Origin of the sequence: Desertivirga arenae, assembly GCF_017355785.1 — a bacterium.
Classification (GTDB): Bacteria; Bacteroidota; Bacteroidia; order Sphingobacteriales; family Sphingobacteriaceae; genus Desertivirga; species Desertivirga arenae.
The window spans coordinates 115343-173013 of sequence record NZ_JAFEWE010000010.1 but is presented as its reverse complement, the minus strand read 5'-3'; the positions used below and the strand labels follow the sequence as shown (position 1 = coordinate 173013).

The window sequence follows — 57671 nt, the reverse complement described above, 5'->3', positions numbered from 1 at the left end:
TCTTTCTATTCTTCGAGGGGGTAGGTTCTTATGCAACGGTATTTTTAAATGGGAAGAAAGTTGCGTATCACCCGGGAGGAAGAACAACTTTCACTGTTGACGTTACCAATGTGATTCTGACTGATAACAGGCCGAATCTTTTAGCAGTAAGGGCAGACCATCCCGCAAATATCCAGGACCTTCCATGGGTGTGTGGAGGATGTTCTGCCGAGCGCGGATTTTCAGAAGGTTCTCAACCTATGGGAATTTTTCGCCCGGTACATCTGGTAATAACGAATGAGGTTCGTATCGAGCCTTTCGGTGTCCATGCCTGGAACGATATAACTGTCTCAGAGAAATCAGCTAAGATCAATTTTAGCACTGAAATAAAGAACTACAGTACTAAGAAGAGGAATCTTAAAGTCATAACAAGCATTGTAGATAAGAATGGTAAGGCAGTTTTTGAAGGCGCCAAAACTCAATACATCGATCCTGGGAAAACCTTGATCATCAATGATCAAACCCAACTTAACGGTGTAACCCTTTGGTCTATTGAGAACCCTTACCTATATACTATTGTAACCCGGGTTCAGGAAAATGGAAAACTCCTTGATGAACAGGTAACGCCATACGGGATACGCTGGATCAGTTGGCCAATCGGGAAGAAAGATCAAAAACAATTTTTCCTTAACGGTAAACCTGTATTCATTAATGGTATTGCCGAATATGAACATCTTATAGGCAACAGTCACGCCTTTACTGCCGAGCAGGTGAAAAGTAGAGTGATGCAGATTAAGAGTGCCGGATTCAATGCGTTCAGGGATGCTCATCAACCGCATAACTTACGGTATCATGAATATTGGGATAAGATGGGAATCCTTTGGTGGACACAATTAGCTGCTCACGTTTGGTATGATACTCCTGCCTTCCGTAAAAACTTCAAGGATCTGCTGACCGACTGGGTTAAAGAGCGCCGGAACAGTCCTTCTATTGTATTGTGGGGATTAGAAAATGAAAGTACGCTGCCTGAGGACTTCGCGCGTGAATGTACAGAACTCATACGCAAGCTTGATCCAACAGCTTCATCTCAACGTTTAGTAACTACGTGTAATGGAGGAAAAGGAACAGATTGGGATGTCCCCCAAAATTGGACTGGCACATATGGTGGTGATCCAAAGATCTACGATCAGGATGTAGAGCGGCAGGTGCTTATTGGCGAGTACGGTGCTTGGAGAACGCTCGATCTTCATACAGAGGGCCCTTTTGTTCAGAATGAAATATTTAGCGAAGACCGGATGACACAGTTAATGGAAATGAAAGTGAAACTGGCAGAAGCTGCGAAGGCTAAGACAACAGGACATTTCTTCTGGTTATTAAATTCCCACGATAATCCGGGTAGGGTGCAAGGAGGTGAAGGGCTAAGAGAACTCGATAGGGTAGGACCCGTAAACTATAAGGGACTTATGACCCCTTGGGAAGAGCCTTTAGATGTTTATTACATGTTTAGAGCAAACTATGCTCCTAAGGCTACCGAGCCAATGGTCTATATTGTTTCTCATACCTGGCCAGATCGTTGGACTAAGCCCGGAAAGAAAGATAGCATTGTTATTTATTCCAATTGTGACGAGGTTGAGTTGTTTAACGATATAGATAAAAGTTCTCTTGGAAAAAGAAAACGCAGCGGAGTAGGAACCCATTTTCAGTGGGACGGTGTGGAGATTAACTATAATGTTCTGCAGGCTAAAGGTTATGTTAATGGAAAAGAAGTAGCCAGCGATCTGGTAGTACTTCATCATTTACCTGCTTCGCCAAACTTTGCTGATCTTTATAAAGCTAGTCAACCATTGACTGCTCCTCAAAAGGGCTATAACTATTTATACCGGGTGAATTGTGGGGGGGGCGATTATAAGGATGAAAATGGAAATATTTGGATGGCCGACCGGGCACGAAAAAATACCGGCACCTGGGGTTCCACCTCATGGACAAAAGATTTTCCAGGTACTCCAGACTTTTTTGCAAGTCAGAGAAGGGTTCATGATCCCATAAAAGGTAGCAAAGATTGGCCTTTGTTCCAGGACTTCCGTTACGGACGTGAGAAGTTAAATTTCGGCTTCCCTGTGGAGGATGGCGAATATCTGGTCGAATTGTACTTCACAGAACCATGGTGGGGAACTGGAGGAGGAATGGATTGTTCAGGTATGCGACTATTCGATGTAGCGATCAATGGAAATGTTGTATTGAATGACTTAGATATTTGGAAAGAAGCCGGGCACGATGGAGCATTAAAAAAGACCTTTAAGGTAAAGGTAAGTGGCGGACAATTGCTAATATCATTCCCGGAAGTTAAATCAGGGCAGGCTGTTCTTTCTGCAATTGCCATAGCATCAACAAATCCTTCATCTAAATCCGCTCCGGCTTCGGCTACTGTTATACAAAGTTTGTCGGCTAAAAACGCAGTTCAACAAGGCTGGATGGACACAGGAGATAAAGTTTTTACCGATGATCAATCTCAATTTGTGTCACTGCCATCTAACTTGTATGGAGCAGAATGGATTAAAACAAGCAGCAAAGCTGGTGATGCTTTTACATTTAAGGTAGGCGAAGAAGCAGATGTTTTTGTTGGATGGGATACTGGTATACCAACACCAGTCTGGTTAAAGGATTATGAGGCAACTGGAGCACAAATAGTTCGAACAGCTGAAAGCGACAAAAGCTATAATGTATTTAGAAAAAGATTCAAAAAGGCGCAGACAGTGACACTAGATGCCCAGCCAAGTGCTGGATCTTTAATTGTTGCTGTGTTACCCGCAACAATGCTTGAACCTGCCCATGATCTAAAAAAAGTTATTTCGTATAAAGCTACTGATGCTCAATTTATAGGAAGCGGTCTTGGTAAGATAGATTTCCTTGGTAAGGAGCGAGCAAAATTCACGAAAGCATCTGGTGATGTTCTTGAATGGACCATTCAAACAGGGGTAGGGGATACGTACTCTTTAACTGTAAAATATCATAACCCATATCAAAGAGCCCTTAAGGCACAAATTGAGCTGATAGCGCAAGATGGAACAGTCTTAAAGAAACCAGAGATTATAGAGTTGGCTTCTACTAAGGAGGGTAAGTGGAACTATGTGACCACGAATACAGGTACTATGATTAATGCAGGATCGTATAAAGTTAGAATGATCGCAGTCGATACCGAAGGGATCTACGTGGATCAGCTCGACGTTCAATAAATTAGTTAATGCCAAAGGCGGGCCTGGCTGAATTGTAAAGCAATTTAGCCGGGCTTTTTTGTTCAGATACTTAGATCCAGGCTCCCTTACGTTATTTATAGCCGCAATCTTACCTTAATTAGTCGTATTTCCACCTCATTCCTTAACTCTTAAACCCATATTTTTATTCATCAATCAAGAATCAATTATGGATCGTAAGGCGGAATCGATAGAAGAGTATATTAGTTGTTTTTCTGAAGAGGTTCAAACTATCCTAAGAAAGATACAAATTTGCATACAGACCATTGCACCTGATGCTATCCAAACCATAAGTTATGGAATTCCTACTTTCAAACGGGATAACAAACCTCTTGTGCATTTTGCAGCGTTTAAAAATCATATCGGGTTTTACGCTCTTCCCGAAGGAAATATAGCCTTTGCCGAAAAACTGAAGGGTTACAAAGTGGGGAAGGGCTCTATCCAATTTCCTCTCAATAAACCTATTCCTTTTGAGCTCATTGAGGAAATGGTACAATTCAGAGTCGAAGAGCTGAAAAATTCTCGCATGTCAAAGAACTTAGATTAATCTTTTCTGCTGCCATTCATGCATCAGCAGGATGACACAAAAATACAGCTATTGGCATAAGTTGCAGCCGCTTTACCGCTCTCTGCGGCGTTTTGCGGCTATTTGCGGGCTTTTGCGGAGAGTTGCGGAAGGAACAGTACTTTCTTCGGAGATTGTTCGAGAAAGGGGGGTACCTTCTTCGGAAATCCTCGAAGCCTTTTCGAACCTGCCACGGCCCTGTCTCAGTCTTGGGTATAACTTGGTAGGGTTCTGTCCCATTTACGATCATCCTGCTTCAACCTGAATTTTTCATTTCTAATATTAAAATTGGTTAAGATAATATCGTATAGTATATAGAAAAAATGCTATATAAAAGCTCCTAGTTACCAATTGATATTTGTTTAACTAAGTTAGCCAGTTAAGAATTGTATTAAACAATGAAAAGCCTGCCAGTTTTCGATCTAATAGTTATACTTCTGTACCTCGTAGCGATGGTATTGGTAGGAATCTACTTTTCAAGAAAAAATAAAAATGCTGAACAATTTACCAAAGCGTCGGGACTTATACCGGGATGGGCAATTGGAATGTCAATCTACGCTACATTTTTAAGTAGTAATACTTTCCTCGGGGTTCCGGGTAAAGCCTTCGGAGGTAATTGGAATGCCTTTGTCTTTAGTATATCGATGCCTTTGGCGGCCTGGGTTGCTTCAAAATATTTTGTACCATTTTATCGTAGCACGGGTGAGATCTCTGCTTATACACACCTTGAACACCGTTTCGGTGCATGGGCCCGTACTTATGCAGTAGTCTGTTTCCTTCTGACCCAACTAGCGCGCATGGGATCTATTTTCTTCGGTATTGCTCTTAGCTTACAAGCACTTACGGGCTATTCAATGCAGTTGATCATGATCATTATGGGCATCGTAATAATAATTTATACTGTACTAGGTGGGATTGAAGCAGTCATCTGGACGGAAGTTGTCCAGGCAGTGATTAAAACCCTTGGGGCTATTCTGATTCTGTATATCATTATTACAGAGATGCCGGGCGGCGTTTCTAAAATCGTTGAAATCGGAAAGGCAAATGATAAGTTCAGCTTGGGAAGTTTCTCGATGAACTTCACTGAATCTTCCTTTTGGGTGATTCTTCTTTATGGATTCTTTATCAACCTGAATAACTTCGGGATGGATCAGAACTATATTCAGCGGTATCATACAGCCGAGTCATCAGGAGCAGCGGCAAAGTCTATCTGGCTTTGTGTCTGGTTATATGTTCCTGCATCTTTGTTGTTTTTCATTATAGGATCTTGCCTGTTTGCCTACTATCAGCAGCATCCTGAATTTATCGAAGCAATAAGGCAGCAAGTGGCCGTTGAAAGAGCTGGCATAGGAGCTTCGAAGGCGGATATTGCTACAATTGCTGCGGGTTTACAGCCTGGCGATTACGGAGATAAGATCATGCCTCATTTTATGGTCACTAAAATTCCCGCAGGTCTGGTCGGATTGATCGTTTCCGCCATATTATCTGCAGCAATGAGCACTATTAGCTCAGGAATGAATGCTTCTGCTACCGTATTTTCTGTAGACATCTATAAAAGATACTTAAAGCATGATCTTAATGAGAAAGCTAATCTCAGGCTTTTACACCTTGCTACCGTAGTATTTGGATTTTTAGGATTAGCAGCAGGAATAGCAATGATAGGTGTTAAAAGTATATTGGATGTTTGGTGGGAGCTGTCTGGAATATTTGCGGCCGGTATGCTGGGTTTGTTCCTTTTGGGAATTATTAGTAAACAAAGTAAAAATCATGAAGCTTTAATAGCTACGATTATCGGAATATTGGTTATCATCTGGATGACGTTCTCAAATAGTATTCCCGCGGATTATGATTACTTGAAAAGTCCGCTTCACAAAAACATGATCATAGTAATAGGCACTCTTACAATTTTCCTGGCAGGTGTATTCTTCACCAGGATCCGGAGAAGGGCCTGAAAGAATAAGAATACACTCTAAAAAAGAAAGATAACCGCTAAATCTCTCTATTGTAAAATATTATTATAAAAATAAGAATGGAAAACTCACAAAAAGGGTTCATCCCGGTGATGCTCACGCCCTTTAATAATGATGGAAGTATTGATTTTGATGCACTTACCAAGCTCACTGAAGTGTATCTTGAGGCAGGGTCAAAAGGGCTATTTGCGAATTGTCTCTCGAGCGAGATGTTTGAGTTGACTGATAAAGAACGAATTGATGCAATTAAGCACGTAATAAATGTTGTAGATGGTGCAGTGCCTGTGGTTGCTACAGGAACCTTTGGTGGGCCTATTGCTGAGCAGGCAGACTTTGTTAAGAAAGTAAATGATCAGGGCACCGAAGCTGTAATTTTAATTACCAGCTTATTAGCTGCCGAAAATGAACCTGATGAGGTGTTTAATGAAAGGGTGTTTGATTTGTTGAATGCAACGGATGACGTTCCTGTTGGTTTCTATGAGTGTCCGGTGCCTTATAAAAGATTACTATCTCCAACTCAATTACAGAGCTTTGTATCTACGGGCCGGGTGATTTATCATAAAGATACAAGTCTTGATATCAATCAAATTAAAGAGAAACTAGCTTTGACCGAAGGGCATAAGTTTGGCCTTTACGATGCTTATATGGTTCATGCAGTTGATTCCCTTAAAGCTGGTTCTGCTGGTCTTTCCTGCATACAGGGCAATTATTTCCCGGAATTGATTGTCTGGTTATGCGATAATTATAACGAACCCGGCTTGGCAAATGAAGTGCAACGGGTGCAGGAGTTCCTTATCGAAAACATGGATGTGATGCACAACGTTTACCCAATTGTTTCGAAGTATTTTTTACAAAAAAGGGGACTAAATATTTCAACTTTTACGCGGAGAAAAGTAGGTACTTTCACACCAGCGATCACTAATGAGATTGAAGTGCTTTACACGAATTACAATCGCCTGCAGAACGATTTGGATTTAAGAGTAGCTATCTAATAGCCGGGCCATCCGACGCGATAAAATTAAAAAGCCCCCGGTAAGTGTTTAACTTCCGGGGGCTTTTTGTGCTCTTTTGGTTATGATGGTTCTTATAAAAAATTTCCATTGAAGAAGTTAAGGGAACATCAAACCGGGGATTAGCGATGACGATACCCCGGGTATATCTTATTACTATCACCTTGCTATCTGCTAGCTATCTCCTTGCTGAAATTAACAAGCAGAGAGATCCCCGATACAACCCAGAGAGATGGGGGAGACATGGCGAGTATACCGTTGGTATCCCTTTGGTATATCGTTAACTTCCTTATCGATTTGGATTCTCGGAAAAATTTCATGCAGCCTGGTTAAGCAGCATGATGCTTGACTTTATTCAAATACTTTCTTTTGTACTCCAAAGGAGTAATACCTGTAACTTTCTTAAAGTGCCGGTAGAAGTTTGATACATTATTGAAACCACAATCGAAGCATATTACTTCTGTTGGAAGCTTGTCTTCGATCAAAGACCTACATGCATGACTAATCCTGATCTCAATTAAGAAATCGTAATAAGTCTTTTTCGTCATTAGCTTAAAATACCGGCAGAAGGAGGTAACGCTCAAATTGCTTATTGCAGCAATTTCTTCCAATGTAATATCCTTTTTATAATGAGCGAGTGTGTAATTACAAACTTTATTTAATCTAAGGGTATCAGATTCGTTCGATTGATAAAATGCACTCTGACCGTTTACAATGGTTTTGTGATCATCACTCTCTGCTAACGTCTTCAAGATAGATAGGAGAATAATAATCCGGTCCATATTGGTGGCATCAAGAGCAGAGTACATTAATTGAATGATCTTTTCTTTTGCTGGGCCCTGAATGATTAATCCGCTTTTAGCCTTTTCATAAAGTTTTGGGATCATATAAGCTTCAGGCAAAGTCCATAGGAATTTACCGAGACAGTCTGGAAGGAAGTGAAGGACCATTGCTTCTACCTCCATTTCAGGGTTATTTTGAAAATATTCTTCCTTACATCTCCAGGTATGTGGCAGATTCTCTCCTAAAAGGACAATCTCCCCGGGCGAAAAGTTGCTGATATTATCTCCGATGAAACGCACACCTTCACCACGTATGATATAATGTAACTCCAATTCGGGATGATAGTGCCAGATAGTACCAAAGTTTGGTTTGGTATCATGCCGAATGCTAAAAGAACTCTCAAGTTTTACTGGAACTTTATGAAATAGAGGCTTCATAGTTGATATAATCTAACATAGACTATCTGTGAAAAGATAATACAAAATCAAAAACAGTATACTTTTATTGGCTACAGATTCAAATGTAAAAAAAGAATCTTACTCATGCTAAAATCCTACACTAAATTGATAAAAAACAACAGATTTCCGGTCGGCTGTTTCTGCAACTTTGTTGAGTTAATAGGATAACAACGCAAAATTATAAACTTACACTCAACCGTTTTATTGTACGATCTAATGCAACCAAAGTGTTACAAAGGAGCGTAGTTTTAAAGAAATTATGAACACAGAAACGAAAGAAGTTCTACTTGTTGCCAGTGGTGATTTAAGACTTTCAGCTAATCAAAGCTGTTGGGCTGCCCAGGCAGAAATGGAGGCATTACTAACCGCTGCAGTCGAAAAGCAAGGCTGGAAAGTAAAGCGTGCGCATCCTTACGATGAGGTTAAAAAGCATGGTTTTATTGATTCCCAAAAAATGGGAATAGATGTTTTCCGTTCAATTGATCCTTCACAGCCTCTGATTGTTGCTGAAAGTGTGTGGCAATATTCTCACCATGTTCTTGCTGGCTTAACTACTCACAAAGGTCCAATCCTGACTGTCGCCAATTGGAGCGGTCAATGGCCAGGACTAGTTGGAATGTTGAATCTGAATGGCTGCCTTACAAAAGCTGAAGTAGAGTACAGTACTTTGTGGAGTGAAAACTTCAATGATGATTTCTTTAAAACTGCACTGGAAGAATGGCTGACTACAGGGAAAATAAAGCATGATAAAAGTCATGTGAAAAGTTTCGACCTGGTTAAAATTCCTTTTAATGATGAAAAGTTAGGTCGTGATTTTGGTCGTGAAATCAAACAGAATAAGGCCATTATGGGGGTTTTTGATGAAGGCTGTATGGGTATGTATAACGCTATAGTTCCTGATGAGCTTCTTCATAAAACTGGAATTTTTAAAGAAAGATTAAGTCAGTCTGGCCTATATGCAGCAATGCGGAACGTAAAGGACGAAGAGGCTAAAGCTGTTCTTGATTGGTTACTACAAAAAGGAATGAAGTTTAGCTGGGGTACTGATGAAGCTACAGAGCTGACAGAAGCACAAACCCTTGAGCAGTGTAAGATGTACATTGCAGCTACCCGGATAGCAGACGAGTTTGGCTGTTCCACTATAGGTATCCAATATCAGCAAGGTTTAAAAGATCTTACCGTAGCCAGCGACCTTGTGGAAGGGTTATTAAATAACCAGGATAGACCTCCGGTTTATTCAGAGAATGGTAATGAATTATATGCAAATGATGCATTACCTCATTTTAATGAAGTAGATGAATGCGCGGGTATCGATGCCTTCGTGACCTATCATTTATGGAAGAAGCTAGGCCTACCGGGCGAAAACACGCTTCATGATATCCGCTGGGGTGAAAACTATAACGGCGATTTTGTATGGGTGTTCCTTATATCAGGTGCAGCCCCGGCAGCTCATTTCATTGATGGGTACCAGGGCGCCAGCAGTGATCGTCAGCCGCCGATGTACTTCCGCTTAGGCGGTGGTACTTTAAAAGGAATAAGTAGACCTGGTCATATTGTTTGGAGCAGAGTTTACGTTAAGGACAGTAAACTACAATGCGATTTAGGGGTAGGGGAGGCAGTACAACTGCCAGAGCAGGAAACACAAAGGCGCTGGAATGAAACAACTCCTCAATGGCCTATCATGCATGCTGTATTAAAAGGTGTTAGTCGCGACCAGATGATGGCGAGGCATCAGGCTAATCATATACAAGTAGTGTATGCAAATGACGAAGCATCAGCGCACCAGGCTTGTCGCGTAAAAGCGGCTGCTCTTGCAGAATTAGGAATTGAAGTCCATTTCTGTGGTGACGTAGAATTAGTATAAAAAACATAACAAAATGAGATCTATTGCAGTAAAAGGACTAACCAATTACTCAATGATCTCATTTTAATTTTTGTAATACCATTATATCAATTATTTAATATTCCGGATTCGTGATTAAGATGAAATCAACAATTAAACCATTATTAGTAGCACTAGCACTCACCGCTTCAACTTCCAGTTTTGTTTTTGCACAGTCTAAACCTTCTGTGGCAGAATATAGACAGGTTGTAACAGGACGTGCAGATAAGATTGTAAAAGGCTTGAGTTTAGCAGATTCTACAAAATATTTTAAAGTTCGTGAAATAATAGCAGATCAATACGTTAATCTCAGTACTATACATGATGCCCGAAATGCTAAGATTAAAGAAGTAAAGGAAGCTAATAAAGACAATAAAGAAAAGTCAGCTTCAGAAGTGAAAGCAGTGGAGTTAAAGGCTGATAAGAAGTTGGCAAAGGTTCACAAATCGTTTATTAAAAAGTTATCCAAGCAACTTTCTGCTCAAGAAGTAGAAGGAGTTAAAAACGGCTTGACCTACAATGTATTACCGAATACGTACAGGGCTTATCAGGAGATGTTACCTAATTTAACAGAAGAGCAAAAGAAGCAGATATTAGCATGGCTTACCGAAGCAAGAGAGCATGCAATGGATGCAGAATCTTCTGAAAAGAAACACGCCTGGTTTGGAAAATATAAGGGAAGGATCAATAATTACCTTTCTGCAGCAGGAATTGATATGAATAAGGAGGGAAAGGCATGGCAGGAAAGAATTAAGGCACAAAAAGCTCAGCAAACTAACGTCAACTAGGTTGATGTTAAGATCCTATAAGAGTAGGAGAAAATACTATATAAAATAGCTGTTACAAGCCGCTATTTTTGATAATGTAGTAGAAAGCCAAAGTGAGAAGGATCTTCTTGAGTTTAGAAGTACAGCGAACTGCGGGAACGATAAACACTAGTAAGAATTTTTACTAGCCGATTAATAAACAACACGCTCTAATAATTATGAATTTATTTGTACTCTCCTCCGCCTGAATTAGCAAATTTTCTTGGTTTTAGATTTTTTAATACCCGTTATGATCGCCCGAAACGATGGTGATGGGATAGCTATTTTTTTAAAAGTAATAAACTAACAATAATTTATGAACATTTTGCTTCAAACGCAGCACTACTTGGGTAGGAGGTCAAGATTGGCCTGTACTCCGTTATTAGCGGCGATGCTTCTCTCTGCAACGGCATATGCAGGTCCAGCACAACCAGTTGAAAGAATTTCAACAGTAAAAGAATCCGCAAGGGTCAACGTAACTGGAACGGTAAAGGATGATAAAGGTCAGCCGTTACCGGGAGTAAGCGTGAAGATTAAAGGTACTACTACTGGCACATCAACAGATGTTAATGGTACTTTTAGAATCAACCTACCTACAGGCAATGAAACTCTTGTATTTAGTTTTATAGGTTTTAAAACAAGAGAGGTTGCAGTAAACGGACAAACAACTATCAACGTTTCACTGGCTGAAAGTACTTCAGAGTTAAATGAGGTAGTTGTGGTTGGTTATGGAACCCAAAAGAAGATTCATGTAACATCTTCTGTCGTAAGTATTAACGCGAATGAAGTAGAGGAGTTGCCGTCGACAAACATCGGCGCAACCTTGGCAGGTCGGCTTCAAGGCGTGGGAGTTTCCGGTGGTATATCACGTCCTGGTTCTAAAGCAACAATTACTGTTAGGAACCCTGTAGGGTCTTATGGTAAAGATGCTGGTAGCCCGCAACCTTTATATGTTATAGATGGAGTAATTCAGGTAGATGGTAAAAATTCTCCTGATGCCACTTTGTTCAACAACCTAGATCCTGTTGAAATCGAAAGTATTTCCGTTTTGAAGGATGCTTCAGCTGCAATTTATGGTTCAAGAGGAGCTAACGGTGTTATTTTAGTTACGACTAAAAGAGGAAAAAGCGGTAAACCGAGAATTAGTTACAACGGTTCGTACGCTTTAAATGATGAAGCCTATAGAACGAAGATGATGAATGCTTATCAGTTTGGTCAGTATTTCAATATCATGAATGGTGTTAATGGGGCGAATTCCTTACCAACTAGTAATACATACAAAAATAATATATTCACTAATGACGAGTTAGAATATTTTAAAGGAATTAATAATGATTGGTTGAGTGATGCCTGGTCTTCCAGCTACTTAACAAGACATACTTTAAGTCTAAGTGGGGGAGCTGACAAAGCCACCTACTTTGGTAGCGTTGGTTATAGCAAGCAAGATGGTAATATTGGAACGACTGACTACAATAGGTGGAACTTTAGAGCAGGAACTGATGTACAGGTTGCATCTAATCTAAAAGTGGGACTGCAGGTTTCTGGTAATGAGGATAATCTAAGCAAAACTTTTAATAAGGTATCTGGTGAGGGTGTAGAGGATGATTATAAAAATCTCCTTTTGACTCCAACTTATGTTCCAATGTACATAAACGGAATGCCTGCCAAAATTCCTGGAACAAATAACGATTTATCCATGTTCCATTTTTATGAGTTACAGCGTCTAGGGAATTTAGCTGTTACTGATACAAAGTTCTACACATTTAATGTAACAGCAGAATACAAAATTCCTTTTGTGGATGGATTGAAAGCACGGGCGATGTTTGCAAGAAATTCTTCAAGTTCTGTAGCATCACAAGTTGGAACTAAGTACACTATTTACCAATTTAAAGGAACTGGTGAGCATGAGCACATTTATGATGAAAATGCTACTGTTGCTCGCGAAATTTCAGCAAGTAACGGTAACAGGATTTATTATTCTAATTTTAATCAGAAAAATACTCAGTTTAACTTCTTATTAAATTATGATAAGACGTTTGGTAAACACTCTGTTAGTGGACTTGTAACTGTTGAGCGAGGTGAAGCCGAAAATGAACAGGAAGATGTATGGAAAGCTGATCCCCTTCAGCAAACCAATGGTCAGTTTAATACAGCTTTTGGGGCATTAGATGCTAGAACATCATTTAATGAATCTGGTTCCTTAGGTTATATCGGTCGTGTTAATTATGCTTATGCAAATAAATATCTTGCCGAATTTTTATTCAGATCTGATGCTTCAACTAAATTTGCTCCTGAAAATTATTGGGGAAGATTTTATTCTGGTTCACTAGGATGGGTAGTTTCCGAGGAAGATTTCTTTAAAATTCCCGCGGTTAATTACCTAAAGGTTCGTTATTCAACTGGTCTCTTAGGAAATGATCAGTTTACAGCTTGGCTCTGGCGCCAGAGATACACATTCCAAGAGGGCAAAGGTGGGGTTTTTGGCGGTAATACCAACACCTCCACTGGTATGAAGATGGAGCAGTCTCCTAATCGGAATGCCCAATGGTCTAAGGAGTTCAAAAATAACTTAGGTATTGATGCTAGATTTTTGCGTGATAGATTATCCGCAACTGTTGACGGATATTATAATAAAGCATCAGATGTTCTTATTGCTAGGACAGCCCTTATACCCGTTACAGTAGGAGGTTCGGTAGCATCAGAGAATTATGGTAAAGTTGATCAGTTTGGATGGGAGCTGGAACTTGGTTGGAATGAAAAAGTAGGAAGAAACTTTAATTATGGCATAAGTGCAAGATTGAATTGGGCTGATAATAAAGTTAAACAGATGAATTTCAATCCTACTGATATAATGTACCCATGGAATGCACAACCAAACCAATCTGATGATAACGGAAAGTGGGGATATGATTATCTTGGAATGTTTAAGACCCAGGAGGATATTGACAATTACGTTAGCCAATATAACATCACTTCAGTTAATTTAAATAATACTACAGTGTTAGCACGGGAATTCAGACCAGGGATGCTGTACTACAGAGATGTGAGAGGCGCTCTACAGTCTGATGGAACGTTTGCAGGACCTGACGGAATTATTGACGCTAATGATCAAATTCAATTAGCAAAAAAAGCTAGCAACCATTATGGCTATGGCTTAACTTTAAAGGCTGGATATAAGAATTTAAGCTTCGATTGCGTTCTTGCTGGTAGCTTCGGAGGCTGGTCTGAAATCTCAGAAAGAAAGAAGCTTAACAATGATATTAGCAGAGTCTTTGCAAGTCTTCCTGAAATTTGGGGTAATATCTATGATCCAGTGCTGAATCCTTCTGGTACAATGCCAAATCCTAACTGGAGTAGTATCTACGATGTTCCATCAGAATTTTGGAGAGTAAGCTCGTTTAGAATGAGAATGACCAGCTTTAATTTGAACTATAGCTTACCAAAAAAGGTAGCAGAAAAATTGCGTGTTAGTAACGCACGTTTCTACTTAAGTGGACTGAATCCTTTTAATTTGTACAACCCTTATAGTTACAAGGATCCATCTGCGGCGTGGGATGCATATCCTAATCTAAAAACTTATTCATTCGGAATGAATTTAACTTTGTAATAGCTGTTTACAGAATAAAAATGAAAACTCGTAAAATTATATATATGCTTCTTGCTGCTTCTTTAGTAGTAACAAGCTGCAAAGATGACTTTCTTGAAGAAAAGAAAGATTATAATGGGGTAAATGAGCAGGTTTTTAAGGACCCTACCTTAGCTAAAGCTTATGTCGATTACGTCTATGGTCTGTTTTTACCCGCAAATAATGCTCAATCTTTTATTATCAGCCAGGCAGCAACCGCAAATGGCGTTTACAATTCTCTTTTTACTCAAACAACTGAGGAATTAGCTGGTGAAACAGATTGGAACAAAGAATGGGCGCAGATCTCTTATCTTAATAGTCATGCTAATCAATATTTTGGTCAGCGTATGACAGATGGAATCGCCAATAATACTTGGACAAGGTTAAAGCAAATCAATCTGTTTTTAGCTGAAATTGACAAGTATGGTATAGATGAAGCCACAAGAAATCAGTTGAAAGGACAGATGTATTTCTGGAGAGCCTGGCAATACTTTGAGTTATGGCGCCTTTATGGAGGAGTACCATTAGTTCTCACGCCTCAAAATCCTATCTCTGGTGAGAGCGATGCTAATAGTGTTCCCCGTAGTTCTTCCTCTGCTACACTTGAGCAAATATGTGCGGATTTAGATCTAGCTACGCAATTGTTACCTGGAAAATGGGCTTCTACGACTGATTGGGGACGTATTACCAGCGGTGCGGCAGCTGCTTTAAAAGGTAGAGCTTTATTAACTTGGGCCAGTCCATTGTTTAACCGGAATGATGATGTGACTCGTTGGGAACGGGCTTACAATGCTAATGCAGCCGCAAAGAAATTACTTGAAGATAATTCCTTCGGATTGTATAAGACTGGAAATCTGGCTAATGCTGAAGCCTGGGGAAATATGTGGTTCCAAGAAGTAAATAATCCAGAAGCCGTAATAGTGTTTGGTTTTAACAATGGAGCTATTGGTGGTACTACAACAAAGAATAATGGTTGGGAGCAAGCTATTAGACCGAGAGATTTACTGGGAAGTGGATCAGTTTCTCCGACTAGGGAAATGGTAGACGCCTTCCCTATGAAAGATGGAAAGAAAAAAGAAGATTTAACTTCCACATATGTCTATTCCATGAATAAGTTTTACAAGGACAGAGACCCAAGGTTTTATAAGACCTTCGTCTATAACGGAGCAACTTGGGCACATGGAGCTAATGCTACATATAGACACTGGACCTATGTTTGGAAGAAAACTGCCTCTGCAACTTCTTATAATGGTACTACTGAAACTCTAGGTGCAAATAGTAGTGGTATTTATTTATGTAAAGCAAGCAGTCCAACAGCCTCTACAGGTAATAATGGAAATTTCAATCAAAGCGGAACAGATTTCATGGAGTTACGATTTGCTGAAGTTGTTTTGAATCTGGCAGAATCAGCCATCGGAGCTGGTAAGCTTGATGAAGGTCTAACACTTATAGAGTCTATTAGGCAAAGAGCGGGCGTTGAAAACAAAGATGGTCACTACGGATTGACCGCAGCGGTTGGAAACAGAAATAAATTATTTGCAGCTGCTCTAGATGAAAGAAAAGTAGAATTTGCTTACGAAGGAAAGCGTTTCTGGGATTTAAGAAGATGGATGCTATTTGATGATACCTATGGTACTGTTTCTCGTTTGGGTTTTTCACCTCTTAACGGAACAAGAAGAACAGGTTATACTATTTCAGTAAAGAAATTAGATGGAACAGACTACGTAGGAAATGCAGATCCTTTAATTAAGCCTGCTACAGGAAATGCTCCATTAGCTGATCGTAGTACTACTCCTATAGATGAGTTGTACGACAAATACTTTAAGGTTTCGATTAAAGATGATTTGGATAAGACTAATCCGGCAAATTGGAAGTTTACCTGGTATAAAGAGTATTACTTCTTCGGATTACATCAAAATATCCTTACTGGATCTCCTTACCTTGAACAAACTCAAGGTTGGAACAGCTTGAATGGAGCTGGTACCTTCGATCCTTTAAAATAAATCATGCTATAAATTTTTTTCACGGCCGGATCATTTGATCCGGCCGTTTTTGTTTAATTCATGAACCTTTCCTTACTCACTATCCAAAGAATTTCTCTTATATATCGGATGGCGTGGAAAAGAGTAAAGAATTCTGTTGTTTGCTAACATCCTACAAAACATTGAGAAAATTCTATACTAAAATTGTGTTCCAACACCTTAAGTTTGAGATAATAACTAACTAATAAAAGAGGTTAAGAGTGTGTTTTGTCACTTTTAGCGTAACCAATAAAAACTATTAAGAGATTTTCTGAGCTGCTGACGTTTTGATGCTATATTGGTATTAATACAACATCTTACTCTCATTGTCAACTATTCAATTAGTGCAAATGATTGTTATGTTTTGTATCTATATCAGCTGCCCTTGACTTCTAACCAATAAACAAACTAACAATAAAATATGAGTGTACAACTACAAAGTCAGCGATTCTCTCCAATAAGGATGGCACGACTAGCTTGTGTTCCCCTGATTGCAGCGATGTTGCTATCTGCAACAGCTCGTGCGGGGGAGGGCAATTTTGAAGGTGCAGATACGGAGCTAAGAGAGGCATCCAGGGTAAATGTCACAGGAACTGTAAAAGACACGAAAGGTCAGCCTCTGCCTGGTGTTACTGTAAGAATCAAGGGGACGAATACAGGTACAACCACTGATGTTAATGGTATTTACAGACTGAATTTACCAACGGGTAATGAAACATTGGTGTTTACTTTCTTAGGTTTCAAGGCGCGAGAGGTAAAGGCAAATGGGCAGACAACCATTAATGTGAGTTTGGATGAATCTGCAAGTGAATTAAATGCCGTTGTTGTAACCGGTTACGGAACTAAGAAGAAATCTGAGATTATTGGCTCTGTTGCAACAATTTCTGGTGAAGAAATTCAAGATATTCCTGCTCCGAACGTAGCTGCTGCCTTAAGAGGAAGGATTGCCGGACTTGGTGTTACACAAAGTTCTGGTAGACCTGGGAGTTCCATAACCTTAAATATTCGTAACGCTACTGCTTCTGGTTCTGTTGCTGGCGCGACTGCGGAGCCATTATATATTATCGATGGTATAACAGTGAATAAGGATGCTTTCGACAACCTTGATCCTTCAATGGTTGAGAATATGACTATCCTCAAAGATGCTTCGGCTGCTATTTATGGAGCTTCCGGTGCCAAAGGGGTAGTCTTAATAACTACAAAGAGAGGAAAGGCAGGGAAGATAGGGATAAGTTATAATGGTTATGTTGGGGTGTCAGATGCATCAAAAACACCAGAAATGCTTTCTGCTTATGATCATGCAGCCTTGTTAAATGAGACTTATAAAATTAGTAATGCCGCTACTTCAGATTTCTTTACTGAAGCTGATTTAGAATACATTAAAACACTTAACTACAAAAGTTGGTACGAGGAGTTGTGGCAGTCCTCATTAACTCAAAGACATAATTTAAGTGTTTCAGGTGGCAGTGATAAAGTGACATTTTTTGCAGGAGGAAGCTATTCAAATGAGAATGCAAATTACGCAGGTGCCCAATATGATAGGTATTCTTTCAGAAGTGGTTTAGCCGCTACAATGGTTAAGGGGCTTAAAGCAGATATTGCATTTAACGTCGATCACAATGTTCAACTCACAAATCATAATTTTTCTGATAATGATGCAACTTTTTTTGAATCCATAATTGTAACACCGCAATGGATACCTATTAGCATCGATGGCAAACCTGTAAACCATGTTGCTAATAATTTAAGAAATCCGCTCGGGCAAATTGAATCTGGCTACTTCGACAATAGGAAAAATGCTGGCTATAGAATAAATGCAAGCTTAAGTTATGAGCCTGCTTACTTAAAAGGTTTTACTGCAAGGCTACAAGTTTCCCAAGGTAGTAATCAATCTAACTCACGTCAATATAATGCTCCATACAGATTATATAATTTCGTAAGGACAGGTAGTAATAACCAATTCTGGAGCAATGAAATTCCTGCAACTTCACCGTTTGTTGATATTGTGGCTCCACAAGCTGCTACAATGATTCCAGCGCTCTCGGGTTCCAATAGTTATCAGGGTTTCTTTACCCTTAAGTATGCCAATACTTTTGGCGCCCACACTATTGATGCAACTGCAGGTGGTGAACAAACTGTTTCCTATTGGGAAAATCTTTCAGTCAAATTTTCGAATCAGCTGATTCCGGAAAAATCGGATTGGTGGGCTTTTAATCCTAGTACTTTGACGAGGGAAAGCTCGGCTATTTTAGAAACGACCAAACGTTCATTTTTTGGCCGTTTAAGTTATGATTTTAGTAAAAAGTATTTATTGGAGGCGGTTGCACGTATTGATGCTTCTTCAAACTTTGCTCGTGGAAACAGATGGGGAGTGTCGCCTAGTATTGGTCTTGGTTGGATAGCCAGCAATGAAAATTTCTTTAAAGACAATATATCCTTTATCAATTTCTTAAAATTCAAAGTTAATTATGGAATAACGGGAGATGACCGGGTCGGTGATGCAAATAATCCAAGACTGTGGCAAGAAAGGTATGCTGTAGATGCGACGAATGGCTACCTTTTCGGAACAGCCAATAATGGAAACGGTCTGAATCCATCAAGTTTTCCTAATCCTTTAATTACATGGGAAAAGAAAAAAACCTTTAATGCCGGTTTTGAAGCTTCATTCCTTAACAGCAAAGTTGATTTAGGGGTTGAGTTTTTCAGAAATAAAACTTTTGATGGGTTTGACAGAGGTGCAAGTAATTTATACCCGCTCTACGCAGGTTTCACCCCTCCTGTGGTAAATTATAGAGAATATTATAATTGGGGCTCGGAATTTACGGTCGGTTACAAAGCTAAATTGGCCAGGGACCTGAATTTGAGCACTAGTATAAATTTTGGTTGGGGCAATTCTGTTGTGGATAAAGCCATTTACACTCCCGGAGATCTTTATAAAAATCGCGTTGGAGATGATCCTGTTCTTGTTGGTACTGATCCAAGGGTATACAACGGTTCAAACTTCGGATTAAGATATAAAGGTATTTTAAGAACAGAAGCAGAAGCGGAGGCTTTCAGACAAGCAAATCCTAACTATAAAGTTTACAACAGAATTCCGGAAGTAGGATGGTCCTATTACGAAGATACGAATGAAGATGGTGTCATTTCAGATTTGGATATGGTGCCTTTATTTAAAAATACGAATTCATTCTTCTCTTCAGGTATTAGTGTAAATCTTAATTATAAATCTCTAAGTCTCAGTACAAACCTTAATGCACGGTTGGGCGGAAAAGTATTTTACGACAGTAAAGCCCGGAACGCACCGTCGAGAACAAGAAATGTGCTAACAATTTGGAAGGATCGTTGGACTCCTGAAAATCCAAATGGCTTCTATCCAAGATTTGATGATCCAACGATTGCAAAGAACTCCGATTTCTGGGCAGTTGATGGTACTATGATTAGGATCAACAATATGACATTGAGTTATCGTGTTCCCGCAAAGTTTGCAAGTAAGTTAGGTATGAGCAATTTACGTCTCCTTGCAACTGGAAATAACTTATGGACAATCGTAAATCCACTTCCTTATAAGGACCCGTATACCTCAAGTGGTTATGATTATCCTATGTTAAGGACAATCTCAATGGGTTTAAGTGTTAATTTATAAAATCTGGGCAATGTTAAAACAATATAAAAATATAGTAAAAAAATCTTTATTAGTCTTTTCGATTTCCGCTGGTTTATCTGCATGTGTTAATAAAGATGAATTTTTTATGCTACCTGACAGAGGTGGAATAGATGCAGCGATATGGAGTACTGAAGGGGCATTGGATATGCATTTAAATCGCGCATATGACGTGATTATGCCAATGTTCCTATATGAAAATTTCAACACTAATAACATGAATGGCCGTTATGGAGTCCATTACGCTAGTGACGAAAATTGCTTCCCTGTGGGAGATGAAATGGCAAGAAAGGCACTTGGTTTACAAGTTCCTCCATTAAATAACAATGATGTAAGGTTTGCTGGTAATGTCTACACGGTTAATGCGGGGAATAATAAGTATATGGATATTTCGAGATGCAACAACGCAATCAAGTTTATCCCCGAAGGGACCCTTCTACAAGCAACTAAGGATAGATTCTTAGGGCAGTATTACGCCTTGCGGGCAATGGTGTATTTCGACCTTGTAAAAGTTTACGGAGGAGTGCCGCTGGTTTTGGAGCCACAAGATCCTGAGAATGTAACTGCACAAGGTAGAGCTAGTGCAAAAGAATGTTTTAAAGTGATAGTGTCTGATTTAGATTCAGCAATGTCTAAGTTGAAAAATGTGACTTGGGATGATGGAACAGGTAGGGGACGATTAGATCGTCTTGCGGCAGCTTGTTTGAAAGCAAAGGCGCTTTTATACTGGGCAAGTCCTCAATTCAACCCTCAAAATGATCAAAGTAGGTGGGCAACTGCCTTAGAAGCAAATAAAGCAGCTTATCAAATGGCTTTAGACGGTCAAAAAAGACTAGTTACGAAATATGAAGATATTTTTCGCGTAGAGCCTAATTCAGAGGCAATTATAGTAAGACCTTATAGCGAAACAATTGATAGAAGAGGTCAGGACGCGGAAGCTAGATCCCGGCCGAGTTCGGAAAGTGGAGGAGCAAGTCCTATTCTTGGTTATAGAGCTACTACGAAGCTTGTTGACGCCTATCCCATGAAGGACGGAAATCCAATTTCAGTAACAAACGGTAAATATACTTATGATCCTGTGGTATTCTGGGTTAACAGGGATCCTCGTTTTGAAGCTACTATTGCTTACAATGGAAGTGTTTGGCCACTAAGTGGAAAAACTACAAGAAGACAGTGGACTTATAATGGCGCAGCTGATGAAACCAATATAATGGGCCTTTATTGTAAAAGGTTCACCAAACCTGGTTTAGCGGCAGGTAGTGTAAGATATCAAAATAATCTTGGAGGAAACGGTATGGACTGGATTGAACTGAGATTGGCGGAGGTGATGCTCAACCTGGCAGATTGTGCCAATGAAACAGGGGACATGAATTTGGCAAAGGACATGGTAAGGCAAATTAGAGTAAGAGCGGGTATTGAACAAGGTACAGCAGCTAATGACTACGGATTGGGAAGAGTTACATCGGTTAGCGAAATGCGTGATTTGATTTTAAATGAGCGCATGGTGGAGTTTGCTTTTGAAAATAAGCGTAATTCTGATCTCAGAAGAACCCGAAGAATGCACTTACTTTCAGGAGATTTAGAAAGTATTGAATTTACGGTTAAAGATGCTGCGGCCAAAACTGCTTTGGAAGCAGGAAGCACAACCCGCTTCAGAGAAGGCCTCAACCTTAATGATAAAGCCACCTATCTTCAGTATTTTAATCCGCCTGCAAGAGTTAAGTTTACTGTTTCAGGTGTTGGAGCTTTATTACCTTTTAGTGTACCACAAGAGCATTATTTTTATACATTCAATGATGACTTTGTAAATAGAGGAGTCAATATTCAACCTACTATTGGGTGGGCTGGAGGGACTTTTGACCCATTGGCTGAATAGTGTATTGAGAATCTCATAAAAATGATTGAAATGAAGAATATAAGATATAGCCTAATATCGTTTCTTACTGCAGGGGCAATTTTTGTAGCCTCCTGTAAGAAAGAGTCGGAAAATATTTATAACAGGTTTACGGATGTCGATGTTAATTATAAATCGGCTTTAAACAATGATGAAGTAATTTTAGATTTTGAGGTAAGCACTCCAACTACGAATCCAACACTTAATCAAATGTTTTCTATTAATATTGCAGAAACCGGAAGTAACACTCCAATCGTTACTTTGCCGGTAAATGCGGCAGAAAGAAACAAATTTGCAGGTGTTGTAAAACTTAAGAAAACAAGTACCAGCCCAGGTACTTATAGAGTTTGGGCTGTTAGCTCAAGTGGGAGTCAAATAGCTGCCGCTACAGTTGTTTTTAATGGAGGAAATCCGGTAGCTAATCCCGTCCTTGTGTCTGGAGATACAAAGCTAGTTGATGGACAGGTAGCTTATATCGATTATTCTTTGAACTCTGGTAAAGAGGATATTTTTTATGTTACTGTAGAAAAATATCCTGGAACAGGTAATAGTCAGGTTGATCGTGTTGTAACGAATGTTCTAGATGCATCTAAAAGGAGGAGTTACTCGGGATTAATTAAAGTAGTTGCTAATCGTGTAGGAAAGACTAGTTATAGAATATATGCTCAAAACTCGACAAATGTGTACATAGGTGATGGGTATAAGCAGGTAACTATTGATGTTCCCGAGGTGAATTTTATTTTATTACACAATAGAAGAATTTATGCTCCAACTGCGGATGGTAATTCACAGACCTTCTACTCAATATCTAAGGATAAATCCTATAGTTATAATGAAGGGAAAGCAAATTCCGTCGACATAGACTTTGGAATCTATACGAAAGTTGATCAAAATCCCCAGCGTATAGGTCAACTTATCTATAATTTATACTCCCTAAGCAATCCTACCAATCCCAATCCCGATTACAATATTACTGATTGGCAGAAGAGGGCGTTAAAGTTTAGCAATTTTATAACAAGCTCTGGAAACGTATTTAACTATAATTTGTCATCCAGTAGTGAAATAGAGACAAGGGCAAAGGCTGAAACTCTAACTCGTTCATTACTTGAAGGAACTCAGCAATCGAATGGATTAGCTCCTAATACCCTTGTGTATTTTGTTACACCAGAGGGAAAATATGGTTGTATCTTTGTAAACGCTCTAAGTGTAGATTATAACGGAAGACCTTATTTAAGTATAAGTATAAAAGTGCAGAAATAGTAAGTTAAAACTCAAAAGGACAGCCAGAGGCTGTCCTTTTGAGTTTTATATCCACCGATTGCTTGTAAGATTATTACCCATACTCTCTTTGTAATTTTACTTAATCCTGTAACAAACCCACTACAAATATCCCTCTGCTAATATCCTACAACAACAAGTCAAAATTCTATACTCCTAAACATAGAAATCGATTTATCTTTGAATTATAATATACTTTCTAACCAAAAGTTATTAATTGTAACCGAATAAATTAAACAACACGCACACACATTTTTTTAGATGAGAAAGATTTTTATTCCTTTTCTGATTGCAGGGGCGATGGTGATGAATTCAGAAAGGTCGCTGGCTCAGTATCCTGATATACCGGCGGATGTTAAGAAAGCAAGTGATGATCTGCTTAAGGAAGCTTATCGTCAATCTGATATTGCCTGGCAGAGGGCGCTTCCTATTATCGATAAGGAAGCAAAGGAGGGAAAACCTTATATTCCATGGGCGGGTCGTCCAAGTGATTTGCCTCAGTCTTCTATTCCTGCATTTCCTGGAGCTGAAGGTGGTGGTGCTTACTCTTTCGGTGGTCGTGGTGGTAAAGTATACGTTGTTACTAGCCTGGCAGATAATGGTCCTGGTACTTTACGTGAGGCTTGTGAGCAGGGTGGCGCGCGTATCGTTGTATTTAACGTTTCCGGTATTATCCGCTTAAAAACTCCTTTAATTATCCGTGCTCCATATATTACAATAGCTGGTCAGTCAGCGCCTGGAGATGGGGTATGTGTTGCTGGTGAGTCTGTTTGGATCAATACGCACGACGTTGTTATTCGCTTTATGCGTTTCCGCAGAGGTGAGACTTTTGTTGGTAGGAGAGATGATGCTATTGGTGGTAATCCAGTAGGGAACATCATGATCGACCACGTTTCTGCAAGCTGGGGATTGGACGAAAACATGTCTATGTACCGTCACATGTATAACGACAGTACCGGGAAAGCTGAAGAGAAATTAGGAACTGTTAATATCACTATTCAGAACTCCATTTTCGCAGAAGCTTTAGATACCTGGAACCATGCATTCGGTAGTACCTTAGGTGGTGAAAACTGTACCTTCATGCGTAACCTTTGGGCTGATAACGCAGCACGTAATCCTTCAATTGGTTGGAACGGTATTTTTAACTTTGCTAATAACGTTGTTTTTAATTGGAACCACCGGTCTACAGATGGTGGCGACTATAAAGCAAGCTACAATATTATCAATAACTATTACAAACCAGGACCGGTTACTGATTTAAAAGAACCTATCAGCTACAGGATCTTGAAGCCTGAGTCTGGCAGAAGTAAGTTGAAGTATGTAGTATTCGGAAGAGCTTATGTAACTGGTAATATCATTGAAGGTAATGATAAAGTAACTAAAGATAACTGGGATGGTGGTATACAGTTGGAGAATAAAAAAGGGGATCTGATGAGCTTCGAGGAGGCAAAACCGTACTTCGCTGCAATGAAAACAGACAAGCCTTTCCCAATGGCTCCGATTTCGATTATTCCTACAAAAGACGCTTATAGCTACGTGCTTCAAAATGCAGGTGCTATCCTCCCTAAAAGAGATGCTGTTGATGCTCGTGTAGTTGAACAAGTTAGAACAGGTAAAATCACCTACAAAGAAGGAGTTAAACTTCCTGAAACTCAATTTAAACATCGTAAGCTTCCGATAGATTCTTATAAGTTAGGTATTATCACTGATCCTAGTCAGGTTGGTGGATATCCTGAGTATAAGGGTAAAGCTTACAAAGATTCAGATAAAGATGGTCTTCCAGATGAGTGGGAAACTAAAAATGGTTTAAACCCTAAAGATGCGTCAGATTCTGCTAAAGATCGTAATAACGACGGATACAGCAACATCGAAGAGTATTTAAACAGCTTAGTTACTGTAAGTACTGTTAAACCTTAATTTGTTATTCCTTTCTTAATTTAGTAAATATAATTGGTTGAATTGTGAGGGCCGCCCGGCCCTCCTTTTGTTTTTGAAGATTTTTGGTTTTGGGGACTAATACTTCAGGAATTATTAATTATGTAGGTTTTAGTAAAGAAAGGTAACAAAGTACTTACCACTCATGCTAAGAAGCTACAATACCTTGAGAAAATGATATAGAACGAAGAAATAAAGTCAGGGTATTTTTGTTTTAGGTTCTAGCCAGATGAGATAGGGTAACCTGTTTTGATAGCCAAAAATTAAACACACTTAAAAAACTTCATAATGAACAAAGCTTTAAGTACTTCGCTTGTTGCATTAACATTCATTTGTTCAAAATCTGTATTCGCGCAATATCCTACAATCCCTCCAGCTATGGAAGCAAAGGCAGATTCTGCGTTAAATGCAGTGAAACGACAGTCGGATATCGCCTGGCAGAAAGCATTACCAATTATCGAACGTGATATTAAAAATGGTAAACCTTATGTTCCTGGGGCTTCCAAACCATCGGATCTTCCACAAGCTAAAATTCCTGCTTTTCCGGGGGCGGAAGGAGGAGGAGCTTTCACCGCTGGCGGACGTGGTGGGAAAGTTTTTGTTGTTACTAACCTTAATGATAGCGGCCCAGGTTCCTTTCGCCAAGCCTGTGAGCAAGGTGGTGCCAGGATCGTGGTATTTAACACTGCCGGTATCATCCGCTTAAAAAGTCCTGTTATTATTCGTGCTCCTTACATAACAATTGCTGGTCAGACTGCTCCCGGTGATGGCGTTTGTATTGCTGGTGAATCAGTTTGGATTGACACGCATGATGTAGTGGTAAGGTTTATGCGCTTTCGAAGGGGAGAAACTATTGTAACCCGTCGCGACGATGCTCTTGGCGGGAACCCTGTTGGAAATATAATCATCGATCACGTTTCGGCAAGTTGGGGCTTGGATGAGAACATGTCGATGTATCGCCACGTTTATGAAAGGAATACTGATAAGCCGCAAAAGCTTCCTACAGTTAATGTTACCATTCAAAATTCTATATTCTCTGAATGTCTGGATACCTATAATCACTCTTTCGGAAGTACTATCGGTGGTTTGAACAGCACTTTTATGCGTAACCTTTGGGCTAACAATATTAGTCGTAATCCTTCCGTGGGAATGTATGGCGATTTCGGTTTTGTGAACAACGTAGTTTTTAACTGGTGGAATAGATCTGCCGATGGCGGAGACAACAATTCCTTGTTTAACTTCATCAATAATTACTATAAACCAGGTCCTATAACACCTCTCGATAAACCGATTGGACACCGTATCCTTAAACCAGAATCCGGCCGTTCTGCTGACAAGAGTACGTTATTTGGTAGAGTTTATGCAAGCGGTAATATCGTCGACGGGAATGAGCGTGTAACCAGGAATAATTGGGATGGCGGTATTCAGATCGGTGATATGGCAGATGCTGGCAGGTACACGGATAGCATCAAGGCGAATAAACCGTTTCCGATTGCGAAACTGGCTATTATTCCTGCTCAAGATGCTTACTCTTATGTGCTTTCAAACGTAGGTGCAACTTTACCTAAAAGAGATCCGGTTGATGAACGGATTATACGTGAAGTGAAAACGGGTAAAATAGAATATAGCGATAATGCTAAGCCTCCGGTAGGTGCTGAATTTATTAAGAGACGTTTGCCGGCAGACAGCTATAAGCAAGGAATTATCAGTGATATCAGTCAGGTTGGCGGTTATCCGGAGTATAAGGGTACAGCTTATAAAGATACGGATAACGATGGTATTCCAGATTCCTGGGAGATGAAACATGGTCTGAATCCTAAAAATGCAGCAGATGCCGTTGCGGATAGAAATAAAGATGGATATACTAACATCGAAGAGTATTTAAACAGCGTTGTACCTTTAGCAGCGGTAACTCCTTCCTCAAAATAGCAAGATGCGTTCTATAAATATTACAAGGATTTTTATTGCAGGACTAGTTGGCATTCAAGTGCTGGCCAGTCCTGTTTTTGCTCAGAAGCAACCTAAACCCAAACCGTTCGAACCTTTGACTACAGAAGGAGGAAAACTGGTATATTCAACTTACCCGAATGGAGACCGTATTCCTGATTTTTCCTATGCGGGATACAAAGCAGGCGAGGAGGCAATTCCGAATGTAGCAGTCAAGGTTTTAGTACCTGTAAAAACTGGAGATGCAACGCTAAGGATTCAGTCCGCTCTCGATTATGTATCGTCTTTACCCATCGACAAGAGCGGGTTCAGAGGTGCGGTGTTATTGGAGAAAGGAACCTACGAAGTTAATGGTGCTTTAAAAATAAAGGCATCAGGTGTGGTTTTGCGAGGAAGTGGAGTGACCAACGGAACTATATTGCTGGGTACGGGTTACGATCGCCAAAACCTGATCACTATTTCAGGAAAAGACAATCGGATTTTCGGAGAAAAGGTAAACGTTTCTGATGCCTATGTTCCTGTTAATTCTACAAAATTAACAGTAGCAAATGCGAAGGCTTTTAAAGTTGGTGACGATATTCAAATTCAAAGAGCTTCTACTAAGGCCTGGATAGACGTTTTAGGTACCCAATCATTTGGCGGTGGTCTTTCTGCCTTAGGATGGAAACCTGGTCAGAGGGATATTTTCTTTGACAGGAAAGTCGTGGCTGTTAATGGTGCTGTAATTACTTTGGACGCCCCTTTAACTACGTCATTAGACAGCGCTTACGGTCCTGGTATTGTAACAAAGTACACCTGGTCTGGCCGAATCAGTAATGTTGGCGTAGAAAATTTACTTCTTCGTTCTTCTTTTGATGCTACTAATCCAAAGGATGAGGATCATAGGTGGATGGCTGTTGTAATGGAGAATGCAGTTGATTCCTGGATTCGCCAGGTTACTTTTGAGCATTTTGCAGGATCTGCAGTTAATATTCTCGAAACTGTAAAAAGAGTTACGGTTGAAGACTGTAAGTCTTTGGCCCCGGTATCTGAAATAGGCGGACAAAGAAGATATACTTTCCTGACCTCTGGTCAGCAATCGCTTTTCCAAAGATGTTATGCAGAAGCGGGGTACCATGATTTTGCTATAGGATATTGTGCTCCTGGGCCTAATGCTTTCGTACAATGTGAATCTCACTTGCCTTATAGCTTTAGCGGACCGGTTGATAGTTGGGCCTCAGGCGTTTTATTTGATATTGTCAATGTTGACGGACAAGCGCTGACTTATAAGAATCTTGAACAAGACGGACAAGGTGCTGGATGGAATGCTGCTAACAGTGTTTTCTGGCAGTGTTCTGCGTCAAGGGTAGACAACTATGAACCTCCCACAGCTCATAACTGGGCCTTCGGTACATGGGCTCAATTTGCCGGAAATGGTTATTGGACCATGTCTAACGAGCAGATACAGCCACGGAGTTTGTATTATGCGCAGCTTAAAGAAAGGATAGGAGATAAGCTTGGAAATAGAGCCATCGTTATACCGATGGGAACAGAAGCATCAAGTAGTCCTCCAGTTGACGTTGCAATGGCTTTAACAGCACTTTCTGTAACTCCTGCTATTACCTTAACCAGTTTTGTTGATGAAGCTGCAAAACGACAACCCATCCCTGTTACCTATGGTAAAGTAAAGACGATTGATCAGATAGGAGTGGAACAACCAGCCCAACCAGCGAAAGCTGGATACTTCCACATACAAAATGGGTGGTTAGTTAGAGGGGATGAAGTTGTTTCCGGAAGAAGAAGAGAAGTGCCCTGGTGGAATGGTTCTTCCCGCCCTTATGGTTTAGTGAATACCAAACCTCATATTACAAGGTTTGTTCCGGGCAAGGTGGGTGAAGGCTTGACTGACGATTTAAATGAAATGACGGACAGCTTGAGAGCTGGGAATGTTGTTGCCTTAGATCACAATTATGGATTATGGTATGAGCGTCGCCGAGATGACCATGAACGTATCAGAAGAATGGATGGCGAGGTTTGGCCTCCATTTTACGAACTTCCTTTTGCCAGAAGCGGAAAGGAAACTGCCTGGGATGGATTAAGTAAATATGATCTTACAAAGTACAATCACTGGTATTGGAATCGTTTGAAGCAGTACGCAGATCTTGCTGATCAGAAGGGACTGGTACTATTGCACGAGAATTATTTCCAACATAATATTATAGAAGCTGGAGCTCATTATGCTGATTTTCCATGGCGTCCTGTAAATAACATTAATAATACAGGCTTCCCTGAGCCTGTTCCGTATGCAGGCGACAAACGTGTGTTTATGGCAGAGCAGTTTTATGACATAAATAATCCTGTACGAAGAGAATTGCACAGGGCTTACATTAGAAAATGCCTTTATAATTTTTCAGGAAACAGTGGCGTGATCCAGCTTGTCAGTGCTGAATATACTGGTCCGCTTCAATTTGTCCAATTCTGGGTAGACGTCATTAAAGAATGGGAGAAAGAAACAGGTAAAAAGGCTATTGTGGGTTTAAGTACAACTAAAGATGTACAAGACGCCATTCTTGCAGATAAAGACAGAGCATCTGTTATAGATGTAATAGATATTAAATACTGGCATTATCAGGCTGATCAAAAAACGTACGAACCTAAAGGAGGTCAGAATCTTGCTCCCCGTCAGCATGCTCGCTTGCTTAAACCAAAAGCAAGTTCTTTTGATCAGGTTTACCGGGCAGTTTCTGAATATCGCTTACAGAATCCAGGAAAAGCTGTGATCTATGGTGGAGATGGAGCAGATGCTTATGGTTGGGCTGTTTTTATTGCGGGTGGTTCTTTACCCGCTATACCTAAAACCCCTCAGGCTTTTCTAAAGGATGCTTCCATCATGACACCGGTTAAGCCTGCCAAAGGATCTCAGCAATACGTTCTTGCTTCAGAAAATAACGGATATATCGTTTATAATACTTCTTCCGAACCAGTTAAGCTTGATCTTGCAAATGCAACATACGCGATTCATTGGATCGATTCGAAAACAGGTCTTGAAATAGGAAAGGCTGGCAAAATTAAAGGAGCCGCAAATACAGTTATTAACAGCCCTAAAGCAGGTGCTGTGTTATGGTTGACTAAATAAATTTTGAAATTGAAAATTTTAAGTAAATACGTTCTATTGGCAGCAGCAGCTGTTTTAAGTACAGTAAGTTTAAAAGCGCAGCAAACTGGGCCATTAAAAGTATCGGCAAATAAAAGGTACATCCAACAGGGTACTAAACCATTCTTTTGGCTAGGGGATACGGGTTGGCTATTGTTCAGCAAACTAACCCGTGCTGAGGCAGAGAAGTTTTTGCAAGTGCGCAAAGAACAAGGGTTCAATGTGATACAGGTAATGGTGATCCATGACATTGCTGAAGTAAATGCTTACGGAGATTCAGCTTTGATCAGGAAAGATATAACACGTCCAAACATTACCACAGGCGCTAATGCTGCTGATCCTAAACAATACGATTACTGGGATCATGTGGATTACATTGTTAACCTCGCTGAAAAGAAAGGTTTATACATGGCAATGGTACCGGTGTGGGGATCTGTTGTGAAGGAAGGCCATGTTAATTCCAAGCAGGCAAAAGCTTATGCAACATTCCTTACCAATCGCTACAAGGCAAAATCTAATATTATCTGGATGAATGGGGGAGATATCTCCGGAAGTGATTCAACTGCTGTTTGGAATACAATTGGAAATACAATTAATAACCTGGACAATAGCCATTTGATTACTTACCACCCTCGTGGCCGTACTCCTTCTTCTGAATGGTTTCATAATGAAAAGTGGTTAGACTTTAACTCTTTCCAATCCGGACATCGCCGATATGATCAGGATACTACAGCTAAAGAGAAGTACCATTATGGTGAAGATAACTGGAAGTTTGTGGAAGCTGATTATAAGCTTAAACCTACTAAACCAACTATAGATTCTGAGCCTTCTTACGAAGGTATTCCTCAAGGTTTGCATGATACGCTGGAAATCAGGTGGAAAGACTACGATGTTCGTCGCTACGGATACTGGTCTGTTTTTGCAGGTGCTTTTGGCTATACGTACGGTAATAATTCTGTTATGCAGTTCCTTAAATCATCTGATAAAGGAAGTGCATATGGTGCTAAGGAATTGTGGGAAACTGCTATTAATAATCCAGGAGCTCAGCAAATGATCTATCTTAAGAAACTAATGTTATCCAGACCTTTCTTCGAGCGCGTTCCTGACCAGAATTTAATTGCTGGAACTCAAGGGGAAAAATACAACCGTTTATTTGCTACCAGAGGCAAGAATTATGCTTTCGTCTACACCTATAATGGGAGGAATATTCCTGTAAACATGGGTAAGATTTCCGGATCAAAAGTTAAGGCCTCCTGGTATAATCCAAGGAACGGACAAACTAGCCTTATCGGTAACTTTTCAAATAAAGGTGTGCAGGAATTTAATCCTCCCGGCCAGGAGAAGGATGGGAATGACTGGGTGTTGATATTAGATAGTTTGTAATTCATATTAATATTTCCATTAATGAAAAAAGGCATCTGGCTTTTATTAGTAATAGTAATATCTCTGGCTTCCTGCTCGAAGGAAGTTTACATGTTTACGTCCTTCCATGAGCCAGCGAATCAGGGGTTACGTTTTCTGTATAGTAATGATGGTAAACACTGGAAGGACTTGAATAAAACCTATTTGAAGCCCGCAGTGGGGCAACAGAAAGTGATGAGGGACCCTTCTATTGTTAAAGGACCTGACGGGACATTTCACTTTGTCTGGACCAGTAGCTGGAAAGGTGACAGAGGTTTTGGTTATGCGAGCTCAAAGGACCTTGTTCACTGGTCAGAGCAGAAGTTCATACCAGTAATGGAAAATGAGCCAACTACGGTAAATGTGTGGGCTCCTGAGCTTTTCTATGACGATGTAGCTAAGCAGTATATCATTGTTTGGGCATCATGCATTCCTTTCCGTTTTCCAAAAGGGCAGGAGGATGAGGACAATAATCATCGTTTATACTATACTACAACGAAAGACTTCAAAACTTTTAGTCCTTCCAAATTATTTCTTGACCCTGGTTTTAGTGCAATTGATGCCGTAATTGTAAAAAGAAAAGCCAATGATTATGTGTTGGTGGTGAAAGATAATACTCGTCCAAATCGTAATATTAAGATTGGTTTTTCAAATTCACCCTTAGGTCCTTATCCGGACATCTCAGCTCCATTTTCACCAAACTTTACTGAAGGGCCAGCTGTGGCGAAAATTGGCGACGAGTACATCGTTTACTTCGACTCTTACCGGGAAAAGAAATACGGTAGATTAAAGACTAAAGACTTTATCCACTTTAGTGATGCTGAGAAAGAAACAAGCGTTCCGGAAGGACATAAGCACGGAACTGTATTTAAAGCAAGTAGAAAGGTCCTTAAGGGATTACAAAAAAGTGCAGGTATAGATACTGCAAAGATTAATTAGAATGAATTTAGTTAATAGAATAGGTTTAAGTTTAGGATTAGCAGCAGCTTTTGTTGCAGCGAATGCACAAGATACTGTTCGATATACAGGAACTACACTATCTAATGTTGATTACCATCATGGGCAATTAAGTCCTGCGGTAGGTGTACATAGTATTCAGGTTTTCAGAGCAAACCGCCAGCATCCAGAACTGGCGGATGGATTTAGCTGGACATACAATCATGCTCCAATGATCGCTCATTGGAATAATACTTTTTATCTGGAATACCTTAGTGACCCTGTAGGTGAACATATTCCTCCGAGCCAATCTCTTCTGCACACGTCTAAGGACGGATATAACTGGTCTAAGCCTGTTGTAATCTTTCCTGTAGTAAAAGTACCAGATGGATGGAAAAAAGAAGGTTATCCTGGAGTTGCTAAAGATCTTTATGCAGTGATGCATCAACGGATGGGCTTCTTTACTTCAAAGAAAAACAGACTTCTGGTCTTAGCGTATTATGGTATTGCCATGGATCAGAAGGATGATCCGAATGACGGGAAGGGGATGGGGCGGGCTGTACGCGAAATCAAAAAGGACGGGAGTTTCGGTCCTATTTATTTCATCAGGTACAACAGTAGTTGGGATAAAAGTAAATCAGAGTTTCCTTTCTACACGAAAAGTAAAGATAAGGGCTTCGTAGAAGCTTGTAATGAACTACTTGCTACGCCTCTGATGATGCAGCAATGGGTTGAAGAGGCTGACAGAAATGACCCTTTGATTCCTCTAAAGAAAGAGGTTAAGGCGTTTAGCTATTATCATTTGCCTGATGGGAGGGTAGTTGGTTTGTGGAAGAATGCTTTAACAAGCATTAGCAAAGACAACGGTAAAACCTGGGAGTACAACCCTACAAGGGCTCCTAAATTTGTAAATAGCAATGCAAAAATCTGGGGACAAAAAACGTCTGACGGGAAATATGCAACAGTATACAACCCTTCAGAATTTCGTTGGCCATTAGCTATATCTGTTAGTCAGGATGGTTTGAACTACAACAATTTGTTATTGGTGAACGGCGAAATCAGTCCGATGCGTTACGGAGGTAACTATAAATCTTATGGCCCTCAATATGTACGTGGTATGGAAGAGGGAAATGGATCTCCATCAGATGGAAAGCTTTGGCTTACGTACAGTATGAATAAGGAAGACATATGGGTGAGCTCCGTACCGGTTCCTGTTACTGATAAGGTAACAACTTATCCAAATGAAGTATTTGCTCAGATGCCGGCAGGAAAAGAACTTGATCTTTGGAACACGTATAGTCCTAAATGGGCACCTGTTAGTATCAGCAAAATGAATGACGGTGCGAAAGCACTGCTGCTTTCTGATAAGGATCGTTACGAATATGCAAAAGCTGAACGTGTTGTTCCATCAGGCAAAAGATTAATTGCTGAGATCACAGTCGTGCCTCAGCAAAATAACAAAGGGCAATTGGATATAGAGTTCCTCGACTCAAAAGGTACACCTGCCATAAGACTTCAGTTTGACTCAACTGCAAACTTTACAACTAAAGCAGGATATAGGAATAGAAATGTTATTCAGTATAAGGCAGGTGAGAGCTATACTATTAAAGTTGATCTTGATACAGACAGGCGATTCTATAATCTGGATATAAATGGAAAGAAAATGCCAGGTATTTTCTTTGCACCTGTTGCTGAAATTTCAAGGATTAGCTTCAGAACTGGAGATACCAGAAGATTCCCGGATGCGGATACACCAACAGATCCTATGCACGAATCCTTGCCACAGGCAGGAGATCCAGCAGATGGTGCTTCATTCTTTATCAAATCTTTAGTTACAAAGGGAAATTAGATGAAGAAGCTTTTTAGCATTATAGTCGTTGTTCTTTTTTCGATAGTAGCGAAGGCTGAAGTTGTATTGCCAAGAATTTTGGGCCATAACATGGTTCTTCAAAGAGAAAAGCCAGTGAAGATCTGGGGAACGGCAGCTGTAGGAGAACAAGTGTCTGTGGAGTTTAAGGGTCAGCATTTGAAAGCGACCGGAGACCGGGACGGGAAATGGGAGATTATTTTATCACCAATGAAAGCATCCGCCAGTCCTTCTGCAATGATTATTAGTGGATCTAATACTATAAAGCTGGAGAACATTCTGGTAGGAGAGGTATGGATATGCTCTGGTCAATCTAATATGGAGTTTACCATGAGGAAGAACAGTAAGATGGCAAAGCCTGATACTAGTACTGCTAATTCCCCGATAGATGAGTTGGATAGAGCACACAATCCTCTTATTCGTATCTTTTTGGTAAATAGAAAAGAACAAGTTAAGCCAGATCCTCAGCATAAGGGTTGGAATATCGCCCAGGATTCAGCTCTCAGAGTATTTTCTGCCCCTGGATATTTTTTCGCAAAGGAACTTCAGTCAAAATTAGGCGTTCCTGTCGGAATGATATCTGCAGCGATTCCTGGAAGTGCTATAGAACCATGGATCCCTGCTAATGCTTATACTTCAGAATTTTTCAAGACCTATAAAGTAAGTACTGGTGGCACAAGTTTCTTTGAATCCATGATCCGTCCTCTTGCTCCTTTTGGGGTAAAGGGTTTTATTTGGTACCAAGGAGAAACTAACTGTTTCCAAAATGAAACTCTTGAGTATTCCTATAAATTAGAGACTTTGATCAATAGCTGGAGAGCTCAATGGAATGATAAAAGCCTTCCTTTTTACTATACACAGATAGCTCCTTTCTATTATTCAAAAAGCACGGATAAATATCCTTTGACAAAGGAGACCTTGCCTAAATTCTGGGAAGCACAACAGGCTGTTATGAAAGTTCCGCATACGGGAATGATCACTACAACAGATCTCATAGTAACACCTGATGATTTGCACCCTAGCTTCAAATGGGAAATAGGAAGAAGGCTTGCTCAATGGCCCTTAGCGGTAGATTATCGTAAGAAAGTAACACCAACCGGACCCTTCTTCAAGTCGAAAAAAGTAAAAGCGAATTCGGTAGTAGTTTCTTACAATTATGCTTCTAATGGACTTTTAAGTCATGATGGAAAAGAATTAACTCAATTTGAAATAGCAGGGGCAGATGGTGTGTATCATCCGGCGAAAGCTATTATAAAAGGAAAAAAAGTAATCGTGAGTTCAGACGCTGTAAAGAAGCCGGCCAATGTGAGATTTGGTTGGAACGAGGGAGGGAAAGCAAACTTATATAATAAAGAAGGATACCCGGCGATGCCATTCAGATCAGATAATCCAATTGTTGCACAATTTAAAGTAAGTGCAAAATGAGGGCTTATAATTCATTTAGATTGAAAAACCACTTTCCTAGTTTTAGTTGTATAAGGCCTGGAAGGATGTCTTATCGCGTTATATGCTTTCTGCTTTCTGCTTTTAGCTTTCTGCTTTTAGCTACTACTTCCACCCATGCTCAGCAAACACAGAAGCTTTACCTGTCAGGAACAGGCAATGATAATACTGTTTCCTGGGACTTCTTTTGTACTGCAGGTAGGAACTCTGGTAAGTGGGGTAAGATTCCTGTGCCTTCCAACTGGGAACTACAGGGTTACGGGAAATATGATTACGGATTTGCGAAGGACACTGTAAGAGGAAAGGAAGAAGGGCTTTATAAGTATTCTTTTAATGTCCCTGCAGATTGGAAAAACAGAAAGATAAATATTGTTTTCGAGGGATCGATGACGGACACCGAAGTGAAAATAAACGGCAAATCAGCCGGACCGGTTCACCAGGGAGCGTTCTATGCCTTTAGATATGATATAAGTAATCAGTTAAATTATGGAAGTTCCAATTTACTTGAAGTAAGGGTTGCAAAGCATTCAGCTAACCCTTCTGTAAATGAGGCGGAAAGAAAAGCAGATTTTTGGATCTTTGGTGGAATTTTCAGACCTGTATACCTTGAAAATCTGCCCCTGGTAAATATCCGTCATCTGGCAATTGATGCAAAAGCAAACGGGCAATTCTCTACTAATATTGATTTTGAAGGAAATGCGGATAGAGTAACTGTGCAGCTATTCGATGCCAAAGGAACTAAGTTTGGCGGGTTGATATCAAAAAAGTTGTCTGGAAATAATGGTACAGCGGCACTTAGTGGATCTTTCTCATCACCAAAGCTGTGGTCATCTGAATTTCCCAATTTGTATAAGGCTGTATTTACTCTTTACTCGGGAGGAAAAGCAACGCATACTGTCCAGCAGAAATTTGGCTTTAGAACCGTAGAGATTAAAGAACGTGACGGTGTTTATGTGAATGGTGTAAAGATCAAGATGAAGGGTGTCAACAGGCACTCTTTCTATCCAACATCAGGAAGAACCGCAAGTAAGAAAATAAGCATCGCAGATGTAAACATAATGAAGGAAATGAATATGAACGCGGTGAGAATGTCTCATTACCCACCAGATGATCATTTCCTGGATGTTTGTGACTCCCTTGGTCTATTTGTGATGGACGAGCTGGCTGGATGGCATGGAAACTATGATACTCCAACTGGGACTAAGCTGGTAAAGGAAATGATAGAACATGATGTTAACCATCCTTCAATCATCTTCTGGTCTAACGGAAATGAAGGGGGACATAATCGCGAGCTTGATCATTTATTTGCACAAGAAGATATTCAGAAGAGAATTGTTCTTCACCCCTGGGAGGACTTCAATGGTTTCGATACACAGCATTACCGTGAATATAACTATGGGATCTCCAATTATAATCACGGCCACAGCATAGTAATGCCGACGGAATTTCTGCATGGTCTGTACGATGGTGGACATGGAGCAGGTCTTGAGGACTATTGGAATGCAATGCTAAAAAATCCAATGTCTGCAGGCGGCTTCTTGTGGGATTTTGCAGATCAAGGCGTCGTGCGTACAGATAAAAATGGTGTACTTGATACAGATGGAAATCGCGGCGCGGATGGGATAGTTGGTCCTTACCATGAAAAAGAAGGAAGTTTCTATACCATTAAAGAGGTTTGGAGCCCTGTTTTCTTTGAAGCAAGGGAGATGACTGCAGGCTTTGATGGGGTTTTTAATGTAGAGAACAGATATCACTATACAAACCTCAACCAATGCAGCTTCAATTGGAAGCTCAGTAACCTAAAGAATGGTCAAAACAGGACAGGCATATCTAAGTCCCCGGACTTAAAGCCAGGATTTAAGGGGACATTTAAGGTTGACTTTCCTGAAGATTGGAGAAGCTTTGATGTATTATACATCACAGCAAAGGACCCATCACAGAAGGAGCTTTTTACCTGGAGCTTTCCTATAACTCTACCGGGTAAAGAAGCTAATACTCTTGTTCAAAAGGGGGGCGAAAAACGGGTTAAAATAGAAGAAAAAGATAGTTTGCTTACGGTTACAGTAGGGGACCTGGTAGTTGGTTTCAGTAAAAAGACTGGAATTCTAAGATCAGTTAAAAATTCAAAAGGTTCAATTCCTTTTAATAATGGACCTATAATACAGCAGGGTGCGACTAATTTTTCCAACATCACTTATAAAAATGAGGGCGGAAATGTAGTAATCGAATCTACGTTTGACAGAAAAGCTGCCTACAATAAATTGCAGTGGACAATTTATCCTTCGGGATGGATTAAATTGAACGTGAAGTATTTCCCTGCACAGTATCTCACAGATTTTATTGGAGTTAATTTTTCTTTTCCGGAATCAGAGATCAAAGGGATCGAGTACATGGGCAACGGTCCATACCGGGTATGGAAAAATCGTTTGAAAGGTAATTCTTTCGGAGTGTGGAAGAAGGATTACAACAACACAGAAACTGGAGAACAATGGGTTTATCCTGAGTTTAAAGGATATCACTCTAACATGTACTGGTGCAAATTCATAACCAAGTTGCAGCCCTTTACTGTGGTTACAGAAAATGAAGATCTTTTCTTCCGTTTGTTTTCTCCTTCTCCAAAGACCGATCAGTGGGGCAACTATGTTATCAATTTCCCGTCAGGTGATATTTCTTTCTTGCAAGGCATTCAGGCAATTGGTACAAAAACACAACGGGCAGACCGTACAGGTCCAATGTCTATGCAAAATATTTTTTACGACTATGAAAAAGAGCCTGCTCGTGCATTAGATCTAACATTGTATTTTGATTTTTTAGCTAAATAATTAAATGAAGAAGCTTATTCTTTTAGTGTTCCTTGCTTCGTCTTTTGTTGCGACTAAAGCACAGGTTTCCGTAGAAAATCTGCGGTGTAACCTGATGGCAAATCCTCTCGCTCTTTCTAGTAATACGCCAAGATTTAGCTGGCAGGTTGTAGCTAAAGGAAGGGGAATTATGCAGGAGGCTTACGAGATATCAGTTTCTTCTGATTCTCTTAAACTTGCCGATGGTCAGGGAGATCTTTGGTCAAGGGGAAAAGTAAATTCTGATGCTACCTCAAATATTACCTATGCAGGTAAGCCACTTAAGACGAAAAGCAAATATTACTGGAAGGTTAGGGTTTGGACGAACAAAGGCGGATCGGCCTGGAGTCGCACAGCCTCGTTCGGAACGGGCTTACTGAACTATAAAGATTGGGAAGGTCGGTGGATAGGTTTTGATCGGTATTTTCCATGGGATAATGAGGATCAAAATCGCTTATCAGCAAGGTACTTCAGAAAAGAATTTGCTGTAAATAAAGAAGTAAAGTCGGCAACAGCATATATCATTGGATTAGGACTTTATGAGCTCTCAATCAATGGTAGGAAAATAGGCGACCAGGTACTTGCTCCGGCACCTACAGACTATACCCAAAATGTTAAATACAATGCGTTTGATGTCACTCCTCTTATTAAACAAGGAAAGCATGCAATTGGAGTTATCTTAGGAAACGGACGTTTTTTTGCAATGCGTCAGGCCAAGCCTTATAAAATAAAGACTTTCGGTTTTCCGAAGATGTTAATGCAAATTAATATCGAATATAAAGATGGAACCTCTGCAATCATTAAAACGGACGAATCATGGAAAGGAACAGCTGAGGGACCAATTTTAGCGAATAATGAGTACGATGGCGAGGAGTATGATGCGCGGAAAGAATTTTCTGGTTGGGACAAGCCTGGTTTCGACGAAAAGAATTGGCTGCCTGCAGAATACGTTCAGGAACCAGGGGGGACTTACGAGCCTCAGGAAAATGAGTTCATGAAGGTGATGCAAAGTATTGCTCCCGTATCTATCAAAAAAAGAAGCAATGGTAATTATATAATTGACTTCGGTCAAAATATGGCCGGATGGGTTAAACTTCAGGTAAAGGGAGAGAAAGGCCGAAAGCTTACCTTGAAATTCGCTGAATCTTTGAATGCTGATGGAAGCCTTTTTATTCAAAACCTTCGGGATGCTAAAACTACCGATACTTATATACTAAGAGGCGAGGGGAATGAGGCATGGGAACCACGGTTTACGTTTCATGGATTTAGATATGTTGAAGTTAGCGGTTATCCCGGAACACCTACTCAAAAAGACTTTACTGCCCGCTTTGTGTATGATGACTTGGCAACTGTAGGAAAATTTGAATCTTCGAATGCTCTTCTCAATCAAATACACCGTAACTCCTGGTGGGGTATTGCCTCAAACTATAAAGGAATGCCGATTGATTGCCCGCAACGGAATGAACGTCAGCCATGGCTAGGAGATCGCTCGACGGTATCTTATGGAGAAAGTTTCCTTTTTAATAATACTGCCTTATATAATAAATGGGCTGACGATATAAGGTACTCTCAAAAGGCGGACGGAGCCATTCCTGATGTTGCACCCGCCTTTTGGCGTTACTACAGTGATAATATGACCTGGCCTTCAACTCTTCATCTGGTTGTTGATATGCTTTACCGCCAGACAGGAGATAAGGAAGTGATCCGAAACAACTACCCTGCAATGAAGAAGTGGCTTCAATATATGGAGTCGCGCTATCTGGATGCTGATGGGGTTATGACTAAAGATAGTTATGGCGACTGGTGTGTGCCTCCGGTAAGTGCGGAAGCAGGAAGAGGTGTTAATGCGGATCAGAAACATCCAAGTGCACTGATTGCCACGGCTTATGACTATTATGTAAATAACCTGATGATACGTTTTGCTAAGCTTGCAGGTCAGGACCAGGATATTGTTGGTTTTACAGCAATGGCTGCCAGATCAAAAGAAGTCTTCAACAAGAGGTTCTATCATAAGGATGGGTTTTACGGTGAAAATACGCTTACTGATAATATCCTTCCGGTAGCATTTGGAATTGTTGAGGATGAAAATAAGGATAAGGTGGTTGCACAGATAGCTTCCATTATTAATAAAAATAACGGTCACCTGAGTACCGGATTAATAGGTGTGCAGTGGCTCATGAGAACTCTTTCTGAAATCGGCAGAGCAGATCTTGCCTATACCATTGCCTCCAAAAAAACTTATCCCTCCTGGGGATACATGATAGAGAATGGCGCCACGGCCATCTGGGAGCTTTGGAATGGTAATACCGCAAATCCGAAAATGAATTCACAGAACCACGTGATGATGTTGGGTGACCTGTTGATTTGGTATTATGAGAATTTGGCAGGTATTAAATCCGATCTGGAGGAGGCAGGGTACAAGAAGATCATTATGAGACCGGAGATGATCAATGACCTGAGCTATGTTAAGGCCAGCTATAACTCTGTTCGAGGTGAGATCAGGAGCGATTGGAAGAAATCAGGTAAGACATTTACCTGGAATATAACCATACCAGCCAACTCAAAAGCTATTGTTTATATACCCGCAGGTGGTGCAAATAAAGTTAAAGAAGGAAATAAAAAGGTAAGCACGGTTGACGGAGTTAAGCTGCTAAGAACTGAAGCTAACAGAGTTGTTCTGGAAGTTGGATCAGGCGATTACTCGTTCAATTCAGAAATGTAAATCAAACTAATCATTCGAATTATGAATACTATAAAAGGAATTTTTACTGCTGCTGTAATTGTTGCTGCAGCAGGATTGTCGTCTCCAGCATTTTCTCAGGCTAAGCAGACAGCTCCTATGAGTGCAGAGGCAAAAGCTAAGTCAGATGCTGATGTAGAGAGTAAGGCTGCGGAATGGGTATCATCTTTAAATTTAAATGATGCTGCAAAGGAAGCTCGTTTAAAGCAAGTTATTGCTATACATCTTAAGGCTGTGCGCGACTGGCATAACTCTCATTCTGCTGCAGATGTTCCTCCTGGAATTAATCTTGCCAGCGGAAATAAGCTGTCAGAATTAGAAAGGCAAGTGATTGCGGATTCAGCAATCCCAAAGAACGTGCATCAGGACTTGATGACAGGGTTAAAGGCTGATCTTTCCGAACAGCAGGTTGAGGATATTCTTGATAAATATACCATAGGGAAAGTTGCTTTTACTATGAAGGCTTATAAGGAGATCGTTCCAAATATGACAGCTCAGGAAGAAGAAACTATTCTTAAGAACCTGAAGCAAGCTAGAGAGCAAGCGGTAGATTTCAAGAATATGACAGAGATCTCAGCAATCTTTGAGATCTACAAAACAAAGAACGAGCAGTTTTTGAATGCCAACGGGAGAAGTTGGAAGCAGATGTACAAAGATTATACAGCGGCACTAAAAGCTAAGAAAGCTGCTGCAGCTGCCGAGAAGAAGAACTAAAGCTTCCGGCTTTCAACCCTGAGTGCGGTCGTAGCAGAAACAAAATCAAGCGCCATAAGATCTCTCCTTCAGTCGAGACGACAAAAAGGATAGGTCGAACAACTAAGAACAATGAAACTAAAAACTATACTAACTTTTGTAGCTATCTCTATCGGTTCGCTTTCCCTGAATGCTCAAACAAGGCCATGGAAAAAAGGAATTTTGGTAGATGAATTTTTGTATGAGAAAGCACCTTTTCCGGAATGCCATTCTGCAACTATTGCAGAGACGCCGGCGGGGTTGGTTACCTCTTTCTTTGGAGGAACCAAGGAACGAAATCCGGATGTTTGCATCTGGGTTTGCCGTATGGAGAATGGAAAATGGACTGCTCCAGAAAAAGTAGCTGATGGCATTATGCCTGATAAACGTTATCCAACATGGAATCCTGTTCTTTTTCAGGTTCCTAATGGTGAACTTTTATTATTCTATAAAATAGGTGCAAGTCCTGGTACCTGGAAAGGATATATGCGTACATCCGCTGATAATGGAAAAACATGGTCAGAGCAGAAGGCTTTACCTGAAGGATTTACTGGTCCTGTTAAGAATAAACCCGTTCTATTAAGTAATGGGAATTTAATTTGTCCTACCAGCACCGAAGGGAATAAAACTGGTAATAGCTGGCAGATCCATTTTGAAATCACTCCTGATTTTGGTAAGACCTGGAGAAAGGTTGGTCCTCTTAACGCAGGAAAAGACATTAATGGAATACAACCAAGCGTGTTAGATCATGGTAATGGCAGATTGCAGATCCTCGCAAGAAGTCGCAACAGAGCAATTCTTGAGTCCTGGTCATATGATAATGGCGAAACCTGGTGGCCTCTTACTAAAACCACTTTACCTAACAACAACTCCGGAACTGATGCAGTTGCAATGAAAGATGGTCGTTTTGCTCTGATCTACAATCATGTATTGCCTCCGGGAACTGAAGCAAAAGGACCACGTACGCCTTTAAATCTTTCTATCTCTAAAGATGGTAAAAAATGGTATGCTGCTGCAATCTTCGAAGACTCTCCAATAAGTCAATACTCATATCCTTCTATTATTCAGACCAAAGACGGAATGCTTCATGCTGTGTATACCTGGCGCCGCCAGAAGATCAAGCATGCAGTTATTGATCCTTCGCAGCTTAAATTGAAGAAAATAAAGAAGGGGGGTTGGCCAAAGGTGAAAGGTTATACGGCTCCTGTAAATGGAGAAATAACTCAAGATTAATATGGAGCAGGCACTGAAAATACATTTCCCTGGTAAGCTTATATTCTCAAAGGGAGCTTTGGACATCCTTTGTGATGACCTTATTGAGACTGGTCCCAGTAAAATCCTTATTGTTACTATTGATCCCTTACTTTCTTCGTTAAGTCAGTTTACAAACAAGCTGGAGGAAAAGGGTTTTGAGGTGCAATTAGATACAAGTATTGTTGCCGAGCCCTCTTTCAGCGACTTTAACAGTTTGCTTGAGAAGGTTAAGGGCTTTAATCCTGATACAGTTATCGGTATAGGGGGAGGAAGCGTGCTTGATATTGCAAAACTTCTTGCCGCCCAAGTAGATAATGCACAGTCTTTAAATGAAATTGTTGGGATTGGAAATCTTAAGCAAAGGAATAAGAAACTGATTTGTGCACCGGCCACTGCTGGAACAGGTAGTGAGGCATCCCCTAATGCAATTCTGGTTGATGACTCGGATAATCAGAAAAAAGGTATCATCAGTCCTTTTCTGGTTCCCGATGCTGTGTATGTTGATCCTTTATTAACTATTTCGGTTCCTCCGGCAATCACTGCAGCTACTGGTCTTGATGCCTTGACCCATTGTTTGGAAGCTTACACTAATAAGTTTTCTCAACCATTTATAGATATGTATGCATTTGAAGGAATGCGTTTAATTGCGGCTAATATAGTAACTGCTGTAAAAGAAGGTACGAATGAAGAAGCTCGTACTCATGTAGCAATGGGTAGCTTACTTGGAGGATTTTGTCTTGGTCCGGTTAATACTGCAGGCGTCCATGCTCTTTCCTATCCGCTCGGTAGTATGTTCCACCTTGCACATGGCTTATCTAATGCTTTGCTACTACCCTATGTAATGCAATATAATATGATCGCCGCTCCGAAGAAATATGCAGAGGTGGCTATCGCTTTAGGCTGTTCACCGGAAGAAACACCTGAAAAAACAGCTTTAAAAGGCATTGAGAAAATAAGGGAGATAATCAGGGAATGTGGTATCCCGGCAAAGCTTTCTGAATTAGACATACCTGAAGATTCTATTCCTCAAATGGCAGAAGATGCTATGAAGGTGCAACGTTTGTTGAAAAATAATCCGAGAGAGATCACTCTATCAGACGCAATAGAAATTTACAAGTCAGCTTATTAAAATGACGAGACTAAAAGAATACCAGGGCATTATTGTTCCTCTTGTTACCCCTCTTACAGACAGTTATCAGTTGGACGCTCAAGGGGTAGAGAATATTTTTTCTCATATGTATTCAAATGATGTTCTTCCATTTATATTAGGAACAACAGGAGAATCATCTTCCATTTCTTTACCAGTAAAACAAGCCTATGTGAGGGAAGCTGTAAGAAATAAGAAGCCAGGAACTAAGCTTTACGCAGGGATCTCTTCCAACTGTGTGGAAGAATCTATAGATTTTGCAAAGTTTTGTTTCGATTCCGGGGTTGACGCGGTTGCAGCAACGCTTCCATCTTATTATGCTCTCACCGAGGGGCAGATGAGAACATACTTCCTTACGCTAGCGGAACAGATCAAAGCTCCGGTTATTATTTATAATATTCCCGGGACTACTCATATGTCTATCCCGCTCTCTCTTATTGACGAGCTTAGCCACAATGAGTACATTGTAGGAACAAAAGATTCGGAACGAAGCGAAGAAAGGTTAAATGAGTCTTTGAGACTATGGTCCGGCCGTGCTGATTTTAGCCATTTTCTTGGTTGGGCTGCGAAGTCAGCACACGCTTTGATCAATGGTAGTGACGGGCTCATTCCAAGTACTGGTAACCTTCATCCGGGCTTATATACCGATATGGCTGCAGCTGTATCTGCAGGAAACCACGAGAAAGCTTATTATTACCAACAACTGTCGGATGAATTAGGTAAGATCTACCAAGGAATTGGGACATTAGGCGAATCGCTCTGGGCCTTGAAGGTCCTTATGCACCAGTACGGCCTATGTCAACCTGTAGCTATGCCTCCTTTAACTTCACTTTCAGCAGATGTTGAAGTGAAACTATTAAACACTTTATCCGACTTCTTCAAAAAAGAAAATATTCAACTTAACGTATCATCAAATGTCTGAAAAACCGATCATAGGTATTACAATGGGCGATCCGGCTAGTATAGGTCCGGAAATCGCTATTAAAGCCCTTTTAAATGAATCAATTTATTCCATCTGCCAGCCAGTTTTGATAGGAGATGCGGGTGTATTTCAGGATATCATTGAAAGACTAAGTCTGAATGCTAAATTAAACCCGGTATCATCAGTAAAGGATGCCAAGTTCGAAGTTGGGACTGTCGACGTTTATGATCTGAAGAACGTTAATTTGTCTGAACTGAAATTCGGAGAGATATCTGCAATGGCAGGTGCTGCATCTTTTGATGCTGTAAAGAGGGTTATTGAGCTGGCTCTTGAAGGGCAGGTTGATGCAACGGTGACCGGACCGATTAATAAAAAGTCGATAAACGAGGCTGGACATCACTTTGCTGGACATACTGAAATATATGCTCACTATACCAATACAAAGAAGTATGCAATGCTACTGGTGGAAGAGAATATGAAAGTGATTCATGTTTCTACGCACGTTTCTCTTCGTCAGGCTTGTGACCTTGTTAAAAAAGAAAGAATTCTGGAAGTAGTGGAACTGCTTCACAACGGTCTTATCAGTCTTGGGGAACCAAATCTTAAAATAGGTATTGCTGGATTAAACCCTCACGCCGGGGACTCCGGTTTATTTGGTACAGAGGACGACGAAGAGATCCTGCCAGCTGTAGAGGAGGCGAAACGAAGAGGCTACGATGTAGAAGGTCCGGTACCTGCTGATACGATGTTTTCAAAAGCGGCAACCGGTTACTTTGGTGGAGTTGTAGCAATGTATCACGATCAGGGACATATACCATTTAAGTTGACTGGTTTCAAATGGAATGCGGAAAAGCAGCAGATGGACAGTGTAAAAGGAGTAAATATCACTATGGGACTGCCTATTATCAGAACTTCAGTAGACCATGGTACTGCTTTCGAGATTGCAGGAAAAGGAGTGGCTAGTCCCGATGCAATGATTTTAGCAATAGAATCAGCAGTTCAATTGGCAAAGAATAGAAAAACGTCATAAACTGGAGTTCAGTTGAGGTAAGGGAAGCAGTTTCAAACAAAAATCAGACTCAAGAAAGCAGAATGATCGTAGTAATTGCAGATGATTTAACGGGGGCAGTAGAACTGGCAGGCATTGGCTTGAATTATGGATTGAGGGTCGAAGTCTGTCTTGATTCTGCTGAGTCTGCACCAGTTGATTTGCTCGTGATTGCTACAGATACGCGTTCTAAGCCAGAAAAACAGGCTATTGGTGATATTAATAGGGTAAGTAAAGCCTTAATTCAACTAAAACCATCGCTGTTATTCAAGAAAGTTGACTCAGTTCTTAGAGGTCATGTGGTAGCGGAGTTGCGCGCGCAGATGGAAACGACAGGTATTGAAAGGGCACTGTTGGTGCCAGCTAATCCATCTTTAGGGAGGACGATTGAAAATGGAGAATATTTTATTAATGGAAGGCCTATTCATTTAACAGGATTTGCTGAAGATCCGGAGTTTCCCGCTAAGACAGCTTTGGTTACTGATCTACTTCACAACTCTGTTTCTGATGTTTATATTCTTAAAAACGGTGAAGAAGTTGGGGAAAAAGGCATATACATTGGTGAAGCATCCACTCTTGTTGATATCGAACATTGGGCCGGATTTGCGAATTCTAAAGCTCTTTTAGCAGGTGGAGCGGCCTTTTTTAAGGCTCTTTTAAACACGGTTTATAAGAGTAAGCCTGCCCTGCCACAAGAACCTGAAATGGGCATGTCGAAAAAGTTGTTCATTTCAGGTACTGCCTTTAAAGAAAGAGCATTAGAAATTCAACAATTAAATGATAAGGGACTGGTAAGTTATATGCCTTCATCATTGTATAATATATCGCCAGAGGAGTATGTGGTACAAGAATGGGCGACTGAAATCGAAAATAAATTAAACATCTACAATACTGCAATCATTGCTATTCATCCCGAAAGTACATTAGGGAAAGGTATTGCAGCGCCGGAGCTTAGAGAAAGGACGGCTCTGGTTGTAGAGGCGCTATTTAAACGGACCACTATTACGGAGCTATTAATTGAAGGCGGATCTACAGCTTTTTCTGTTTTAGCCAAACTGGGGATAAAAATACTTTATCCCGTTGACGAATTTGCGACAGGAGTAGTCCGCAGTCGCGCGAAGGAAATTACTAACTTGCACATTACGCTTAAGCCTGGCAGCTATAAATGGCCAGAGGAAGTGCGGCTGTTGTAAGATTAAAACTGACCGTTGTTATGAAACCTATATTAAACGTTATTGATTATTCGATCATCATTATCGTGCTGCTTGTCACGCTGTATTTTGGTTTTCGATTTTCAAGGAATCAAACTTCTACAAAAACATATTTCGCCGCACACGGTCGGGTACCTGCTTGGGCCATTGGAATGTCTTTGCTGGCCACATTGATTAGCAGCGTAACATTTCTGGGTTACCCGGGAGAGGGCTATTCCTCCAACTGGATATTACTTGTTCAGGGACTTATGGTACCCATTGTCTTGTTAGGCACAATCTGGTTCATTGTACCACTATATAGAAAGGTTATCGGTTTAAGTACTTACGAGTATTTCGAAAAACGCTTTGGCTTGTTTGCCCGGTATTATAGTTCGATCGCATTTGTTCTTCGCCAATTTTCTGGCATGGGTACAGTGTTCTTTCTGTTAGCTATTGCTCTTACCAATATGACTGGTGGTAACACCTTCGCTATTATAAGTGTGGTGGGTTTAATAATTATTGTAGTAAACCTGATGGGTGGGATTGAAGCGGTTATTTGGCTGGATGTGTTTCAGGGTTTTATGTTGTTTGCCTCAGGGATTCTTTGTTTCGGCGTTATTCTTTTTTCCGTAGACGGTGGCCCAATGGAAGTTTGGAATATTGCTCAGGCAAATGGCAGGACCGGTTTCGGGCCTTATGATATTGATTTTAAGCGATTGACTTTTATAGTGATGGCAATAAACGGTGCTTTTTATGCTATCCAAAAATATGGAACAGATCAAACGGTAATTCAGCGGTATCTGACTGCAAAGACTGATAAAGCCGCTATAAGAGCCTCATTAATGGGAATACTGCTTACAGTTCCGGTCTGGACACTCTTCATGTTGATCGGAACCGCTCTTTTTGTATATTATAAACAACAACCTTTGCCAGAGGGAATGCGGGCAGATGCTGTCTTTCCTTATTTTATCATGACCAAACTTCCAACAGGAGTGGTAGGATTTATTCTGGCTGCCATGATCTCTGCTGCTATTTGCAGTTTAAGTGCCGATTTAAATTCCTTAGCTGCCGTAGGGATGGAGGATTACTATAAGAAGATTCGTAAGAACCGGCCAGATAAGGAGTACCTCTTCGTAAGCCGGGTCTTTGTAGTTCTTTCAGGGCTACTCGCGATAGCAATCGGAGCGATTTATATTAATGCTGGTAGTGAAGGAGTATTGGGGATTGTATTTACTCTTTATGCAATTTTTTCGGGTGGTATCGTAGGAATCTTTCTTTTAGGAATTTTATCGGCAAGAGCGAATCGTCAGGGAGTTAATATTGCGATCATCACTTGCATTGTATTTACTGCTTATGCATTCCTGACGTCAACGGAAATAGGGCTTGGAGAAAACAAGAGCCTGCTTCTTGATTTTGGTCGATTTAATTTTACTCACAATAAACTAATGCTGGGTGTTTATAGTCACCTTATTGTTATTGTTGTTGGTTATATCGCAAGTCTACTTTTTCCCAAGCCTGAATTAGACAAAAACTTATTATTCAGTGGGTGGAATGCTGCAAGAAAAGTTAGAAAAGCAGAAGAAAAACTTAAAAACGTTTCTTCCGGAATTTCTTCGTTATAGATTAGATATGAGATTTTATTTTTCGTTTTGTTTATTACTGGTTTTTCAATTTTCTTTCGCTCAAACTTCTGACAATGCATTTAAGAAGCCGTTAAGAGAAGTTATCAGCCAGATCGAGAGCCAGTTCAAAGTTAAGATCCGCTACCCGGAGGATCTGGTAAAGGACCGTTTCGTAACTTATGCTGGCTGGCGTTTCCGTCCTGATTTTGACAAGACAATGTCGAATATTTTATCTTCGCTGGATATAACTTATTCAAAAGAAGGAGAAGGAAAATATAAGCTGCAAGCTTTTCTATACCATCTAAAAACACCTCAGGAGGGAAAGGAACAATTGGAGTACTTTTCCACCTTATACAATGATAAGCAAGGATGGGAAGAGCGCAAGGCACAACTTAAATCTGAGATGGTTCAGGCTCTTAAACTTTCTCCTATGCCAAAGCCGCCCGGTACCAAACCCATCATTACTAATAAAAGGATTTACGATGGTTATTCGGTTGAGAATGTTGCCCTGGAAGTTTTACCTGGAGTTTATACTTGTGGTTCCCTTTATATGCCCTTAAATCCTAAAGGAAAGGTTCCGGTGATCCTGAATCCCGACGGCCATTTTGGTGACGGCCGTTATCGCGCTGATGCACAGTATCGATGCGCTATGGAGGCAAGAATGGGGGCAATGGCCTTTAGTTACGACCTGTTCGCCTGGGGAGAATCATTATTGCAATTTAAAGCAACTGATCATCGCCGGGCTTTGGCGCAAACTATTCAGGCTCTTAACAGCATTCGTATCCTTGACTGGATGTTAAGTTTGAAGAATGCCGATCCTAAACGCGTTGCCATTACTGGTGGATCGGGTGGTGGAAGTCAGACTATGTTAATTACGGCTATTGATGATCGAATCAAACTTAGTGTTCCAGTGGTGATGCTTTCATCTTATCATAGCGGAGGCTGCCCATGTGAAAGCGGTATGGGAGTTCACCTTTGCGGAGGCGGAACTAACAACGTTGAAATTGCGTCGATGGCTGCTCCAAGACCTCAGTTAGTCATATCGGATGGAAAGGATTGGACGCAGCAGGTACCCCAGGTTGAGTTTCCCTATGTGCAGAAGATCTATGGATTTTACGGCCAACAAAATCAGACAGCCAACGCTCATTTTCCTGCTGAAGGCCATGATTATGGTTTAAGTAAACGTTTAGCCATGTACGATTTTATCGGAAAGCACTTTAATCTTGATGTTAAAAAAGTACAAAGCAAGGATGGAAAGTTTGATGAGTCGAAAGTTACGATAGAAAAGTATCCTTCTATGTATGTATTTGGTGAGAAGGGGGAAAACCTGCCGTTAAATGCCATCAAAAGTTTTGAAGAATTAGAACAAGTATTTGGAAAAGCATCAACTAAATAACATGCAAAGTCGTCGTCACTTTCTAAAATCAGCTGCACTATTTGGAGCCACTCTGGTTCTGCCTGCCGGAGACATTTTCGCTGCAATAAAACCGAAGAAACAGCGATATAAAATAGCTGTAGTGGATCTTATGATCCTAAAACGCCAGAAGTTAAGTGCGTTCCAACTTACCAAGGATCTGGGCGCCGATGGTTTGGAAGTTGATATGGGAGGTTTGGGAAATCGTGATACTTTTGCAAGCGAATTAGCAAAGCCAGAAGTGCGGCAACAATTTCTTGATAAAGCGAAAGAGCTTAACCTGGAAATATGTTCAATAGCCATGACGGGTTTCTACGCTCAATCTTTCGCTACCAGACCAACTTATCAGAAAATGGTGCAGGACTGTATTAATACTATGGTGGCGATGAATGTGAAGGTAGGGTTTTTACCATTAGGTATTCAAGGTGATCTGGTTAAAAATCCGGAACTAAGACCAGCCATTGTTGAACGTTTGAAAGTTGTTGGAGAAATGGCCAGAAAGGCAGGAGTGGTGATCGGGATTGAAACTTCATTAGATGCTGCTTCTGAAGTTCGTTTACTGAAAGATATTGATTCACCAGGTATCAAAATCTACTTCAATTTCTCCAATCCTTTAAAAGCGGGTCGGGACCTTCATAAAGAATTAAGAATTTTGGGTAAAAAGAGAATTTGCCAGATCCATTGCACCGATGAAGATGGCGTTTGGCTGGAAAACAATACTCGGATGGACATGAATAAAGTGAAGGATACTCTTGATGATATGGGTTGGAAGGGCTGGCTTGTTATTGAACGTTCCCGGGATCAGACTGACCCAACAAATGTGCGTAAAAATTTTGGCGCAAACACAAAATTCATGAAGAGGATTTTTCAAGGGCAGTGACAAAACTGATTAACCTTTCCTTAAATTATTTGTAATAAACCTGCCTCATTGTCTCAAATCTATTACTATCAGAGATAACATCCTATAAAATATAGGAAACTTGGTATAAAAATTCCCTAGAGCCTGAGTATATTTTTGTATTCAGGCTAACCATTTGGGCAATATAAGTAGAGGTTTTAATGCTATATTTTCTGTTCTTGATTTACCCAGGTGGAGCTATTTCTGACAAATGCGTAAACTAACAATTCTATTCTGCCTCATTTTTATTTCGTTTTCTCTTTTCTCTCAGTCACTTACTGTGAACCGTTTGAAGTGCGAATACAAGACAAATCCTTTAGGGATTGAAAACAAATCTCCCAGGTTTGCGTGGGAATTAGGCTCATTACAGAGAGGTGTTCTGCAAACTGCCTACAGAATTATTGTCTCTGATATAGCCGACTTCGATCAAAAGAATAGTTCAGTTGTTTGGGATAGCCGTAAAGTAAATTCTTTATCGTCCATTCAGGTAAAATATGAAGGAAAACCATTAGTTGCCGGAAAGAAATACTTTTGGAAGGTAATAGTATGGGATAATAAGGGAAGCCAGGTAAGTTCAAAAAGTAATTTCTTCCAAATGGGCTTGTTTAACAAGGAGGACTGGAAAGGTGCGAAATGGATTGCTTATGAAAAGTTACCAGACTCTGCCGTTAATAATCTTGTTACAGATAAGAAGCCTGACATTATCCAGGGCAGTAACGTTCTGCCTCTGCTTAGAAAACAGTTTACAATAAAAAAGAAGGTAAAAAGAGCCGCTGCTTTTATTGCCGGTTTAGGGCATTTTGAGCTAAGTATTAATGGGAATAAAGTAGATGATCATTTCCTTGATGCTGGTTGGACTAAATATGATAAAGAAGCACAGTATGTGACCTTCGACATTACTTCTAAATTAAAACAAGGCGGAAATGCGATAGGCGTAATGTTAGGAAATGGCTTCTATTACGTCCCTCCGGTGAAAGGACGTTATCGTAAATTAAAAACAGCCTTTGGTTTTCCTAAAATGATTGCGAGATTTCAGATCGAGTATACAGATGGATCTACAGATAACGTGGTAAGTGACGCGAGCTGGAAAACTTCTTCTGGCCCTATTATTTTCTCAAGTATTTACGGGGGTGAAGATTATAATGCCAATTTCGAGAAAATTGGCTGGGATACCCCTGGTTATAATGACAGAGGCTGGAAGAGCGTTATTCAGGTTGACGGTCCGCCATCTTTAATTTCACAAATTCAGGAGCCACTTAAGGTTTTTGAGCAGTTTGCTGCAAACACAATAAGCCAGGCAAAAAATGGTAACTGGGTGTATGATCTGGGTCAAAATTTCTCAGGGATCGTTGAATTGAAAGTTAAAGGGAAGAAGGGGGATACTGTTCGCATCATTCCTGCTGAATTGCTAAAGGCTGATGGATCAGGATCTGTAAATCAGAGACCGACTGGCAGTCCTTTTTATTTCACCTATATCCTTAAGGGTGATGGCGTTGAAACCTGGAGGCCTCGCTTTACCTATTACGGTTTCAGGTATCTCGAGGTGCAAGGGGCAACACCTGAAGGAGAAGGAGAAGGAGATAAGGCAATTGGATCAACACTTCTCGCGCTTAAGGGCTTGCATATTAGAAATGCAGCGGAAGGAGCAGGCTCGTTCACCTCTTCCAGTGATTTGTTTAATCGCACCAATACCTTGATAGACTGGTCTATTAAAAGCAATCTGGCAAGTGTAATGACCGACTGCCCACACCGGGAGAAGTTAGGATGGTTGGAGCAGGTGCACCTTATGGGAAGTTCTATCCGGTATCAGTATGATATTGCTAATCTTTCCAGAAAATCTATTCAGGATATAAAAGCCTCTCAATTACCTAATGGTCTTGTACCTGAAATAGCTCCTGAATATGTTTTATTTACCTGGGGGGGAGATATGTTCAGAGACTCGCCAGAATGGGCAAGTACACTTATATTAATGCCATGGTATCTTTATAATTGGTATGGTGATAAAAATATTATTAAAGATGCTTACCCTGCAATGAAGAAGTATATAGCCTATCTCGAAAATAAAGGTAAGTCAAGTAATTATATTCTGAGTCAAGGCTTAGGCGACTGGTATGATCTGGGACCAAATCCGCCGGGAGTTTCGCAATTAACTCCACTGGGAGTAACAGGTACAGCAATTTTTTATCACGATTTGACTGTCATGGATAGTATTGCTCAAATGCTTTCCCTTCCGGAAGATGCGGCTAAGTTCAGATCATTAGCTGGCAAGGTGAAAGAATCATTCAATCAGAAGTTTTTCAATAAGGATACTAAACAATATTCCACCGGAAGTCAGACGGCCAATGCTATGGCATTGTATATGAATCTTGTGAATCCGGCCGACAGAACCGCCGTTTTAGCGAATCTTATTAAAGATATAAAAGATAGGGGTAATGCTCTTACCGCTGGAGACATAGGTTATCGCTATCTGCTAAGAGTTCTCGAAAATGAAGGTCGTTCAGATGTTATTTTCGCGATGAATAATCGTTCGGATGTACCAGGCTATGGTTATCAGCTAGCTAAGGGAGCAACAGCTTTAACAGAATCATGGGCCGCTTTACCAACTGTTTCTAACAATCACCTGATGTTGGGTCATTTGATGGAGTGGTTTTATAGCGGGCTGGGTGGGATTCGTTCTGCGCAAGGTTCTATTGCTTTTAAAGACATAGAGATCAATCCACAAGTAGTAGGAGACCTTAGCTCAGCAAAAGTAGATTATCATTCACCCTATGGATTAATATCATCCGACTGGAAAAAATCTTCAGACCGTTTCGAAATCAATGTTACTGTACCCGCTAATACAACTGCAACTATTTATTTGCCTGCCACCAGGGCAGAAAATATTCAGGAAGGCGGGGCTGCTTTAAGTGCGAAGAATGGTGCTCAGCTTCTTGGAATTAAAGACGGTAAAGCACTAGTCAGAGTCGGTTCCGGTACTTATCGTTTTTCTGCTACACATTAACACACATATGAAACTTAGATATAGTTTAATTTTTACGCTTTTAACGTTCTCCGGCTTTCTGAAAGCCCAGACCAGTAATCCTATCCCGCAAACTAAGATGCAGGAGATCTATGAGGAGGTGAAGACTCCTTACAAATACGGATTAGTGATGGTTCCTTCTGATAATTCACAGAAAATGGATTGCCCTACAGTGTTTCGAAAAGGCAGTAAGTGGTACTTGACTTATGTGATTTTTAATGGCCGGGGATACGAAACGTGGTTGGCAAAGAGTAACAATTTACTTAATTGGGAGAACCTTGGAAAGGTAATGTCTTTTGGTGATACACTAGTTTGGGATGGTAGTCAGCGAGCCGGTTATCCGGGTTTACAAGATCCGAAATGGGGAGGAAGCTACAAACTTCAAAAGCATAATGGAAAATATTGGATGTCTTACTTTGGGGGATCAACTCCTGGGTATGAAGCTGGAGATCTAAGCATCAGTATGGCTCATACAACTAAAGATGCATCTAAACCTCATGAATGGCAAAGGTTTGAAAATCCATTATTCACTTCAAAGGATAAGGATGTACGTTGGTGGGAAAACCGGAAATTGTTTAAAAGCTCTGTGATCTGGGATAAAGAGAAGAAGACCGGTCATGAGTTTGTGATGTATTATAATGCCAATGGAGATTCTGCCAAAAATAATTTAAAGACACGTTGGTTTGAACGGATCGGTATGGCAGTTTCTGATGATATGGTTGGCTGGAAGCGTTTTCATGAAGAACCTGTAATGCACCATCCGGTTGGGATAACGGGAGATGCGGTGCTTCAAAAAATGGGTGATATCTGGGTAATGTTTTATTTCGGTGCCTTCTGGCAGGATAGAAAGGGAGCCTTCAACAGATTTGCAGCCTCTAATGACCTGGTGAATTGGACAGACTGGAATGGCGAAAACCTGGTACAATCTTCAGAGCCTTATGATGAACTTTATGCTCACAAATCCTTTGTAGTAAAGCACAAAGGTGTGGTATACCACTTTTATTGCGCTGTAAATAAGAAAGAACAAAGAGGAATTGCTGTTGCAACGTCAAAAGATCTTGGAAAAAGCACATTGAACTTTATTTACCAGGAGCCTAAAGCGGATAAAAAATAGGAAGATAATGCATCTTCGGGAAGTGGTATCAGCTTTAATGAGGACTGGAAATTCTTCTGGGAGATAGCGAAAACGCTAAAAATGCTCCTTTGACTGCAACTTTTGATAGTTTGCAAGTTCAAATACAGTAAGTAGTAAATAGAATGAGTGCATTTAACTTCATGATCAACTTAAATAATCGTCCTTCTTTTAACCATGTATAATTCAATCAAACGATTCTTCTGCACCATCGCTATTTGCTCCTTAATAGGTTTTAGTGGGTTTTCTGCAGAAATCTGGGTATCGCCAACAGGCTCGGATGTAAATCCGGGAACGAAGGAAAAGCCTCTTGCTCATATTGATATAGCCTTAAGGAAAGCGAGGGAATTACGACGCCTGGCTGACCCTTCAATAGCAAAGGGAATTACTATTTATCTTAAGAGTGGATTATACCAGCTCGAGGAAACTTTATTTATAAGACCGGAGGACTCTGGGACACCTTCCAGTCCGACTATCATTCAGTCTGCTTCAGAAAACAAGGCTATTTTGAGTGGCGGAATGCAGGTAAAAGGTTGGCGGAAAGCAGGTGACGTTGCTGGTCTTCCCGCTGCGGCAGCGGGAAAAGTATGGGAAGCTGAAGCCCCATTAATTGGAGACGAAATTCTTAACTTCAGACAGCTTTGGGTTAATAATTCAAAGGCAGTTAGATCCAAGAATACCCAGGGTGATTTAATGGAAAGGATTCTTTCGTGGAACAAAAAGGATGAGACATGCTGGATTCCGAAGCCTAAAGCAGGCTTGAGTAATATAAAGGGAATGGAAATGTTTATCCACCAATGGTGGGCAATCGCGATCCTCAGGGTAAAAGCCGCGGAAGTGAAAGGAGATAGTGTGAAGTTATCTTTTTATCAACCAGAAAGCCGCGTACAATCAGAACATCCATGGCCTGCTCCCTGGATATCTAAGGAAACCGGAAACTCTGCATTTTTTCTTTCCAATGCCATTCAGTTCCTGGATGAGCCAGGAGAATGGTATTTGGATAGACGATCTGCGAAGATCTATTACTGGCCAAGACAGGGCGAGATAATGTCGTCTGCTGATGTCCGTGTTCCTGCTTTAGAAACCTTAGTAAGGATGCAGGGGACAATCGACAGGCCTGTTTCCAATGTCTTTGTTAAAGGTATCTCCTTTCAACATGCTACCTGGTTGTATCCCTCAAAAAATGGACTGGTTCCTCATCAGGCCGGAATGTACATCCTGGATGCATACAAGCTGAAAATACCGGGGACACCCGAAAAGAAATCCCTGGAAAATCAGGCATGGGTAGGACGGCCAGCCTCTGCAGTGGAAGTATCTTATGCAAATAATACTGCGTTTGAGAATTGCCGGTTTGAACACACTGCTTCTACTGGATTAGATTATAAAGTTGGAACGAACAATAATAAAATAGTAGGTAATCTATTTAAGGATATTGGAGGAACGGCAATCCTTGTTGGAAAGTTTTCAGATGAGGCCCAGGAAGTGCATTTACCTTACAATCCTGCTGATGAAAGAGAGGTTTGCTCCAATGAATTGATCAGCAACAACCTTATTACAGATGCAACTAATGAAGATTGGGGATGCGTAGGTATTGGAACTGGCTTTGTTCGCGGAATCAAAATTCATCATAACGACATCAGTGAGGTTTCCTACTCCGGAATTTCTATGGGATGGGGTTGGACGAAGGCCATCAATGCGATGCGTGATAATTCGATCATAGCGAACAGAATTGTCAGATATGGAAAGCATATGTATGATGTGGCTGGCATTTACACCTTATCTGCTCAACCGGGTTCAGTAATAACTGAGAATTGTGTGGATAGTATTTATAAAGCGCCCTATGCGCACGACCCTAATCACTGGTTCTA

At 40.5% G+C, this 57671-nt stretch carries 34 protein-coding genes (2 of these 34 running past the window's edge); 33 read left to right on the top strand and 1 reads right to left on the bottom strand.

Features of this window, described 5'->3' with window-relative positions; all coding sequences use genetic code 11:
• From J4N24_RS18620 to J4N24_RS18600, 5 genes are all read left to right on the top strand, one after another.
• A protein-coding gene (locus J4N24_RS18620) for a malectin domain-containing carbohydrate-binding protein (protein ID WP_207535224.1) crosses the window boundary here: on the top strand, positions 1 to 3212 show its 3' portion. Its footprint begins 304 nt before the window's first position; only the last 3212 of its 3516 coding nucleotides appear in the window; its start codon lies off the left edge, out of view; its stop codon occupies positions 3210 to 3212.
• A 187-nt stretch (positions 3213 to 3399) separates the two neighbouring features.
• The gene (locus tag J4N24_RS18615) at positions 3400 to 3777 is read left to right on the top strand and encodes an iron chaperone (protein ID WP_207535223.1); all 378 of its coding nucleotides are present in this window, start codon (positions 3400 to 3402) and stop codon (positions 3775 to 3777) included.
• 416 nt (positions 3778 to 4193) lie between these two features.
• Complete coding sequence (locus J4N24_RS18610; protein ID WP_207535222.1) at positions 4194 to 5747, top strand: sodium:solute symporter family protein; 1554 nt, start codon at positions 4194 to 4196, stop codon at positions 5745 to 5747.
• Between the two features lie 77 nt (positions 5748 to 5824).
• Entirely contained in the window at positions 5825 to 6757 is a 933-nt protein-coding gene (locus J4N24_RS18605; protein ID WP_207535221.1) for a dihydrodipicolinate synthase family protein, read from the top strand.
• Positions 6758 to 6903: 146 nt separating this feature from the next.
• Positions 6904 to 7059, top strand: coding sequence for a hypothetical protein (locus J4N24_RS18600; protein WP_207535220.1), 156 nt, complete (start codon positions 6904 to 6906; stop codon positions 7057 to 7059).
• 45 nt (positions 7060 to 7104) lie between these two features.
• On the opposite strand, the gene J4N24_RS18595 is transcribed toward J4N24_RS18600, so the two are convergent.
• Complete coding sequence (locus tag J4N24_RS18595; protein WP_207535219.1) at positions 7105 to 7995, bottom strand: AraC family transcriptional regulator; 891 nt, start codon at positions 7993 to 7995, stop codon at positions 7105 to 7107.
• Positions 7996 to 8275: 280 nt separating this feature from the next.
• On the opposite strand from J4N24_RS18595, the gene J4N24_RS18590 reads away from it, so the two are divergent.
• The 28 genes from J4N24_RS18590 to J4N24_RS18455 all read left to right on the top strand — a co-directional run.
• Positions 8276 to 9880: a fucose isomerase gene (locus J4N24_RS18590; protein ID WP_207535218.1), complete on the top strand. Its 1605-nt coding sequence runs from the start codon at positions 8276 to 8278 to the stop codon at positions 9878 to 9880.
• 119 nt (positions 9881 to 9999) lie between these two features.
• Positions 10000 to 10686, top strand: a complete 687-nt coding sequence (locus tag J4N24_RS18585) for a DUF3826 domain-containing protein (protein WP_207535217.1) — start codon at positions 10000 to 10002, stop codon at positions 10684 to 10686.
• A 334-nt stretch (positions 10687 to 11020) separates the two neighbouring features.
• Positions 11021 to 14311 (top strand): SusC/RagA family TonB-linked outer membrane protein, encoded by a 3291-nt coding sequence (locus J4N24_RS18580; protein ID WP_207535216.1) that lies wholly within the window; start codon positions 11021 to 11023, stop codon positions 14309 to 14311.
• 20 nt (positions 14312 to 14331) lie between these two features.
• Positions 14332 to 16332: a RagB/SusD family nutrient uptake outer membrane protein gene (locus J4N24_RS18575; RefSeq protein ID WP_207535215.1), complete on the top strand. Its 2001-nt coding sequence runs from the start codon at positions 14332 to 14334 to the stop codon at positions 16330 to 16332.
• A gap of 439 nt (positions 16333 to 16771) precedes the next feature.
• Positions 16772 to 19993, top strand: a complete 3222-nt coding sequence (locus J4N24_RS18570; protein WP_242691723.1) for a SusC/RagA family TonB-linked outer membrane protein — start codon at positions 16772 to 16774, stop codon at positions 19991 to 19993.
• Between the two features lie 106 nt (positions 19994 to 20099).
• Positions 20100 to 21887 carry a RagB/SusD family nutrient uptake outer membrane protein gene (locus tag J4N24_RS18565; RefSeq protein ID WP_242691722.1) on the top strand — a complete coding sequence of 596 codons (1788 nt, stop codon included), beginning with the start codon at positions 20100 to 20102 and terminating at the stop codon, positions 21885 to 21887.
• A gap of 30 nt (positions 21888 to 21917) precedes the next feature.
• Entirely contained in the window at positions 21918 to 23165 is a 1248-nt protein-coding gene (locus tag J4N24_RS18560) for a hypothetical protein (protein ID WP_207535213.1), read from the top strand.
• A gap of 279 nt (positions 23166 to 23444) precedes the next feature.
• Positions 23445 to 25100, top strand: coding sequence for a pectate lyase family protein (locus J4N24_RS18555; protein WP_207535212.1), 1656 nt, complete (start codon positions 23445 to 23447; stop codon positions 25098 to 25100).
• Between the two features lie 306 nt (positions 25101 to 25406).
• A complete protein-coding gene (locus J4N24_RS18550; RefSeq protein ID WP_207535211.1) occupies positions 25407 to 27047 on the top strand; it encodes a polysaccharide lyase in 1641 nt (546 codons plus the stop codon).
• Between the two features lie 4 nt (positions 27048 to 27051).
• Positions 27052 to 30180: a DUF6298 domain-containing protein gene (locus J4N24_RS18545; RefSeq protein WP_242691721.1), complete on the top strand. Its 3129-nt coding sequence runs from the start codon at positions 27052 to 27054 to the stop codon at positions 30178 to 30180.
• A 9-nt stretch (positions 30181 to 30189) separates the two neighbouring features.
• Positions 30190 to 31581 (top strand): glycoside hydrolase family 140 protein, encoded by a 1392-nt coding sequence (locus J4N24_RS18540; protein ID WP_242691720.1) that lies wholly within the window; start codon positions 30190 to 30192, stop codon positions 31579 to 31581.
• 21 nt (positions 31582 to 31602) lie between these two features.
• The gene (locus tag J4N24_RS18535; protein ID WP_207535210.1) at positions 31603 to 32538 is read left to right on the top strand and encodes a glycoside hydrolase family 43 protein; all 936 of its coding nucleotides are present in this window, start codon (positions 31603 to 31605) and stop codon (positions 32536 to 32538) included.
• 1 nt (position 32539) lies between these two features.
• Entirely contained in the window at positions 32540 to 34384 is a 1845-nt protein-coding gene (locus J4N24_RS18530) for an exo-alpha-sialidase (protein WP_207535209.1), read from the top strand.
• Entirely contained in the window at positions 34385 to 35827 is a 1443-nt protein-coding gene (locus tag J4N24_RS18525) for a sialate O-acetylesterase (protein ID WP_242691719.1), read from the top strand.
• Positions 35828 to 35892: 65 nt separating this feature from the next.
• Positions 35893 to 38667 (top strand): glycoside hydrolase family 2 protein, encoded by a 2775-nt coding sequence (locus J4N24_RS18520; RefSeq protein WP_207535208.1) that lies wholly within the window; start codon positions 35893 to 35895, stop codon positions 38665 to 38667.
• Between the two features lie 4 nt (positions 38668 to 38671).
• On the top strand, positions 38672 to 41407 hold the full coding sequence (locus J4N24_RS18515; RefSeq protein WP_207535207.1) for a glycoside hydrolase family 78 protein: 2736 nt from the start codon (positions 38672 to 38674) through the stop codon (positions 41405 to 41407).
• Positions 41408 to 41428: 21 nt separating this feature from the next.
• Positions 41429 to 42139: a DUF3826 domain-containing protein gene (locus J4N24_RS18510; RefSeq protein WP_207535206.1), complete on the top strand. Its 711-nt coding sequence runs from the start codon at positions 41429 to 41431 to the stop codon at positions 42137 to 42139.
• A 111-nt stretch (positions 42140 to 42250) separates the two neighbouring features.
• On the top strand, positions 42251 to 43390 hold the full coding sequence (locus J4N24_RS18505) for a sialidase family protein (RefSeq protein WP_207535205.1): 1140 nt from the start codon (positions 42251 to 42253) through the stop codon (positions 43388 to 43390).
• Between the two features lies 1 nt (position 43391).
• On the top strand, positions 43392 to 44540 hold the full coding sequence (locus J4N24_RS18500; RefSeq protein ID WP_207535204.1) for an iron-containing alcohol dehydrogenase: 1149 nt from the start codon (positions 43392 to 43394) through the stop codon (positions 44538 to 44540).
• 1 nt (position 44541) lies between these two features.
• Positions 44542 to 45480: a dihydrodipicolinate synthase family protein gene (locus J4N24_RS18495; protein WP_207535203.1), complete on the top strand. Its 939-nt coding sequence runs from the start codon at positions 44542 to 44544 to the stop codon at positions 45478 to 45480.
• Positions 45473 to 46510, top strand: coding sequence for a 4-hydroxythreonine-4-phosphate dehydrogenase PdxA (gene pdxA / locus J4N24_RS18490; protein ID WP_207535202.1), 1038 nt, complete (start codon positions 45473 to 45475; stop codon positions 46508 to 46510). Before J4N24_RS18495 ends, pdxA begins: the two co-directional genes overlap by 8 nt.
• A 62-nt stretch (positions 46511 to 46572) precedes the next feature.
• On the top strand, positions 46573 to 47721 hold the full coding sequence (locus tag J4N24_RS18485; RefSeq protein WP_207535201.1) for a four-carbon acid sugar kinase family protein: 1149 nt from the start codon (positions 46573 to 46575) through the stop codon (positions 47719 to 47721).
• A gap of 20 nt (positions 47722 to 47741) precedes the next feature.
• Positions 47742 to 49340, top strand: a complete 1599-nt coding sequence (locus tag J4N24_RS18480; protein ID WP_207535200.1) for a sodium:solute symporter family protein — start codon at positions 47742 to 47744, stop codon at positions 49338 to 49340.
• 7 nt (positions 49341 to 49347) lie between these two features.
• Positions 49348 to 50736, top strand: a complete 1389-nt coding sequence (locus tag J4N24_RS18475) for an alpha/beta hydrolase family protein (protein ID WP_207535199.1) — start codon at positions 49348 to 49350, stop codon at positions 50734 to 50736.
• 1 nt (position 50737) lies between these two features.
• On the top strand, positions 50738 to 51634 hold the full coding sequence (locus tag J4N24_RS18470; protein ID WP_207535198.1) for a sugar phosphate isomerase/epimerase family protein: 897 nt from the start codon (positions 50738 to 50740) through the stop codon (positions 51632 to 51634).
• A gap of 229 nt (positions 51635 to 51863) precedes the next feature.
• Positions 51864 to 54653 carry a family 78 glycoside hydrolase catalytic domain gene (locus tag J4N24_RS18465; RefSeq protein ID WP_207535197.1) on the top strand — a complete coding sequence of 930 codons (2790 nt, stop codon included), beginning with the start codon at positions 51864 to 51866 and terminating at the stop codon, positions 54651 to 54653.
• Positions 54654 to 54660: 7 nt separating this feature from the next.
• Entirely contained in the window at positions 54661 to 55785 is a 1125-nt protein-coding gene (locus J4N24_RS18460) for a glycoside hydrolase family protein (RefSeq protein WP_207535196.1), read from the top strand.
• 195 nt (positions 55786 to 55980) lie between these two features.
• Positions 55981 to 57671, top strand: partial view of an L-rhamnose mutarotase gene (locus tag J4N24_RS18455; RefSeq protein ID WP_207535195.1) — the 5' portion only. Its footprint extends 832 nt past the window's final position; 1691 of the gene's 2523 nt are visible here — the first part of the coding sequence; it begins with the start codon at positions 55981 to 55983; the stop codon falls past the right edge of the window.

Excerpts from the sequence above, each read along its gene's own strand:
- J4N24_RS18520 (WP_207535208.1), top strand. The coding sequence starts at position 35,893 with ATGTCTTATCGCGTTATATGCTTTCTGCTTTCTGCTTTTAGCTTTCTG.
- J4N24_RS18550 (WP_207535211.1), top strand. The coding sequence starts at position 25,407 with ATGAACAAAGCTTTAAGTACTTCGCTTGTTGCATTAACATTCATTTGT.
- J4N24_RS18535 (WP_207535210.1), top strand. The coding sequence starts at position 31,603 with ATGAAAAAAGGCATCTGGCTTTTATTAGTAATAGTAATATCTCTGGCT.
- J4N24_RS18530 (WP_207535209.1), top strand. The coding sequence starts at position 32,540 with ATGAATTTAGTTAATAGAATAGGTTTAAGTTTAGGATTAGCAGCAGCT.
- pdxA (WP_207535202.1), top strand. The coding sequence starts at position 45,473 with ATGTCTGAAAAACCGATCATAGGTATTACAATGGGCGATCCGGCTAGT.
- J4N24_RS18555 (WP_207535212.1), top strand. The coding sequence starts at position 23,445 with ATGAGAAAGATTTTTATTCCTTTTCTGATTGCAGGGGCGATGGTGATG.
- J4N24_RS18545 (WP_242691721.1), top strand. The coding sequence starts at position 27,052 with ATGCGTTCTATAAATATTACAAGGATTTTTATTGCAGGACTAGTTGGC.
- J4N24_RS18605 (WP_207535221.1), top strand. The coding sequence starts at position 5,825 with ATGGAAAACTCACAAAAAGGGTTCATCCCGGTGATGCTCACGCCCTTT.
- J4N24_RS18480 (WP_207535200.1), top strand. The coding sequence starts at position 47,742 with ATGAAACCTATATTAAACGTTATTGATTATTCGATCATCATTATCGTG.
- J4N24_RS18580 (WP_207535216.1), top strand. The coding sequence starts at position 11,021 with ATGAACATTTTGCTTCAAACGCAGCACTACTTGGGTAGGAGGTCAAGA.
- J4N24_RS18460 (WP_207535196.1), top strand. The coding sequence starts at position 54,661 with ATGAAACTTAGATATAGTTTAATTTTTACGCTTTTAACGTTCTCCGGC.
- J4N24_RS18590 (WP_207535218.1), top strand. The coding sequence starts at position 8,276 with ATGAACACAGAAACGAAAGAAGTTCTACTTGTTGCCAGTGGTGATTTA.
- J4N24_RS18575 (WP_207535215.1), top strand. The coding sequence starts at position 14,332 with ATGAAAACTCGTAAAATTATATATATGCTTCTTGCTGCTTCTTTAGTA.
- J4N24_RS18475 (WP_207535199.1), top strand. The coding sequence starts at position 49,348 with ATGAGATTTTATTTTTCGTTTTGTTTATTACTGGTTTTTCAATTTTCT.
- J4N24_RS18515 (WP_207535207.1), top strand. The coding sequence starts at position 38,672 with ATGAAGAAGCTTATTCTTTTAGTGTTCCTTGCTTCGTCTTTTGTTGCG.
- J4N24_RS18495 (WP_207535203.1), top strand. The coding sequence starts at position 44,542 with ATGACGAGACTAAAAGAATACCAGGGCATTATTGTTCCTCTTGTTACC.
- J4N24_RS18600 (WP_207535220.1), top strand. The coding sequence starts at position 6,904 with ATGACGATACCCCGGGTATATCTTATTACTATCACCTTGCTATCTGCT.
- J4N24_RS18595 (WP_207535219.1), bottom strand. The coding sequence starts at position 7,995 with ATGAAGCCTCTATTTCATAAAGTTCCAGTAAAACTTGAGAGTTCTTTT.
- J4N24_RS18525 (WP_242691719.1), top strand. The coding sequence starts at position 34,385 with ATGAAGAAGCTTTTTAGCATTATAGTCGTTGTTCTTTTTTCGATAGTA.
- J4N24_RS18500 (WP_207535204.1), top strand. The coding sequence starts at position 43,392 with ATGGAGCAGGCACTGAAAATACATTTCCCTGGTAAGCTTATATTCTCA.
- J4N24_RS18615 (WP_207535223.1), top strand. The coding sequence starts at position 3,400 with ATGGATCGTAAGGCGGAATCGATAGAAGAGTATATTAGTTGTTTTTCT.
- J4N24_RS18485 (WP_207535201.1), top strand. The coding sequence starts at position 46,573 with ATGATCGTAGTAATTGCAGATGATTTAACGGGGGCAGTAGAACTGGCA.
- J4N24_RS18570 (WP_242691723.1), top strand. The coding sequence starts at position 16,772 with ATGAGTGTACAACTACAAAGTCAGCGATTCTCTCCAATAAGGATGGCA.
- J4N24_RS18610 (WP_207535222.1), top strand. The coding sequence starts at position 4,194 with ATGAAAAGCCTGCCAGTTTTCGATCTAATAGTTATACTTCTGTACCTC.
- J4N24_RS18510 (WP_207535206.1), top strand. The coding sequence starts at position 41,429 with ATGAATACTATAAAAGGAATTTTTACTGCTGCTGTAATTGTTGCTGCA.
- J4N24_RS18470 (WP_207535198.1), top strand. The coding sequence starts at position 50,738 with ATGCAAAGTCGTCGTCACTTTCTAAAATCAGCTGCACTATTTGGAGCC.
- J4N24_RS18585 (WP_207535217.1), top strand. The coding sequence starts at position 10,000 with ATGAAATCAACAATTAAACCATTATTAGTAGCACTAGCACTCACCGCT.
- J4N24_RS18560 (WP_207535213.1), top strand. The coding sequence starts at position 21,918 with ATGAAGAATATAAGATATAGCCTAATATCGTTTCTTACTGCAGGGGCA.
- J4N24_RS18505 (WP_207535205.1), top strand. The coding sequence starts at position 42,251 with ATGAAACTAAAAACTATACTAACTTTTGTAGCTATCTCTATCGGTTCG.
- J4N24_RS18465 (WP_207535197.1), top strand. The coding sequence starts at position 51,864 with ATGCGTAAACTAACAATTCTATTCTGCCTCATTTTTATTTCGTTTTCT.
- J4N24_RS18565 (WP_242691722.1), top strand. The coding sequence starts at position 20,100 with ATGCTACCTGACAGAGGTGGAATAGATGCAGCGATATGGAGTACTGAA.